The sequence below is a fragment of the Ramlibacter sp. G4-7 genome, assembly GCF_057784995.1.
The window spans coordinates 165550-221116 of the sequence record NZ_JBYNTT010000004.1; the positions used below are offsets into that span (position 1 = coordinate 165550).

The window sequence follows — 55567 nt, forward strand, 5'->3', positions numbered from 1 at the left end:
CGCCGAGCCGAGGTACGCCTCCACCACGCCGGGGTGCTCCTGCACCTCGCGCGGGGTGCCCAGCGCCAGCACCTCGCCCTGGTTCATGGCCAGCACGCGGTCGCTCACCTTGGACACCAGGCTCATGTCGTGCTCCACCATCAGCACGGTGATGCCCAGTTCCTGCTGGATGTCCTGGATCCAGAAGGCCATGTCCTCCGTCTCCTCCACGTTCAGCCCGGAAGAGGGCTCGTCGAGCAGCAGCAGCTTGGGTTGCGTGCACAGGGCGCGGGCCAGTTCCACGACCTTGCGCACGCCGTAGGGCAGGCCGGCCACCAGCGAGTCGCGGTGATGCTGCAGGTCCAGCAGCTCGATCACCCGTTCGACCTTCTCGCGTGCGTCGATCTCCCCCGCGCGCGCCTTCGGCGTGAAGAACATGTCGGCGAACACGCCGGTGCGGCGGTGCGTGTGGCGGCCGATCAGCAGGTTGTGCAGCACCGAGGCGTGCTCGAACAGCTCGATGTTCTGGAAGGTGCGCGCGATGCCCAGCGAGGCGATGCGGTGCGGCGGCTGCGAGGTCAGCGGCTTGCCTTCGAATTCGATGCTGCCCGTGGTCGGCGTGTAGATGCGGCTGATCAGGTTGAAGACCGTCGTCTTGCCGGCGCCGTTGGGCCCGATCAGGGTGAACACCTCGCCGCGCCGCACGTCGAAGCTCACGTCATTGACCGCCAGCACGCCGCCGAAGCGAACGCTGAGATTGTTGGCGCAGAGGAGCACGTCGTTCATCGCAGGCGGTCCGATTTCTGGAAGGCCTTCTGGCGCTTGAACAGGCCCTTGCGGTAGAACGGGAACAGCTGCAGGTAGGTGCGCACCTTCAGCCAGCGGCCGTAGATGCCCAGCGGCTCGAACAGCACGAAGGCGACCAGCACCGCGCCGTACACGACCGCCTTGAGGCCGGGCGCCTGGCCGATGCTGTCCGGCAGGTAGTCCTTCACCGCGCTGATCCCCTGCGGCAGGCCGATCAGGAAGATCGCTCCCAGGAAGGCGCCGTGGATCGAGCCCAGCCCGCCGATCACGACCATCAGCAGCAGGTCGATGGACTGGATGATGTTGAACTGGTCCGGCGACAGGAAGCGGATCTGGTGCGCGTACAGCGCGCCGCCCACGCCCGCCAGCGCAGCGGAGAGCGCGAAACTGAGCGTCTTGTAGCGCGCCAGGTGGATGCCCATGCTCTGCGCCGAAATCTCGGAATCGCGGATGGCGACGAAGGCGCGGCCCGTCGGCGAGCGCAGCAGGTTCAGGCAGGCCAGGGTGGCGATCACCGCGAGCGCGAGGCACAGGTAGTAGTAGGAGGTGCCGGTGTCCGCAGTCCAGCCGAACATCCTGGCCGAGCCCACCGTCTTGCCCGCATTGCCGCCGGTGACGCTCTCCCAGCGCGCGAACACCTCCTCGACGATGAAGCCGAAGGACAGGGTCGCGATGCCGAGGTAGATGCCCTTGACGCGCAGCGCCGGCAGGCCCACCACGATGCCGACGGCGGCGGAGAGCACGGCCCCGACCGCCAGCGCGAAGGGAAAGGGCCAGCCCATGCCGGTGAGCACCGCCTGCGCATAGGCGCCCACCCCGAAGAAGGCCGCATGGCCGATGGAGAACAGGCCGGTGAAGCCGGCGAGCAGCATCAGGCCCAGGCCCACGATGCCGTAGATCAGGATGAAGGTGAGCTGCGAGAGAAGGTATTCCGGCAGCAGCGGCGCGAGCAGCAGCAGCGCCAGCAGCAGCCCGTACCAGAACACGTGCCCGGCGTGCTTGGCCAGCCGGATGTCCTGCGCGTAGTCGGTCTTGAAGAGGAAGCGCATCGCTGGTCAGACTTTCTTGCGCAACTTCTCGCCGAACAGGCCGTTGGGCAGCACGACCAGCATCACCAGCACCACGATGTAGGCGGCGATGTCCTTGAAGCCTTCCGGCAGGTAGAAGCCCGAGAGCGACTCCACCACGCCGATGATCAGCCCGCCGACGATGGCGCCCGGCAGGCTGCCGAAGCCGCCGACGACCGCGGCGGGGAAGGCCTTCAGGCCGATGAAGCCCATGTTGGCGTGCACGAAGGTGATGGGCGCCAGCAGCAGGCCGGCCACGGCGGCAACCGCGGCGGCCAGGCCCCACACCATGCTGTTCAGGCGCTTGACGGGGATCCCCATGTAGTAGGCCGCCAGCTGGTTCTGCGAGGCCGCCTGCATGGCGATGCCCACCTTGCTGTAGCGGAAGACGGCAAAGAGCAGGGCGCAGAGCAGCGCGGTGGCCGCGATCACCACCATCTGCTCCACGTTCAGCACCAGGCCTGCCGCGTTCCAGACCTGGTCCTTGTAGGGCACGGCCAGCGTGTGCGTTTCGGTGCCGATGCCGGGGATCATCGTGATCAGGCCGCGGGCGACGTAGCCGATGCCGATGGTGAGCATCACGATGGAGAAGGCCGGCTGGCCCAGGATGGGACGGATGACGGCCGTTTCCAGCACCACGCCGAAGAGGGCCATGCCCGCGATCGCGCAAGGCACCGCGAGCCAGAAGGGAAAGCCCATGAGGGTCATGGCGGCCAGGCCGAAGAAGGCGCCCAGCATCATGAGCTCGCCCTGGGCGAAGCTGACGGTTTCGGTCGCCTTGTAGATCAGGACGAAGCCCAACGCGATCAGCCCGTAGATGCAGCCCTGGGCGATGCCGCTGATCACCAGTTGCAGGAATTGCACGCGCTTCCTCTTCTTCTCGTGGCGCAAGGCGTTATACCGGTCAGCGGCGGCGCGCGGCACAGGGTTCGCCCGGGGATGTCGCCTGGCGGACTCGCGAGGGCTGCGGTGTAATGCGCCCATGAACAGCAGCGTCCACGTGGAAAAGCAGGGCGCCGTGACCGTCGTCACGCTGGACCGCCCGCAAGTGCGCAATGCCGTCGATGCCGACACCGCGCGGCGGCTTCACGCAGCCTTCCTGGCCTTCGACGAGGACCCCGATGCGCGGGTTGCCGTGTTCCACGGGGCCAACGGACATTTCTGCGCCGGCTGGGACCTGCAGGCCGGCGCGCGCCTGGCGGCAAGCGGCGCCGCCGTGCTGGCGGACCTGGAGTTCGATCCCGCGCAGGTGCGCGCGCCCGGGCCGATGGGGCCGTCGCGCCTGCTGCTCTCCAAGCCGGTGATCGCCGCGGTCAGCGGCGCCGCGGTCGCCGGCGGCATGGAGCTGGCGCTGTGGTGCGACCTGCGGGTGCTGGAGGACGACGCCTACTTCGGCATCTACTGCCGCCGCTTCGGCGTGCCGCTGATCGACGGCGGCACGGTCCGCCTGCCGCGCCTCTTGGGCATGGGCCATGCCATGGACCTGATCCTCACCGGCCGCAAGGTCGAGGCGGCCGAGGCCTTGCAGATGGGCCTGGCCAACCGCGTGGTGCCGCGTGGGCAGGCACGGTCAGCGGCGATCGCGCTGGCGCAGCAGCTGTGCGCGTTCCCGCAGGAGACCATGCGGGCGGACCGGATGAACGCCTACGAGCAATGGGGCAAGACGCTGCCCGAGGCGCTGCACGCCGAGTGGGAGCGCAGCAAGGCGCGGATCCCCGACGCGCTGGAAGGGGCGGCCCGGTTCGCGGGGGGCGAGGGGCGGCACGGGAAGTTCTGAGCCACACGTTATCCCGGGCGTGACCCGGGATCGGGGGCCGGCCGACCGGCGCCGCAGCGGTTCAGCGCGCGATCTCCTTCGGCTTGCCCTGGTCGTCGATCGCCACGTACGTCAGCAAGGCCTCGGTCACCTTGACGAACTGGCCCTGGTTGCGGAAGCTTTCCGCGTACACCTCCACGTCCACCGTGACCGACGTGCGCCCGATGCGGGTGACCGACGAGTAGAAGCTCAGGATGTCGCCGACCCGCACGGGCTGCTTGAAGACGAATTCCTTGACGGCGACGGTCGCCATGCGGCCCCTGATGACGCGCGCCGGCATCACGGAGCCGGCCAGGTCGACCTGCGCCATCACCCAGCCGCCGAAGATGTCGCCGTTGCCGTTGGTGTCCGCCGGCATCGGGATCACCTTCAGCACCAGCTCCTTGTCGGAGGGCGGCGCGGCCCGGGTGGGGGTGTACTGCGCACTGGAATCGGCGGACATGGGCACAATCTGTTGGAGATACGAAAACGGATTGTCCCCCATGCGCCGCGGCGGCGAACTCAGTTCCTCCTCCCTCCCCCTTCAGCCCCAAGGCCAGGCGCAGCCGCGCTCGGACTGGAGCACGCTGAAGCGCCTGTTCCCCTACCTCTGGCAGTACAAGTGGCGGGCGCTGGCCGCGCTGGCCTTCATGATCGGCGCCAAGCTGGCCAACGTGGGCGTGCCCTGGCTGCTCAAGCACCTGATCGACGCCATGGACGTCAAGGCGGGCGACCCCGCCGCCTTGCTGGTCGTGCCGGTCGGGCTGCTGGTCGCCTACGGGCTGCTGCGCCTGTCGACCTCGCTTTTCACCGAGCTGCGCGACCTGGTGTTCTCCAAGGCCACGCAGGGCGCGGCGCGCAGCATCGCGCTGGAGACCTTCCGGCACCTGCACGCGCTGTCGCTGCGCTTCCACCTGGAACGGCAGACCGGCGGCATGACACGCGACATCGAGCGCGGCGTGCGCGGCATCGAGTCGCTGATCTCGTACTCGCTCTACAGCATCGTGCCCACCCTGATCGAGGTGACCATGGTGCTGACGATCCTGGCGGTGAAGTTCGACGCCTGGTTCGCGTGGATCACCATCGCGGCGCTGGTGGTGTACATCTTCTTCACGGTGACCATCACCGAGTGGCGCACCAAGTACCGGCGCGAGGCCAACGAGTTCGATTCGGCGGCCCACACCAAGGCGGTGGACTCGCTCCTGAACTACGAGACCGTCAAGTACTTCAACAACGAGGAATTCGAGGCGGGGCGCTACGACGAGAGCCTCCGGCGCCTGCGCCGCGCCCGCCTGAAGGCCCAGACCACGCTGTCCATGCTGAACACCGGGCAGCAGCTGATCATCGCCATCGGCCTGGTCGCCATGCTGTGGCGTGCCACCACGGGCGTGGTGGACGGGCGCATGACCCTGGGCGACCTGGTCATGATCAATGCCTACATGATCCAGCTGTACATCCCGCTGAACTTCCTGGGCGTGCTGTACCGCGAGATCAAGCAGAGCCTGACCGACCTGGACAAGATGTTCACGCTGATGGAGCGCGAGCGCGAGGTGGCGGACCGGGCGGGGGCGCAAGCGCTGCATGGCGCCGACTGGACCGTCCGTTTCGACCACGTCACCTTCGCCTACGAGCCCGCGCGCACCATCCTGCACGACGTGAGCTTCGAGATTCCGGCGGGCAAGACGGTGGCCGTCGTCGGCCCCTCGGGCTCCGGCAAGTCCACGCTCGCCCGCCTCCTGTACCGCTTCTACGACGTGCAGCATGGCCGCATCACCATCGCCGGCCAGGACGTGCGCGAGGTGACGCAGGCCAGCGTGCGGCAGGCCATCGGCATCGTGCCGCAGGACACCGTGCTGTTCAACGACACGGTGGAATACAACATCGCCTACGGCCGCCCGGGCGCGACACGCGCCGAAGTGGAGGAGGCGGCGCGCGCGGCCCGCATCCACGACTTCATCGCCTCGACGCCCAGGGGTTACGACACGATGGTGGGCGAGCGGGGGCTCAAGCTGTCCGGCGGCGAGAAGCAGCGCGTGGCCATCGCACGCACCCTGCTGAAGAACCCGCCCATCCTGATCTTCGACGAGGCCACCTCCGCCCTCGACAGCGCCAACGAACGCGCCATCCAGGCCGAGCTCAAGAGCGCCGCGCAGAACAAGACCACGCTGGTGATCGCCCACCGGCTGTCCACCGTGGTGGACGCGCACGAGATCCTGGTGATGGAGGCCGGGCGCATCATCGAGCGCGGCACCCACCAGGCGCTGCTGGCGCGCAATGGCCGCTACGCGGAGATGTGGGCCCTGCAGCAAAGCGCGGAGAGCGAGCGCTTCGGCGAAGTGATGGGCATGTGAGCGTGGCGGAAAGCGAATACGCCGAGCACGTCGCGCACGAGGACTTCCGCGCCGGGCTGCCGGCCGGGCGCATGCGCGTGGTCGTCGATCCCAAGCTGGCGCGCCGCTACGTGGCGCAACGGCTGATGCTGATGGTGGTCGTCGTTCCCGTGGTCGGCGTGGGCATCGCCCTCGCGCTCACGGGTGCGACCTGGCCCGGCGCCCTCCTGGTGGCCCTCGGCGTGCTGCTCAACCGCGTGGTGATGTGGCAGGCCCCCAGGATCCTGCTGCAGATGGCGCTGCGCGATGCGAAGGTCTACGAACACGTGACGCAGAACGGCCTGATGGAAGTGCGCCGCACGGTGTAGCACCGGCGCGCGATGGTGCTTGGCCGCACGCGCGCGAACGCTTAATCTCGGGGGACAGGAGGTCGGCCCATGTTCCCGTGGTTCTTCTTGTGGGCGCCGCAGCTCACCATGCCTTTCGGCGGCAGCGTGGCGCAGCGCATCGAGCCCAGCACCAGCTGGTTCTTCGACGGCATCGCGCCGGAATCGGGCGATCCGGCCATCGAACGCAAGGCGTTCGAGGTGGCGAGCTACGGCCGCCAGCTCGGCCTGCTCACCGAGGTGATCGTGGACCTGGCGGCGCAGACGCCGCCCGCCACCGCGCAGGGCCGCAAGTCCCTGCAGCGCCTGCGCGAGATCCAGCTGCGCATCGAGGAGGTGAAGGAGCGCGATGCCATCGACGTGCTCGAGCAGATCGACGGGCTGCTCGCGCGCCTGCAGAAGACCCATCCGGAGCGCCTGGCGGTCGCCCGGCAGCGCATCGTCTCCGCACTGGACGCCGCGCACGGCTAGCATCGGGGCGTGCGTCCCCTTCGCATCGGCCTCGTGTCCGACACCCACAACCTGCTGCGCCCCGAGCTGCTGGCGTACCTGCGCGGCGCCGACCACATCGTGCACGCCGGCGACATCTGCGGCGAAGCGGTGGTGGCCGCCCTGCGTGACATCGCGCCGCTGACCGTCGTGCGCGGCAACAACGACCGGGGCCCCTGGGCGCAGCCGCTGCCGCACGCGGAGACCGTGCGCTTCGGGGAGGTCGCCGTCCACGTGGTGCACGACATCCAGGACCTGGAGCTGCCCCAGGGGGTGCGGGTCGTGGTGACGGGGCACTCGCACAAGCCGCAGGTGCAGGAGCGTGACGGCGTGCTGTACGTCAACCCGGGCAGCGCCGGCCCGCGGCGCTTCACGCTGCCGATTTCCGCGGGCGAGCTGCGCATCGCCGGGCGCGAGGTGTCCGCCCATCTCGTCGCATTCTGAAAGGACCGCCATGCTGCACATTCGCGAGATCGACCACCTGGTGCTGCGCGTGCGGGACGTGGACAGCATGGTCCGCTTCTACGGCGAGGTGCTGGGCTGCCCCGTGCACCGCATCGACGAGCGCATCCAGCTGGTGCAGTTGCGGGCCGGCCGTGGCCTGATCGACCTGGTGCCGGTGGACAGCGAGCTCGGCCGCGCCGGGGGCGCGCCACCGGGGCGCAAAGGCCGCAACCTGGATCATTTCTGCCTGCGCGTGGATCCCTGGGACGCGGAAGAGATTCGCGCCCACCTGCGTGCGCACGGCGTCGAGCCCGGCGCGGTGGCGCAGCGTTTTGGTGCGGAGGGGCAGGGTCCTTCGCTGTACCTCAGCGACCCGGAAGGGAACACGGTCGAACTGAAGGGTCCGCCCGGCGCGCCGGCGAATTGAGGAAGCGTGACTACAGGCGCGGTGCCGTAGCGCGACCAGAATGGCCGCATGACCCAGAGCCGCCGCACCCGCAAGCACCAGCCCCTGGCCCGCCAGGCCTCCGAACTCGCGGTCGCCGTGCCGCAGGTGGTGGCGCACCGCCTGACCCGCATGGCGTTGGCCGGCCCGCTGCCGAATGCGCGGGACCGGCGCGAGTTCCACGGCATGGCGCAGGAGAAGGTGCATGCCTTCTGGCAGTCCTGGTTCGCGATGGGATGGGCGATGCTGGCGTCGGTGCAGAAATCGTGGATCGCCGCCTTGCAAGGGGCGAGGGTGCCGCTGATCGATGCCCAGGCGCTGCTGTCGCATGGGATGGCCCCGGTGCACAGGAAGGCGACGGCCAATGCGAAGCGGTTGGCGCGGACAAGGTTGCGGTGAGGGCGGCGGAACGGTGGGGTCGCGTTGCCCACCGCCGAGCGCCCCATAATCCCCGGCCATGGAAACCAAGTGGCTGGAAGATTTCGTCAGCCTGGCGGAGACCCGCAGCTTCAGCCGCTCCGCGCAACTGCGGCACGTGACGCAGCCTGCCTTCTCGCGCCGCATCCAGGCGCTGGAGGCCTGGGCGGGGACGGACCTGGTGGACCGCAGCTCCTACCCGACGCGGCTCACGCCGGCCGGTGAGACGCTGTACGCGCAGTCGCTGGAGATGCTGCAGGCGCTGCACAACACGCGCGCCATGCTGCGCGGCCATGCGGCCGCCGGCCAGGACGTGATCGAGTTCGCCGTGCCGCACACGCTGGCGTTCACCTTCTTCCCCGCCTGGGTGTCCAGCCTGCGCGAGAAATTCGGCCCGATCAAGAGCCGGCTGATCGCCATGAACGTGCACGACGCGGCCATGCGCCTGGTCGAGGGCAGCTGCGACGTGCTGATCGCCTACCACCACCCGTCGCAGCCCTTGCAGCTCGATGCGGACCGCTACGAGATGGTCACGCTGGGCACGGAGACGCTCGCCCCGTACTGCAAGCCGGACGAGCGGGGGGAGCCCTTGTTCCGCCTTCCCGGCCGTCCCACGCACCCCTTGCCCTATCTGGGCTACGCGCCGGGCGCTTACCTGGGGCAGGTGACCGAGGCGCTGCTCAAGCAGTCCGGCACGGCCATCCACCTGGATCGCGTCTACGAAACGGACATGGCCGAAGGCCTCAAGGTGATGGCGCTCGAAGGCCACGGCATCGCCTTCCTGCCCCATAGCGCCGTGCGCAAGGAGCTGCGCGCGCACACGATGGTGAGCCCGACGCCCGCCGACCTGGCCGGCCTGCAGATCACCATGGACGTGCGTGCCTACCGCGAGCGCCCCGGCGGCCGCCAGCAGCCCAAGGGCACCGCGCAGGCGCTGTGGACCTTCCTGGCCACCGGCGAAGCGGGGTCGTCGCTGCCGAAAAGCTGACGGCTGCGGCGCCCTGCAACGGTGGCATGCCACCGGGCATAAACCCTGCTTACTGTCGGCTTCCCCAGGCCCTAAGCTGACGGGCGCTGAAGGGTGGGCCTGCCGGCGCGCGAGCCCGCCTAGAATTTCGGTTTGCCATTTGTTGCAACGCGCTTCGACACAGGAGATTTGAATGAAAAAGAAGTTCTGGCTGTCCCTGGCCCTGACCGCTGTCGCCCTGGGCGCCCACGCGCAGGCCAACGACACCCTGGCCAAGGCGAAGGCCGCCGGCAAGGTCGTGATGGGCACCCGTGAATCCTCCGCACCCCTGGCGTACACGCTGGGCGGCGGCCAGTTCACCGGCTACCACGTGGAACTGTGCCAGCGCATCCTGAAGTCCGTGCTGCCGGGCGTGCCGGTCGAATACGTGCCGGTCACCTCCGCCAACCGCATCCCGCTGGTGCAGAACGGCACCGTGGACATCGAGTGCGGCTCGACCACCAACAACGAGACCCGCCAGAAGGATGTGTCCTTCGCCCTCACGACCTACGTGACCGAAGTGCGCACCGCCGTGAAGGCCGACTCCAAGATCAAGTCGGTGGCGGACCTCAACGGCAAGACCGTCGCCACCACCACCGGCACCACCTCCGTGGCGCTGCTGCGCAAGAACAAGCGCGCCCAGGGCATCCAGTTCAAGGAGGTCTACGGCAAGGACCACGCCGACAGCTTCCTGCTGCTGGAGTCCGGCCGTGCCGACGCCTTCGTGATGGACGACAACATCCTGGCCGGCCTGATCGCCGGTTCGCAGAACCCCAAGAACTTCCAGATCGTGGGCGAGACGCTGAACGTCGAGCCGATCGCGATCATGATCCGCAAGGACGACCCGAAGTTCAAGGCGGCGGTGGACGACTACATCCGCAAGGCGATGAAGGACGGCGAGCTCAAGCTGCTGTACACCAAGTGGTTCCAGCAGCCGATCCCGCCGAAGAACACCAGCGTCAACCTGCCCATGGGCAAGATCCTGACCGACCTGGTGAAGAACCCGAACGACAAGCCGGCCGAAGCGTTCAACAACCAGCCCTGAGCTGAACCCCGCCGGCCGCCTGGACCAGGCGGCCGGTTTCCAAGAACAAGAAGGAGGAGCGGATGGCCCTCGAATGGCAGATCTTCTGCCAGGACACGATCGAGCGCACGGCGGTCAAGGGGTGCTTCGGCACCGGCGGCGCGACCGGCACGCAGACGTACCTGGACTGGCTGCTCTCGGCCTGGGGCCAGACGGTGCTGGTGGCGGCGCTCTCGCTGGTGGTCGCCCTGGTGGTCGGCTCGATCGTCGGCACGATCCGCACGCTCCCGGACAGCCCCTGGCTCACGCGCGTGGGCAACTGGTGGGTGGAGCTGTTCCGCAACATCCCGCTGCTCGTGCAGATCTTCCTCTGGTACCACGTGATGCCGGTGCTCGTCCCGGTCTTCGCCGACACGCCCAAGCTGGTGCTGGTGGTGGCGGGCCTGGGCCTCTTCACGTCCGCGCGCATCGCCGAACAGGTGCGCGCCGGCATCCAGGCACTGCCCCGCGGACAGCGCTACGCGGGCATGGCCCTGGGCTTCACGACGCCGCAGTACTACCGCTACGTGCTGCTGCCCATGGCCTACCGCATCATCATCCCCCCGCTCACCAGCGAGGCGATGAACATCTTCAAGAACTCCTCGGTCGCCTTCGCGGTGTCGATCACCGAGCTGACCTTCTTCGCACAGCAGGTGGGCGAGGAGACCTCGCGCGGCATCGAAGTCTACATGGCCGTCACCGCCCTGTACGTCATTTCCGCGCTCACGATCAACCGGATCATGGCCTTCATCGAGAAGCGGGTGCGCGTGCCGGGCTTCGTCGCCAACGTCACGGGTGGCCACTGAGATGCAGGTGCTCGACTTCTCCTTCTTCACCGGCGAGGTGTTCCGCGCGTACATCCTCACCGGGATGTACTTCAGCTTTGCGCTCACGGCGGTCGCCACCGTGGGCGGCATCGTCTTCGGCACGGTGCTGGCGCTGATGCGCCTGTCGGGCGTGAAGTTCCTCGACATCCCCGCGGCGATCTACGTCAACGGCATGCGGTCCATCCCGCTGCTGATGGTGCTGCTGTGGTTCTTCCTGCTGGTGCCCTTCATCATCGGCCGGCCGATCGGCGCGGAGATGACGGCGGTGATCACCTTCATCGCCTTCGAGGCCGCGTACTTCTCCGAGATCGTGCGCGCCGGCATCCAGTCCATCGCGCGCGGCCAGGTGTTCGCCGGGCAGGCGCTGGGCATGAGCTATGCGCAGAACATGCGGCTGGTGATCCTGCCGCAGGCCTTCCGCAACATGATCCCGGTGTTCCTGACGCAGACCATCATCCTGTTCCAGGACACCTCGCTGGTGTACATCATCACGGCGCACGACATGCTGCATGGCTTCACGGTGGCCGGCAACAACCTGAGCCACCCGCGCGAGAGCTACATCCTCGCCGCCGTCTTCTACTTCATCATCTGCTTCACGCTGTCGTGGCTCGTCAAGCGCCTGCAGCTGAAAATCGCCATCATTCGCTGAGGACCCCCGCATGAGCGACCAACATTCCATGATCGACATCCAGCACGTGTCCAAGTGGTACGGCCCGGTGCAGGTGCTCAACGACTGCAACGTGAAGATCAACAAGGGCGACGTGGTGGTGGTGTGCGGGCCTTCGGGCTCGGGCAAGTCCACGCTGATCAAGACCGTGAACGGGCTGGAGCCGATCCAGAAGGGCGAGATCTTCGTCGACGGCATCCAGGTCGGCGGCAAGACCAACCTGTCCAAGCTGCGCAGCCGCGTCGGCATGGTGTTCCAGCACTTCGAGCTGTTCCCGCACCTGTCGGTGACCGAGAACCTGACGATCGCGCAGATCAAGGTGCTGGGACGCAGCAAGGACGAAGCCCTGGCGCGCGGCCTCAAGATGCTGGACCGCGTGGGCCTCATGGCGCACAAGGACAAGTTCCCCGGCCAGCTCTCCGGCGGCCAGCAGCAGCGCGTGGCGATCGCCCGCGCCCTGTCCATGGACCCCATCGTCATGCTGTTCGACGAGCCCACCTCGGCGCTCGATCCCGAGATGGTGGGCGAGGTGCTGGACGTGATGGTCGGCCTGGCCAAGGAAGGCATGACCATGATGGTGGTCACGCACGAGATGGGCTTCGCCCGCAAGGTGGCCAACCGCGTGATCTTCATCGACGTGGGCGGCAAGATCCTGGAGGACTGTTCGAAGGAAGAGTTCTTCGGGAATGCGGATGCGCGCCAACCGCGCACCAAGGACTTCCTGAACAAGATCCTCAGCCACTGAGCGGGCTTGGCCCGCTGCCTCCGGCAGCGGGTGGGACAATAGGCGGATGTCCCAGACCCTCACCATCACCCGCCCGGACGACTGGCACCTGCACGTGCGCGACGGGGCGGCCATGGCTTGCGTGGTGCCGCACTCGGCGGCCCAGTTCGGCCGGGCGCTGATCATGCCCAACCTCCGGCCGCCGGTGACCACCGCGGCCCTGGCGAGCGCCTACCGTGACCGCATCCTGGCCGCCGTGCCCCAGGGCCAGTCCTTCGAGCCGCTGATGTCGCTGTACCTCACCGACAAGCTGGCGCCGGAGGAGGTCGCGCGCGCCCGGTCCGCCGGTGTCGTGGCCGTGAAGCTGTACCCCGCCGGGGCCACGACCAACAGCGACGCCGGCGTCACCGACATCCGCAAGACCTACCGCACGCTGGAAGCCATGCAGCGCGAAGGCATCCTGCTGCTGGTCCACGGCGAAGTGACCGATCCCGCGGTCGACATCTTCGACCGCGAAGCGGTGTTCCTGGAAACGCAGCTGAAGCCGCTGCGGCGCGACTTCCCCGAGCTGAAGATCGTGGTGGAGCACATGACCACGAAGGAGGCGGTGCAGTACGTGCGTGACGCCGACCGCTACACCGCGGGCACGATCACCGCGCACCACCTCCTGTACAACCGCAACGCCATCTTCACCGGCGGCATCCGCCCGCACTACTACTGCCTGCCCGTGCTCAAGCGCGAGGTGCACCGGCAGGCCCTGGTGGCAGCGGCGACCAGCGGCAGCCCGAAGTTCTTCCTCGGCACCGACAGCGCACCGCACCCCGCCGTCCTGAAGGAGCATGCCCTGGGCTGCGCCGGCTGCTACACCGCGCTGTCCGCGATGGAGCTCTACGCCGAAGCCTTCGACAGCGTCGGCGCGCTGGACAAGCTGGAAGGCTTCGCCAGCTTCCACGGCGCCGACTTCTACGGCTTGCCGCGCAACACCGGCAAGCTCACGCTGAAGAAGGAGGCCTGGCAGTTGCCCGAGAGCGTGCCTTTCGGCGAAGCGCAGCTCAAGCCCTTGCGGGGCGGGGAGACGCTGCCGTGGCGGGTGGTGGCATGAACGGCAAGCCGCGCGTCGCGCTGCTGATCGACGCCGACAATTCGCCGGCGTCCAAGATCGGGCTGATCCTCAACGAGCTGTCCACGTTCGGCGAGACCAACGTGCGCCGGGCCTACGGCAACTGGAAGAAGAACGAACTCAAGGGCTGGGAGGAGCAGCTGCACGAGCACGCCATCCGCCCCATGCAGCAGTTCGACTACAGCAAGGGCAAGAACGCCAGCGACATGGCGATGGTGATCGATGCCCTGGACCTGCTGTACTCCGACCGCCCCGACGCTTTCGGCATCGTTTCGTCCGACGCCGACTTCACGCCGCTGGTGATGCACCTGCGGGCCAAGGGCGCGGCCGTCTACGGTTTCGGCGCGCGCAAGGCGCCGGAGCCCTTCGTCAACGCCTGCTCGCGCTTCCTGTTCCTGGACGAACTGCGCCCGAACGAGAACGATGCGGACACGGATGCCGGCGATGCCGAGCGCACCCAGCCCTTGCGGATGTCGGCGGGCGAACTGCGGCAGGACCGCAAGCTGGTCAACCTGCTGCGCAACGCGGTGCTGTCGGCGGCCGACGACGAAGGATGGGCGCGGGTGAACGCCGTGCGCCAGCAGATCGGCAACCAGGCCTCGTTCGACCACCGCAACTACGGTTATTCGACGCTGACGAAGCTGTTGGCCGCCACCGACCTGTTCGAGCTGGCCGACGAGGGGAAATCGAGCGTCTCGGTGCGGGCAAAACGGGCGCGCCGGGGAAAGACCTGAGTGCACCCCGGCGTGGACTGGCGGCAGCCCTGGTACGCGCCCTGGCGCGGCACGGGCGAGCCGGCCGCGGCGCGCATGGCGGCCGGTGCGCCGCCGCACGAAGCGCTGGCGACGCCGGGCGCCCCGGTGCGCTTCGTGCCGCAGGAGCAGCTCCCGCCCGGAATCCCTTACGAGCAGTTCATCTTCGAAACCGGCCAGTGCCCCGTGCGGCCCGGCCTGCACGATTTCTTCAACGGCCTGGTCTGGCATGCCTTCCCGCTTGCCAAGGCGGCGCTGAACCGGCTGCAGGCCGCGGTGATCGCGCGCGACGGCGTCGGGGCGCGGCGGGGGCCCGTGCGTGACGCGATCACCGTGTTCGACGAGAACGGCGCGCTGCTGCAGGCTCCCCCGGCGCTGTGGGAAGCGCTGCAAGCGCGGGAATGGCGGCGGCTGTTCGTCGACTTGCGCCCGCTGTGGCGCCAAGCGCGCTTGTGGATCTTCGGACATGCCCTGCTGGAGCAGCTGGCCATGCCGCGCAAAGGCTTCACGGCCCATGTGTGGCGGGCGAATGCTGCTCTGGATTCAGGAGCGGTCGCGGACGCCTGGCTGGCCGCACGCTGCACCGCGCCTGCCCTTGCCGCCAAGCCTTTCACGCCGCTGCCGGTCCTGGGCGTTCCCGGCTGGTGGCCCGGGAACGAGAACTTTTCCTTTTATGATGACTCCCTCGTATTCCGTCCACGCAAGACGCCAGAAGCCACTACAACAACAACGTCCGCGGGTCCTTCGCGCTCTTGATTTCCGGTTGGCGCAACCACATCTTGCGCGCGAGGGTGCATGTCATCCACCCTTCGGAGCTTCCAAACAATGAAACGCATCCTCCTCTTCCTGGCAACCAACCTCGCCGTGGTCGTCGTCCTCGGCTTCGTCGCGAGCCTGCTGGGGGTCAACCGCTACCTCACCGCCAACGGCCTGAACCTGGGCGCGCTGCTGGTGTTCTCCTTCATCATGGGCTTCGGCGGCGCCATCATCTCGCTGCTGCTGTCCAAGCCGATCGCCAAGTGGAGCTCGGGCGTGCAGGTGATCACCGGCTCCGAGGGCCCCGACGAGGCCTGGATCGTGAACACGGTGCGCAAGTTCGCCGACCAGGCCGGCATCGGCATGCCGGAAGTGGGCGTGTTCCAGGGCGAGCCCAATGCCTTCGCGACCGGCGCCTTCAAGAACAGCGCGCTGGTGGCGGTGTCCACTGGCCTGCTGCAAGGCATGACGCGCGAGGAGGTCGAGGCCGTGATCGGCCACGAGGTGGCGCACATCGCCAACGGCGACATGGTCACCATGACGCTGATCCAGGGCGTGATGAACACCTTCGTGGTGTTCGCCTCGCGGGTGATCGGCTACCTGGTGGACAGCTGGCTGTCGCGCGGCGAGCAGCGCTCCGGCCCCGGCATCGGCTACATGATCAGCACCATCGTGCTGGACATCGTGTTCGGCTTCCTGGCCGCCATCATCGTGGCCTGGTTCTCGCGCCAGCGCGAGTTCCGCGCCGACCGCGGCGCCGCGCAGCTGATGGGGCGCCGGCAGCCGATGATCAATGCGCTGGCCCGCCTGGGCGGCATGGTCCCCGGCGAGCTGCCCAAGGGCCTGCAGGCCTTCGGCATCACCTCCGGCGTGGGCAAGCTGTTCTCCACACACCCGCCGATCGAGGAGCGGATCTCGGCGCTGCAGAACGCTGCGGCCTGAGCCGAAGCCGCCATGAAAAAGGCCGCCTGAGGGCGGCCTTTCTGCTGGCGCGAATAAAGTGTGAAGCCCGCCGATACGCCGGATCTTGTGCGCCTGGTCGCCCAGGCGTGACCGTCATTCTTCTGGGCCGGGAGTCGCCCCCACGGCTCGGTGCTACCTACCCGCCAGCTCCGCGGGACCACGTCAATGCTGGCCTATTTGGTATTGCTGCGCGTAGAGATTGCCCGTTTCACCCCCGCATGGCCGCTTGCGCGAACCCACGGGACTCGTCTCTGTTGCTCTGATCCTCACCTCGCGGTGGACAGGTGTTACCTGCTACGCTGCCCTGTGCAGTCCGGACGTTCCTCCAGTGCGGCCTTTCGGCGATTGCACCAGCGACGGCCTGGCGTGCTTCACAGGCGGGATTATCCCAGCATGGCGCGATCGCTGCGCGGCGTCACCGGCAGGCGGCCTCGCCGCGCTGGAGGGCCTCCGCCCGCTGCGGGGTGGCCGGGTGGCTGCTCAGGAGCTCGCTCCAGCCCGCGCTTTGGCCCGGCCTGGCGCCCCGGTCCATCTTCATCAGCAGGTCGGCCATCGGCGCGGTCTTGCCGCCGGTGCGCGCCATCAGCGCCACGGCGAAGCAGTCCGCCTCTATCTCGTGGTTGCGCCGGTAGGACAGGCCCGTGAGCATCGAGCCGCCGACGGACGCCAGCCACGAGACGTCGCCCAGGGCCAGGCCCAGGCCCACGTTCAGCACGCCTTGTTCGACGACCAGCCGCGTGGCGTGCCGGTGCAGCACGTGCCCCATCTCGTGCGCGAGCACGCCGGCGAGGGCCTCGTCGCCAAGCTGGTTCTTGTCGGCGAGCGCCACGATGCCGTCGGTGACCACGATGGTGCCGCCGGGCAGGGCGAAGGCGTTGCTGCCCATGCCGCTGCGGAACTGCAGCTCCAGGCGCGGCTGGTAGGCGCGGTAGCGGCGCAGCTCCGCCGGCAGCTGGGTCGCCAGCGCATCGAAGCGCGCCCGCAGCGCCGCCTGCCTGGCCGCAGGGAGCTTGCTCGGTTTCAGCCAGCGCGCGTCCATGTCGCGCAGCACGCGCAGGGACAGATCCGTTTCCCAGGACAGGGGCACCTGGCGCGTGAGCTGGGTTGCGGCCCAGGGGGTCCCCCAGCGGTAGAGCGCGAGCATGAGGCCCGCCACCGCGACCAGCACCAGCACGAAGGTGGTCCAGCGCGTCTGCATGCGCGTGGCGACCGTCGCCTGGTGGCCGGCCGCGGAAAGCTCCTGCTCCCAGCCCGCCGGATCGGCGATCTCCAGGCTGCCACGCGCCCCGAGGTCCACGAGCACCTTGCGCGGCATGCGTCTGGCGCTCCAGCGCTCCGGCCACAGCACCTGCTTGTGCGTCAGGACCAGCGATTCGCCGTCGGCCGCCTGCAAGGCGAGCGACGGGCCGCCCGCTGCCGGCTGCAGCCGTACCTGCACCGGGCGGGCGCCACTCGTGCGGCCGTCGAACCAGAGTCCGGGCAGGGGCATGCTCAGCCCACGAGCTCGAGGCCGACCGCGTCGGCGATCGCGTCGCCCACGGCCAGTTCCTCGCGCGCGAGCTGGCCGGCGAGCTGGTCGAGGCCACCCTTGACGTGCAGGGTGACCGATTCGGCCTTCATGCGGTATTCGCTCACGCGCGCGAAGGGCCGGTAGAAACCGAGAGTCAGCAGCGACAGGAAGACGTTCTTCACGCGCAGGCCGACGTAGCGCCAGGGCCGCAGCCGGCACTTGAAGCGCGCCACCTGGCTGACGCCGATGTTGTTCCACACGAGCTGGAACATGCGCGCTTCGCGGTAGGCGCGCGCGGGAGCGGAGATGAGGAACAGCAGGAAGACGGACCCCACGAAGAGCGCCGCCATCATCAGCATCGCCATGAAGCCGCCGCCTTTCATGTTCTTCATGATCGCGAAGGACCCCCCGAGTGCCGCCCCGACGCCAGCGCTCACGAGCAGCAAGGCGGCGAGGAACACGCCCATCGTGGCCCCCCAGATGCGCACGAAGTCGCAGAACTGGGGCTTCCAGCGCCCGGGCTGGCCGCCGATGCGGCCGCGCGCCACCATCAGGCTCTTGTAGTTGTATTCGAGGCGGATCGCGCACAGGATGCTGATCACCGCCGCCGAGACGCCCACGAGCAGGGCCAGGGGCGCCGCGCCCTCGCGCTCGCCCTCGGCGAGCATGCCGATCTGGGCCAGGCCGCCCAGGCAGACCAGCGCGAACAGGAAGGCCGGCAGGCTGGCCCGGTAGACCTCGCCCCAGCCGGCGGCGAACTGCAGCCGCACGCCGCGCCAGCGCGTCGCGTTGAAGCGAAAGCGCATGGCGCTCGCCCAGAAGTACGGCGCCAGCGCAGCGCCGCCGAGAAGCATCACCGCTACGACGGTGTCCTGCCCGGTCTGCGACGCGATCTTCATGGCGGCATAGAGCGCCACGAACAGCACGAAGCCGACCAGCATGCGCTTGGTCTGCGCGGTGAACTCCAGCGGGCTGCCGGCCACCAGGGTGTGGCCGTAGAAGTACTGCGCGGTCCGGCGCCGGGCCAGCGGCGTGTAGAAGCCGAGCGTCACGATGGACAGCAGCACGTTGACGATCCAGACGCGGAAGTATTCGCCGCCCGCGCCCGTGAACTCCAGCGGGTAGGCCGTGATCTCGGCGCGCGCGGGCGCCTTCGGGTCCTGCATCCCAATCCCCTCGTTTCGGGGCAGTGTAGCGGCGGGACTCTCAGCCGGCCAGTTGCAGCGCCTCGATGCGTTGTACGTGCGCCAGCAGCGAACGCTTGGCGACGGGCCACATGCGGGGCGGCACGTCCGCGTAGGCGATCTCCACCCAGTCGTCCAGGGTGCCGGCGGGCCGCTGGCGCATGGCCGCGAGGATGCGCGCTTCCCGCTGGAGGCGGTGCGCCTTGAGCATCGCGATCGCCTGCCTGGCGAACCCCAGCACGTGGCCGTGCGCCGGCAGGATGAAGGCGATGCCAAATTCGTCACAGGCGGCGGAGAGGCGATCGAGCGAATCGAGGTAGGCGCTCATGTCGCCGTCCGGCGGGTCGACCACCGTGGTGCTGCCATTGAGGATGTGGTCGCCCGAGAACAGCAGGCCATCCTCGACCAGCACCAGGCAGGCGTGGTTGGCCGCGTGGCCGGGGGTGTGGATCGCCTGAAGGCTGTGCGTGCGGCCGTTGCCTTCCAGCGTGAGCAGCTCGCCCTCCGCCAGCACGCGGTCCGGCACGAAATGGCTGGCCGGGCGCGCGGTGGGTGCCGAGGGCAGGCCGAGGATCGGCGGCTGCACGCGGCACAGCGCCTGCAGCGGCCGCGCGCCCGGCGAATGGTCCGCGTGCGAGTGCGTGCACACGATCATGCGGATGTCGCCGTTGGTGGCACGCCAGAGCCTGTGCTGGTGCTCGGGGTCTTCCGGGCCCGGGTCGATGACGATGTAGCCCGTGTCCGGGTCGCCCACGATGTAGCTGTTGGTGCCGGGGCCGGTCATCACGCCGGGATTGGGCGCCGTCATGCGCGAGACGTTCTTCAGCAGCGCGACCGGCTGCTCCGTCTGCCAGTCCAGCGCGTGCCGCAGCTGCCCGTCCGGGCAGACGAGCGCCAGCTCGCCGTAGGCCGACTCGTGCTCCATGAAGCGGGCCTCGGCCCCTTGCAGGAAGCCGGCGCGCGGGCAGCTGGTCCACAACGGCTGCTCGCTGGCACAGGCCGCGAGCACCGCATCCACGGTGGCGAACTTCGCCAGCCGCTCCAGCGTGCGGATGGTGGGGAAGATCATGAAGAACTGGCCGGCCTGGTGGCGCGCGAGCGCGTCCGCCGGGCGCACCCAGGCGGGCTCGAACTGTTCCGCCTCGTCGGCCACCGGCGACTGGCCTTCCGGCATGCGCGCCACCAGGAACGGCACGTCGAAGCGGCGCGGCAGGTCGCGGTCGGTGATCCAGTGCGCGAGCACGTGCACCTGGTCGGCGGCGAGCACCAGTCCGCGCTCGCGCACCTGCTGCGCGAAAGGCGCCTTGCGGTCGAACGCGGCGATGTCGTCGGCAGCCACGGGGCGGCCGTCGGCGTGGCGGGCGAGCAGCACGCCCAGCTCCTCGAAGCTCTCGCGGATCGCCGCGATGGCCTGGGTGAGGGCTGCCTCGGGCTGCGTGGGACGGCGTGCGGCCAGCGCGTGCGCCTGGGCATCCGCCGCATCGATGCCGCCTCCGGGGAAGACGTAGGCGCCGGGCGCGAAGCTCGCCGTCGCCGAGCGGCGCGTCATCAGCACTTCCAGGCCTGCCGTCGTGTCGCGCAGCAGCAGGACGGTGGCGGCCGGGCGCGGCACCGCGGGTTCTCGCTGAGGATGCAGCAGCTGGGTGGCTCTTACCATGCGGGCGATTACATCACGCGGAGACACGATGAACACTCGCAGCTTCCTCCTGGCGCTGGCCCTCGTCGCCGCCGGCGCGCTCCCGGTACAGGCCCAGACGGGCGACTGGCCCAAGCGCCAGCCGGTCCGGCTGGTGGCCGTGTTCCCGCCCGGCGGCTCGGTGGACCAGGTCGCGCGCATCCTGGCGACCCAACTGACGCAGCAGCTCGGGCAGACCGTGATCGTGGAGAACAAGGTCGGCGCCTCCGGCTCCATCGGGACCGCCGCCGTGGCGCACGCGGCGCCGGACGGCTACACCTACGCGGTGGTCTTCGACACCCATGGCGTCAACCCCAGCCTGATCCCCAACCTGCCGTACGACACCAGGAAGGACCTCGCGCCGGTCGCGCTGCTCGGCACGGCGCCCATGGTGATCGCCACGCCGGTGGCGTCCGAGTACAAGAGCTTCGCCGACGTCGTCGCTGCGGCCAAGGCCAGGAAGACCGTGAGTTTCGGCACCGTGGGCTCGGGCAGCCTGGGCCATCTGGCCATGGCGCTGCTGGGCAAGAGCGGCGGACTGGAATGGACCCACGTGCCTTACAAGGGCGGTGGCCCGCTGATGCAGGACGCGGTGGCGGGACACGTGCCGCTCTCGGTGGCCTCGATCGTCGTCACCAAGCCGCACATCGACAGCAAGCGCCTGCGCCCGCTCGCGGTCACCACCAGCAAGCGCTCGCCGGACCTGCCGGACGTGCCCACGGTGGCGGAGAGCGGCTACGCGGGCTTCGATGCGCCGGCCTGGTGGGGCGTGCTCACCTCGGCCAAGGTGGCGCCCGAGATCGTGCGGCGCATGAACGACGAGATCAACAAGGCCCTGAAGGTGCCGGAGATCGCGGGCAAGCTGCAAGGCCAGGGCATGACGATCGTCGGCGGCACCCCCGAGGCCGCCCGCGCCTTCATCGACCAGCAGGTCGATACCTGGGCGGTGGTGGTCAAGGAGAACAACATCAAGGCGGAATAGTTCGTCCTCTCCGCGCGGGCGGGAAGGACGGGGGAGGGCGTCAGTCCTCGGGATTGACGCCCAGCGCCACCAGGAACCGCGCCACCATGTTGTAGGTCGCGATCGCTGCGGTGATCTCCACCAGTTCCGTGGTGTCGAAGCGCTGCTGCATGCGCGCGGACAGCGCGTCTTCCACCTTCACGTCGCGCGTCATCTGCGCGGCGTAGCGCGCCACCAGGGCTTCGTCGCCGGCCAGGCCGGGGGGCTCGGCCTGCGCGCCCGCGCGCACCCAGGCCTGCAGCGCGTCCAGGCTCGCCTGCCGGCCGCCGGCCGCGAGGAAGTCCGGCGCGTGGTGGTGGTACTCGTAGTGCGCGCCCGTGATCAGCGCCACCGTGCAGATGCCCAGCTCGCGCAACTGGCGGCTGGCGCCCAGGCCGGTGCGTACGGCCTTCAGGTAGGTGTTCCAGCCCCGCGCCAGCGGTTCGCTCCAGAGCAGGGCGCGGTCGAGGTTGAGGAGCTCGCCGCCGCGGCGGTCCAGGATGGCCTGCACCAGGTCCTGCGGTTGCGGCTTGCGGTCGGGGGTCCAGTCGGGGATGCGCATGGAGCCAGCATAAGCTCATGCTGGAAACGATCCAAGCGGGTTGCCACAATGCAGCGTCCCGCATCCGGAGTCCCTCGCATGAAAAAGATTTCCTTCCTGCGCCGCGCCGCGGCCCTCACCCTGGCCGGCCTGGCGCTGGCGCCCCTGGCCCGGGCGCAGAACGGCACCGACTGGCCGCAGCACCCCGTGACGATCGTCATGACCTTTCCCGCCGGCTCCGGCGTGGACGTGGTCGGCCGACTGATCCAGGAACCCCTGGGCAAGGTGCTGGGCCAGCCGGTCATCATCGACTACAAGGTGGGCGCGGCGGGCAACGTCGCGAGCGAGTACGTCTCGCGCGCCAGGCCGGACGGCTACACGCTGCTGTTCGGCACCGCGGCAACGCACGGCGTGAACGCCGCGCTGTACAAGAAGCTGCCCTTCGACGTGGAGGCGGACTTCGTCCCCGTGTCGCCGATCAACGACGTCTCCAACGTGCTCACGATCAACCCCGAGGTGATCAACGTGAAGACGCTCAAGGAGTTCGCGGAGGTCGTGCGCGCCAATCCCGGCAAGTACAACTACGCCTCCACCGGCAACGGCACCGGCACGCACATGGCCTTCGCCGAGATGAACGCGAAGCTGGGCCTGAACATGGTGCACGTGCCCTACAAGGGCGGGCCGGAGGCGATCCAGGCGGTGCTCAAGGGCGAGACCTGCTGCATCATGAACCAGGTGCAGACGGTGCTGCCGCACGCCAAGGCCGGCAAGGTGCGCCTGCTGGCCGTCACCACCGGCAAGCGCGTCCCCGCGGTGCAGGACGTGCCGACGATCGCGGAGAGCGGACTGCCCGGCACGCAGGGCTTCGACAGCTCCACCTGGTTCGCGCTGTTCGCGCCCAAGGGCACGGACGCGGCGATCGTGGCGAAGCTCAATGCCGCGGTGCGCCAGGTGCTGCAGCAGCCGGAAGTCAAGGGCAAGCTGGAGAGCATGGGCAACTCGATCCGGCTGGAGACGCCGGAACAGTTCAAGGCCACGGTCCACGCGAACCGCCAGAAGTGGGCGGAGGTGGTGAAGGCGGCGAACGTGTCGATCGACTGAAAAAAGCGTGTCCTCCCGGCGTCGAGCCGGGATCCATCCGGCTCAGCGCCGCTCCTGCGGCGGCACGTACCACTTCGTCGACAGCAGCTCCGGCTCCTCCAGCGCCTGCAGGCGCTCCCAGTGCAGGTCCGCGTCGGCGACGAACAGGTCGCGGGCGATGGACTGGGCCAGGCGTCCGGCACCGATCGCCAGGCCGGGGATGTCGCCGGCCAGCGCGCCGTGGCTCATGGTGCTGCCCCAGTTGAACAGGTGCAGGTTCTGCAGTGCCGCGCGGTGCGCCTCGCCGCGCGCGCGCAGCTCGAAGCCGGAGCCGAGATAGGGAAAGCGCGCCGCCTCCGCATGGCGCTGGACCTCTTCAGCGCTCACGTGGTTCGCCCAGGTGTCGATGGCGCCGGTGTAGCGCGCGAGCTCTGGGCGGTCCAGCAGGTCCACGTCGAAGCCGGTGCCGAAGATGACGGCGTCGAAGCGCTCGCTGCCGCCGGGCGTCGTGACCAGCACGCCGTCCTGCGCCGGCTGGACGTCGGTCCACGGCGTGCCCAGGCGCAGCGTGAAGGCGGCCTGCGCGTCGCAGCGCCGCACGGTCTCCCAGGGCGGCGGCACCTGCTCGTCGAAGATGTAGGTGTAGAAGCGCCACTTGCGCGCGTCGTCCAGCGCCTCGTAGCCACGAAAGAACCCCGCGAACGAGGTCCACTTGCTCTTGTTCACCTGCGGCAGGAAGGGCCGGCGCGCGAACAGGTCCACCTTCGCCCCGGCTTCCAGCGCGCAGGCTGCGTTGTCGAAGGCGGACGCGCCCGCGCCCAGCACGCCCACGCGCTTGCCACGCAGCGCCTCGAAATCGATCGCGTCGGCGGAATGGAAGACGCGACCGGCGCCGAGCGGGTCGTCCCGCCGCAGCGAGGGGAACTCCGGCCAGCGCGGCGCGCCGCTGCCGTCGCGGCCCAGCGCCAGCACGATCTTGCGCGCCCACACGTGCTCCTCGCCGCCGGCGGACACGAGCCGCACGTGCAGGAGTCCGTCCCGGTCGCGTACTTCCGCCAGCGCGACGCCGTTGTCCACCGCGAGACCCAAGGTGTCCCGCACCCACAGCAGGTAGTCGCGCCAGTCCAGCCGTCCCACCTTGTGCAGCGCGTCCCATCCGCAGTCGCCGTGCTGCGCCTCGTACCAGGCGCGGAAGGTGAGCGAGGGCACGCCCAGGTCGGGCCCGGTCAGGTGCTTGGGGCTGCGCAGGGTGAGCATGCGCGCGTACGTGCCCCACGGTCCTTCCTCGCCCCGCGCGGCCCGGTCGATCACGCGGAGGTTGGCGACGCCTTCGCGCAGCAAGGCATGGGCCGCGGTCTGGCCGCACATGCCGGCGCCGGCCACGAGCACGTCGAGGACGGGGCTGCCGTCCGGCGCGCTGGCGGCAGGCACCCAGTTGGCGGGCGGGAAGTTCAGGCGCGCGAGGTCGGCTTTCGCGTCGCGCGCGAGCCGCGCCAGCGCGGCATCGTCACGGGGGCTGGCGAGCGACTGTGGGGGCACCGGCGGCAATGCGGGGGAGGCAGGGATCACGGCAGATAATTCGCGGATGACGATTCAACTGGACTGCTATTACAGCCTGTCATCGCCGTGGGCCTATTTTGCCGGGCCCCAGCTGCAGGACATCGTGCGCCGGCACAAGGTGAAGCTGGAGCTCAAGCCCTACGACTTCCAGGCCGTCATCCCCAAGACCGGCGGCATCCCGATCCGCACGCGTCCCGAGCCGCGCCGGACCTACCACGACGAGGAACTGGTCCGGTGGGGACAGTTCCTCGGCATGCCCATCGTGACCCAGCCGAAGCACTACCCGCGCTACGCGGTGGAGGACAAGGACTGGAACAAGTACGCCGGCTGGATGGTGATCGCCGCGCAACAGCAGGGGCTGGACGCCTTCGTGCTCTCGCACGCCTTGCTGCGCGCCTTGTGGGCCGAGGAACGCGACACCTCGCGGCCCGAGGTGCGCATCGCGATCGCCGAGGAGAACGGCTACGACGGCAAGGCGCTGCAGGCGCTGGAGCGCGCACCGGCGGTGCTGCGGCAGTACCAGGCCTACAGCGAGGAGGCGGAGCGCCTGGGCGTGTTCGGGGCGCCCACCTTCATCATCCATGGCCAGTCCGAACGCTTCTGGGGACAGGACCGCCTGTTCTTCGTGGATCGCGCGCTGGAGCGTCTGCGCGGATAATCGCCGCATGCGCATCCGTTTCACCAAGATGCAGGGAGCGGGCAACGACTTCGTCGTGCTCGACGAAACGCGCGAGCGCCTGGGCCTGTCGCCGCAGCAGTACCGGCGCCTGGCCGACCGGCACTTCGGCGTCGGCGCCGACCAGATCCTGTCGGTGCGCCCCAGCCCCGCGCCGGGCGTGGACTTCGAATACGTGATCCACAACGCCGACGGCGGCGAGGTGGAGCAGTGCGGCAACGGCGCGCGCTGCTTCGCGCGCTACGTGGCGGACAAGGGCCTGGCGCGCAGCGATCGCATCCGGGTGCAGACGCTCTCGGGCGTGATCGAGCCGCGGCTGAACCCGGACGGGCGCGTGACCGTGGACATGGGGCGGCCGGTCTTCGAGCTGGCGCAGATTCCCTTCGACGCTGCCGGCCTCAGCCCGCACAAGGAAGGCGGCTGGCAGACCTGGCACCTGGCGCTGGGCACGCATGCCGAGTCGCAGCTGGTGTCGCTGGCGGTGCTGTCCATGGGCAACCCGCACGCGGTGCAGGTCGTCCCCGAGGTGGACCGCGCGCCCGTGGCCGCGCAAGGGCCGCTGATCGAGCACCACTCGCGCTTCCCGAAGCGGGTGAACGCCGGCTTCATGCAGGTGGTGGACCGCGACCGGATCAGGTTGCGCGTGTATGAGCGCGGTGCCGGCGAGACGCTCGCCTGCGGCACGGGCGCCTGCGCCGCGGTGGTGGCGGGCATTCGCCTGGGCAAGCTGGATGCGCGCGTGGACGTGGAGACGCGCGGCGGCCTGCTGACCATCGAGTGGGCGGGCGGCGACGCGCCAGTGCTGATGACGGGCCCCGCGGTGACGGTGTTCGAAGGCGAAATCGAAATGCAGGAATGAGGACGGTCTTGAACCCCATGAATCCGATCACGGAAGACGACATCGCCAACTACCTGGCGAACAGCCCCGCTTTCTTCGAGCGGCACGCGGAGCTGCTCGCCTCCGTGCACCTGACCAGCCCGCACGGCAACCGCGCGGTGAGCCTGCAGGAGCGGCAGGCCGAGATGCTGCGGGAAAAGATCAAGGCGCTGGAGCACCGCATCATGGACATGGTGCGGCACGGCAACGAGAACATGGTGATCTCGGACCGGATCCACCGCTGGGCGAAGTCCCTGCTGCTGGTGCAGTCCACGCGCGCGCTCCCCGCGACGCTGCTGACGGAGCTGCAGCAGCAGTTCGTGGTGCCGCAGGTCGCGCTGAAGGTCTGGGACGTGGACGCCCGCTATGCGCAGGAGCCCTTCGCGCAGGGCGTCAGCGAGGACGCGAAGAGCTTCGCCTCGTCGCTCACGCAGCCTTATTGCGGCGTCGTGTCCGGCATCGAGGCGGTGGGCTGGCTGCCGGATCCGTCCACGGCGATGTCGATCGCCCTGATCGCGCTGCGCGAGGGCGCGGCCAACGGCTCGGGGCCGGCCTTCGGCATGCTGGTGCTGGCCTCGCCCGACCCGCAGCGCTTCCAGTCCGGCTACGCGACCGACTTCCTGGAGCGCATCGCCGAACTCGCGAGCGCGGCGCTCTCGCGGCTGCGCCCGCGCTGAACGCGATGGACGACGCGGCACTGGTCGGGCGTTACCTCGAACACGTGCGCGTCGAGAAGCGGCTCGCGCCGCGCACCCTGGCGCTCTACACGCTGGACCTGCAGAAGCTGGCCGAGAACGCCGCCAAGGCGGGCGTGCCGTTGCTTGCCGTGCAGAACGCGCACGTGCGCCGCTGGGTGGCGCAGATGCACGGTGGCGGCCGTTCCGGGCGCGGCATTGCGCTGATCCTCTCGGGCTGGCGCGGCTTCTACAGCTGGCTGGGCCGCGAAGGACTGGTCAAGGCCAACCCGGTGCAGGACGTGCGCGCGCCCAAGGCGCCCAAGCCCTTGCCCAAGGCCCTGAGCGTGGATGACGCCGTGCAGTTCGCGGAGTTCAGCGCGGACGAGGCGGATCCCTGGATGGAAGCGCGCGACGGCGCCATCGTGGAACTGCTCTATGGCTGCGGCCTGCGCGTGGGCGAACTGGTGGGGCTCGACGCGCAGGCGAGTTCGGCCGCCAAGGGGTGGGTGGACCTGGACGCCGGCGAGGCCCACGTGCTGGGCAAGGGCGGCAAGCGCCGCACCGTGCCGGTGGGACGCAAGGCGGTCGAGGCGCTGCGGCACTGGCTTTCGCTGCGTTCGCTGGGGCCGGTGGCGAAAGACGACGCGCTGTTCCCGGGCCGGCACGGCCAGCGCCTGAGCGCGCAGGCGATCTGGCAGCGCCTCAAGCAGCGCAGCCTGCAGGCGGGGCTGGCCACGCCCGTGCACCCGCACATGTTGCGGCATTCGTTTGCCAGCCACATGCTGCAGTCCAGCGGTGACCTGCGAGCGGTGCAGGAGCTGCTAGGGCACGCCAACATCGCGACGACGCAGGTGTACACGCGGCTGGATTTCCAGCACCTGGCCAAGGCCTACGACGCGGCGCATCCGCGGGCCAAGAGGAAGTAGCGGAGGAGCGAGCGAAGCGGCGGACCCCACCGCCGTCGCGACTCAGGTGGTCAGCGCCGCCGGCATGCTCGACTTCGACAGCATGAACACGGCCCGGCGGCTGTCCGCGGGCGCGCTGGCCAGCAGCATTTCCAGCCGGCCGATCAGCTGCGACGGGTCGCTGCCATCCATGGGGATCAGCGCCTGCGCGACGCGCACGTGCGCCGACCACTCCAGCGGCCGGCCCTTGAAGGGCATCAGGCAGCGCGCGACGATGCGCGGCCCGGCTTCGGCCACTTCGTCGGCGTGCAGCGGGCCCTCCAGCAGGATGCCGAAGCGGTGCTCCGACAGGCGCGCCACCGTGTCGATCTCGCGCGCCACCGACAGCAGGCGGCCGGCGACGCGCAGCGTCAGCTCGCGCGCGGAGTCGGGATCGAACTGGCGGCGGATCTGGTCGATGTTGCCGATGTCCACCAGCAGCATGGCGCTGCGGAACTTCAGGCGCTGCGAGCGCGTGATCAGGCGCACGAGGCGCTCGTGGAACACCGCCGCGTTGATCAGGCCGGTGGCGGGGTCGATGCGGTCCAGGCCCTGGATGCGTCGCACGTGCTCGCGGCGGTGCTGGCTGCGCAGGGCCAGCACGATCAGCAGCACGGGCAGTTCGATCGCGATGACGATCTGCATCCCGTACTGCGTCATGAAGCTCACCGGGATGATGCCGGCCGCGCGTGCGAGCGGGAAGCCGGCGCCGGCCGCCACCGGCAGGCAGCCGAGCAGCAACCAGACGGCGTAGCGGTCGCCGCGCATCGCGGCCCACACGACGACGGCGAGGCCGGCGATGGACGCGCCCGAGACGTAGAAAACGATCAGGCTCAGGCGCTGCACGACGTCGGGCGTGAGCATCAGGTACACCGCCAGCGGGATGGACGCCAGGGCACCGGCCACCAGCGTGCGGTACACCATGATCCCGCGTTCCCGCAAGGAGACCACTTCGGCGAAGAACACCTGCAGGGATGCGATGGCGAACAGCGGCGTGACCTGCGGCGCCATGTTGTTCCACCAGGCCCAGTTCGGCCAGAGGAACAGGCCCGCCAGGCCGGTGAGCGTGGCCTGGCACAGCCACATCATCACGGCGGACAGGGCGAACAGCCAGTAGCCCTGGTCCTGCAGCGACACGCCGCCGATGCCCGCCAGGATGACGGCCAGCACGACCAGGCCCAGGTAGACACCCAGGCCGAGCGCGACGCTCTGTTCCGTGTAGCCCAGGTAGTTCTCGCTGACGAATTCCAGCGGGGCGCCGAAGATGGTGCCGTTCTGGATGCGCAGGTAGTGCACGCGCGGTTCGGTCGCCGACACCTGCAGCGGAAGCACCGGGTGCCGGTGCGGTACCGGCCAGCTCGCCACGGGGACCGCGTCGCCGGCGACGCGCGACGTCCATTCGCCGGCGTTGTTCTGCACGAACAGTTCCACCCGGTCGACGCCGGGATAGATCACTTCCAGGTACCAGCGCTCGTTGGTGCTGGTGGGCGGGACGGTGAAGCGGATCCACAGCGCCTTGCCACCCGCCAGCTTGTAGATGTTGTCCGCCGCCGTCGTGTGCCAGTGGATGTTGGCGCTCGTGGCAACGTTCTGGACCGTGGCGGCACCGGTTTCGTCCAGCCAGGCGTCGCCGGCGTCCCGCATCCGGATGGGCTGGTTGCCCGAATCGAGCTGGAGGACAGTGCGCGCGCCGGCGGGCCCGGCGAGCAACAGCATCGTCAGGAACAGCAGCATTGCCGCGAAAAAGCGGCCCCGGGCGAACGAACCCATCACGGGTATCTCCTCGACGATGTCCTGTTGCAGATTCTTACGCTTATCGGCCGCGCCGACAATAGCCCGATGAAAGTTCTTCGCCTGCACCCAGGACGCGAGCGCTCGCTGTTGCGACGCCACCCATGGATCTTCGACTCCGCCATCGCCAAGGGCAGCGCCGACCCGGGGGAGACCGTGCGCGTGGAGAGCCACGAGGGGCAGTTCCTCGCCTGGGCGGCCTGCAGTCCGGCCTCGAAGATCCGCGCGAGATGCTGGAGCTTCGTGGAAAACGACCGCATCGACCCGGCCTTTTTGCGCAGTCGGCTGGTTCACGCCGTGGCCTTAAGGCAACGGCTTAAGCCTTGCAGCGATGGCGTACGCCTCGTGCACGGCGAATCGGACGGCCTTCCGGGCTTTGTCGTCGACCGCTATGGCGACACGCTGGTGGCCCAATTCCTGTCCGCCGGCGCCGAGCGCTGGAAGAAAGCGCTGGCCGACGGCCTGCTGGAAGCCACGGGCTTGCAGAAGCTGTACGAGCGTTCGGACGCGAACGCGCGCGGGCTCGAAGGCCTGCCCGAGACCACCGGCTGGCTGCGCGGCAGCGGTTCCACCGAACTGACCATCGCGGAACATGGCTGGAAGTTCGCCCTGGACATCGCCGGCGGCCACAAGACCGGCTTCTACCTGGACCAGCGTGACAGCCGCGCGCGGTTTGCGGACTGGGTGCGGCGCCTGGGCGCGCAACGCGTGCTCAATTGCTACTGCTACACGGGCGGCTTCACCGTGGCGGCACTGGCCGGAGGCGCCGGGGAGGTGATGTCGATCGATTCGTCCGGTCCCGCGCTCGAGCGCGCGCGCGCGAACGTGGCCCTCAATGGATTCGATGCACAGCGCGCGGAATTCCTGGATGCGGACGTCAACGCCAGCCTGCGCCGCTTCGGGGAGGCCGGCCGGACCTTCGACGCCATCGTGCTGGACCCGCCGAAGCTCGCGCCTACGGCGGCGCACGCGGAACGCGCCGCCCGCGCGTACAAGGACATCAACCGCCTCGCGCTGAAGCTGCTCGCCCCTGGCGGCCTGCTGTTCACCTTCTCGTGCTCGGGAGGAATCCCGGCCGACCTGTTCCACAAGATCGTCGCCTCCGCCGGCACCGATGCCGCCGTGGACGGCTACATCGCGGAGCGGCTGGGCGCGGCGCCGGACCACCCGATGACGCTTGCCTTCCCGGAGGGGGAATATCTCAAGGGGCTGGTGGTCATCCGCAAGTGACATCCGTGTCGGCAGGTTCGAACCGCTAAACTGACCGCAACACCCCAGAAGCCCCAACATGAGCCTCATCCCCGCCACCATCCTCACCGGCTTCCTCGGTTCCGGCAAGACGACGCTGCTCAAGCGCGTGCTGAGCGAGGCGCACGGCCAGAAGATCGCGATCATCGAGAACGAGTTCGGCGAAGAGAACATCGACAACGACATCCTGGTCAACGAAACCCAGGAGCAGATCGTGCAGATGAGCAATGGCTGCATCTGCTGCACGATCCGCGAGGACCTGCGTTCGGCGCTGCAGCTGCTGGCCGCGAAGAAGCGCAAGGGCATGCTCGATTTCGACCGCGTCGTGATCGAGACGACCGGCCTGGCCGATCCCGGCCCCGTGGCGCAGACCTTCTTCATGGACGACGAGATCGCCGAGAGCTACCTGCTCGATTCCATCCTGACCCTGGTCGACGCCAAGCACGCGGACAAGCAGCTGGACGAGCGCCAGGAGGCACGCCGCCAGGTGGGTTTCGCCGACCAGATCTTCATCTCCAAGACCGACCTCGTCGGCAAGGACGAGGTGGACGCGCTGGTGCACCGGCTCAAGCACATGAACCCGCGGGCGCCGCAGCAGGCCGTGCACTTCGGCGACGTGCCGATCAAGGACGTCTTCGACCTGCGCGGCTTCAACCTCAACTCCAAGCTCGACATCGATCCCGACTTCCTGAAGGAAGAAGAGCACGACCACGCGCACCACGCTCATGATCACGATCACGAGCACGGTGAACACTGCGACCACCCGCATCACCATGCCCACGACGACGACGTCAAGAGCTTCGTCTTCCGCTCCGAGCGCCCGTTCGACCCGATGAAGCTGGAGGACTTCCTGGGCGCCATCGTGAACATCTACGGGCCCAAGATGCTGCGCTACAAGGGCGTGCTGAACATGAAGGGCACCGAACGCAAGGTGATCTTCCAGGGCGTGCACCAGCTGATGGGAAGCGACCTGGGTCCCGAGTGGGCCGAAGGCGAGCAGCGCCTGTCCAAGATGGTGTTCATCGGCATCGACCTTCCCAAGGACATCTTCCTGCAGGGCCTCGAGCAGTGCCTTGTCTGACGCGCCGCGTCGGCGCGGTCTGAGCGGCGCGGGGCGGGAGGCAGGCTTACGCTGGCCCCCCAGCAGCCGCCGCGCCCTGACATGTTTGTCTCGCTTCCGCAACTCACGGCCTCACCCGTCAGAGGGGCAGGGCCGGCGCGCGCCCACGAAAAGGAGGCCCACGGTCGTGCAGAGCCCTTAACTCAGGGTATAAATCGCGGTCATGACGGCGCTGACTCCAGTAAAACGAAAGGCAGGCATGCGGATATTTCGCCGCACGCCGCCGGCGCCGACGCGAGGAGACGGGAAGTGAAGGCTCAGCCCAAGGCCGCTGCGAAGAAGACAGCGGTGAAGACTCCCGCCAAGGCCGCCAAGCCGGCGGCCAAGGCCGTGAAGGCAGCCGCCAAGAAGGCTCCCGCGAAAACTCCAGCCAAGACAAGCAAGCCAGCCGCCAAGGCGGCCAAGCCCGCGGCGAAAGCCGCGAAACCCGCGGCCAAGGCGGTCCCCGCCAAGGCCGTGAAGACGGCACCGAAGGCGGCCAAGACCGCCAAGACCACGGCCGGCAAGGTCGTGGGCGTGGTCGCCAAGGCTGTCGTGACCGGCGCCAAGGCGGTCGTGGCGGCCGCCAAGAAGATTCCTGCCAAGGCGAGCCCCGCGCCGGCGAAAGCCGCGCCCGCCGTCAAGGCGTCCCCTCCACCCGCAGCACCCGCACCCGCCCCGGCCCGCGCCGCGAGCGTGCAGGCCACGCGTCCGGCTTCGGCCGCGCCGCGTGCCCAGTCCGCCGCCAACGCAATGCCGCAGGCCCCGACTGCTGCCAAGGCAAGTTACACCCCCATGGCAACCCATTCCGTCCTCACGCCCCCGCCCGTCGTGTCCATCAAGAAGGACCCGAAGCTGGCCAACAACTGGAAGACCAAGTCCGCCGAGGAGCTCACCGACGAAGAAGTCCTGGCCATGGCGGACACGGAGTACATGAACGACAAGCAGATGGCGTTCTTCCGCCTGAAGCTGCTGCACCTGAAGCAGGAAATCCTGAACAGCGCCGGCGAGACCACCGAGCACCTGCGCGAGGAGACGGTCATCGTCCCCGATCCCGCCGATCGCGCGACGATCGAGGAAGAGCATGCGCTGGAGCTGCGCACGCGGGACCGCGAGCGCAAGCTGCTCAAGAAGATCGAGCAGTCGATCGCGCGCATCGACGCGGGCGACTATGGCTACTGCGACGAGACCGGCGAGCCGATCGGCGTGGGCCGCCTGCTCGCGCGCCCCACGGCGACGCTGTCGCTCGAGGCGCAGCAGCGCCGCGAGCTCAAGCAGAAGATGTTCGGCGACTGACGCCGCGCCTGCCGCAGTAACCCTCCCGACCCTCGCACATGTCGAACAGAGACGATTCCGCTCCCGGTGGCCTGTTGTCCCGGGTGGTGCGCTTCGTCCGCAACCCGGCGAGCGGCTTCAACGAGAACGAAGGCCACGAAGCCGATCGCGAGAGCTCGTACTCCAAGCAGATGCTCAAGGAGATGATCGAGCGCAAGCGGCGCAACGACTTCGTGCGCAAGCGCGAGTTCGACATGCTGCGCAAGATGCGCCGCAGCGAGGTGCTCGCGGGCCAGGACCCCGGGCTGCGTCCCTCGTTCTTCCAGAGCTCGATGCCGTCCAAGCCGGACGATCGCGCCACCACGCTCAAGAAGATCGACGAGATCGAGGCGCAGATGTCCATGCAGTGGTGGAAGACCAAGCATGGCGGCAACTCGCAGATGCCCACCGGTGGCAGCGGCTTTCCGATGTCCGCGCACGTGCCGCCCGACGCGATGCGCCAGCAGCCCGCCCCGTCCGCGTCGGCGGCCGGCAGCTATTCGCGCACGGCACCGCAGGATCTCTCGGCCGCGGCGCGCGCCGCCACGACGATGCTGCCCGCCTCGCAGCTCGATTCCGTGCTGCCCGAGGCCACCACGCACGCCATGGGCCTCCTGCCCGCGCGGCAGCAACCCGCCCCGCAGCAGCCGTCCCCCGCGCAGCAGCAACCCGGCGCGCAGCCGGCCGACGGCGGTGGCCGCGCGGAGCTGCCGCCGCTGGATTTCGATGCGCAGCAGCCCACTGCGCGTGAGGTTGCCGCCGCCGGCGCGCCCAGCGTGCCCAACACCGCACCCAGCACCTTCTCGCCGTCCAAGCAGTTCGCGATCCAGGTCGAGGAGTTCGCCCACGACCCGGAGCTGGAGGAAGCGTCCATCCGCTTTGCCAACGGCGACAACGAGGGCGCCGAGGCCGGGCTGCTGGAAGTGCTCGCCCCGAACGCCACGCGCGTCAACCACGACGAGACCTGGCTGACACTGTTCGACCTGTACCGCGCCGCCGGCTGGCAGCCGAAGTTCGAGAGCGCCGCGATCGATTTCGCCAGCCGTTTCGGCCGCTCGGCGCCGCAGTGGTTCTCGATGCCCGAGATCATCGCCAAGATGAACACGCCCACGGCGGCCCAGGCCGCGGCGGCGGCGGGCCAGGACAAGGCGGACTGGACCTGCCCTGCGGTGTTCGGCACGCAGACCGGTGCCGCGCTGAACGCGGCGCTCGGGCGCGCCACCCAGCCCTACAAGCTGAACTGGAGCAAGCTCACTTCCATCGTGGACGGCGCGGTGGAACCGCTCACCAAGCTGTTCACGCAGTGGGCCGGCCAGAACGTGCAGCTGCGCTTCATCGGCGCCGACGCGATCGAGAAGGTGCTGCGCGAGGCCACGCCTTCGAGCGACCGCTCGGTGAATCCGGCGTGGTGGAAGCTGCGCATGGAAGTCCTGCGCGTGATGCACCGCCCCGACGAGTTCGAGCTGGTGGCGCTGGACTACTGCGTGACCTACGAGGTGTCCCCGCCGTCCTGGGACAGCGCGCGCTGCGACTACAAGTCGCTGCAGCCCGATGGCAGCCTGGCCAGCCGCAACACCATCATCGGCGAGGCCTTCCGCGATTCGGTGGTCTCCAGCGTGATGAACTTCGGCGACTCGCAGATGCACGGCATGAGTTCGCAGCTCTCCAGCGTGGCGACCGTGGAGCTTTCGGGCCAGATCCTCGGCGACGGCAAGGAGGCGCTCGAACTGCTCGATGCCAAGCTGGCCGACGCCGACATCATGATCATCTCCTGCGCCCGCCTGATGCGCATCGACTTCACGGCGGCCGGCACCCTGCTCAACTGGGTGACGGCGCGCGAGGGCGAAGGGCGGCAGGTGCAGTTCTCCGACGTGCACCGGCTGGTGGCGGCGTTCTTCAACGTCATCGGCATCAGCGAGCACGCGCGCATCACCATTCGCAACGAATGACCGCACGGCCGGCGCCGTGCATGACCTTGCCGCCCGCGGCGGCTTCGATGACAAAATGACTTGAGAAGGCGCCGAATGGCGCCATCTCATCATTTCGTCATTGACGCGGAAGCGAAGTCATTCCGTCATTCTCCATGGAACAGTTTCACGGCACGACCATCGTCAGCGTGCGGCGCCAGGGCGCCGACGGCCGCTGGCAGGTAGCGATCGGCGGCGACGGACAGGTCACCCTGGGCAACATCGTCATCAAGGGCACTGCGCGCAAGGTGCGCAAGCTCTACCACGACAAGGTCATCGCCGGCTTCGCCGGCGCCACCGCGGACGCCTTCACCCTCTTCGAACGCTTCGAAGGCAAGCTGGAGAAGCACCAGGGCCACCTGGTGCGCGCCGCCATCGAACTGACCAAGGACTGGCGCACCGACCGCGTGCTGCGCCGGCTCGAGGCCATGCTCGCCGTGGCGGACCGCGACTCCTCGCTGATCATCACCGGCAACGGCGACGTGCTCGAGCCGGAACAGGGGATCGTGGCGATCGGTTCCGGCGGCGGCTACGCGCAGGCCGCGGCCAAGGCGCTCCTGGACAACACCGAGATGGGCGCGCGCGAGGTGGTCAAGAAGTCGCTCGAGATCGCGGGACAGCTTTGCATCTACACGAACATGAACCACACCATCGAGGTCCTCGAATGAGCTCGATGACTCCCCAGGAAATCGTCTCCGAACTGGATCGCCACATCGTCGGCCAGAAGGACGCCAAGCGCGCGGTGGCCATCGCCCTGCGCAACCGCTGGCGGCGCCAGCAGGTGGACGAGAAGCTGCGCTCCGAGATCACGCCCAAGAACATCCTCATGATCGGCCCCACGGGCGTGGGCAAGACGGAGATCGCGCGGCGCCTGGCCAAGCTCGCGGACGCGCCCTTCATCAAGGTGGAGGCGACCAAGTTCACCGAGGTGGGCTACGTCGGCAAGGACGTGGACTCCATCATCCGCGACCTCGCGGAGATCGCGGTCAAGCAGACGCGCGTCGCCGAGATGCGCAAGGTGCGCACGCGCGCCGAGGACGCCGCCGAGGAACGCATCCTGCAGGTGCTGATCCCGCTGGCGCGCGGCGAGGAGGGCGGCGGCGAAAGCACGGCGCGCCAGGTGTTCCGCAAGAAGCTGCGCGAAGGCCTGCTCGATGACAAGGACGTCGAGATCGACATCGCCGAGCCCAAGCCGCAGCTGGAGATCATGGGGCCGCCCGGCATGGAAGACATGGCGGAGCAGCTCAAGAGCGTGTTCGGCCAGTTCGGCAACGTGCGGCGCAAGTCGCGCAAGCTCAAGATCCGCGAGGCGATGAAGCTGCTGGTGGAGGAGGAGGCCGCCTCCCTGGTGAACGAGGACGAGATCAAGGCCGCAGCCGTCCAGAACGCGGAGCAGAACGGCATCGTGTTCATCGACGAGATCGACAAGGTCGCCGCGCGCGCCGAGGGCTCCGGCCCCGACGTGTCGCGCCAGGGCGTGCAGCGCGACCTGCTGCCGCTGGTGGAGGGCACGACCGTGTCGACGAAGTACGGGCCGATCCGCACGGACCACATCCTGTTCATCGCCAGCGGCGCCTTCCACCTGTCCAAGCCCAGCGACCTGATCCCGGAACTGCAGGGCCGCCTGCCGATCCGCGTGGAGCTGTCCTCGCTCTCGGTGCAGGACTTCGAGGCGATCCTCACGTCCACGCACGCGTCGCTGGTCAAGCAGTACCAGGCCCTGCTGGCCACGGAGAACGTGACGGTGGAGTTCACGCCGGAGGGCATCACGCGCCTGGCGCAGATCGCCTACGACGTGAACGAGCGCACCGAGAACATAGGCGCGCGCCGTCTCTCGACGGTCATGGAGCGCCTGCTGGACGAGGTGAGCTACGAGGCGACCCGCCTCGGGGGCCAGACGGTGAACGTGGATGGCAGCTACGTCGATGCGCGCCTGGGCGAGTTGAGCCGCAACGAGGATCTCTCGCGCTACATCCTTTGACTGCGCTCGTGCAACACATCAAGTGCCCCAGCTAAGTGCTGGATTTGAAAAGGAAATCGGAGGCCTCGCGCCTCCGGTTTCGTTTCTAAGTGCTTGATTTCATTGCCAAAAAGTTCCAACACGGGTTGCGCCTCAACGATTTCCTGATACAGTGCAAAAAAGTGGCAGGAAGTGGGGGATCGTGGGAAACCACTCCCCCTTTGCCGTTTCATCGCAGTGAGGGCAGATCAAGGTGTTCCAGGGCGCGTCGTCGCTGAGTCTCGATGCAAAGGGGCGGCTCTCCATGCCGACCCGGCATCGTGACGTCATCGCCGCGACCGCGAACAACCAGCTCACGATCACGCGCCACCCGCACGGCTGCCTGATGATTTTTCCGCGGCCCGACTGGGAAACATTTCGTGAACGCATCGCCCAGCTCCCCATGGCCGCGCAGTGGTGGAAGAGAATCTTCTTGGGCAACGCCATGGACGTCGAACTCGATTCGACCGGCCGCGTGCTGGTGTCGCCCGAGCTGCGTGCCGCGGCAGGCATCGAGAAGGACGTGATGCTGCTCGGCATGGGCAACAACTTCGAACTCTGGGACAAGGCGACCTACGAGGCCAAGGAGGCCGAGGCGATGCGAGGCGACATGCCCGATGCCTTCAAGGAATTCTCTTTCTGAAAGAAGGCGGTGGACTCCACATGGCACCACACCACCGTCTTGTTGAACGAAGCAGTCGACGCCCTCGTTACCAAGCCGGATGGAATCTATGTCGACGCGACCTTTGGTCGCGGCGGTCACTCACGCGCGCTGCTCTCCCGGCTGGACGAGAAGGGCCGGCTGATCGCGTTCGACAAGGATCCGGAGGCGGTCTCCGTGGCCAATGCGATCGAGGACCAACGCTTCGAGATCCGGCACCAGGGTTTCGCCGCCCTGCACGAGCTGGAAGCGGGCTCCGTGACCGGCATCCTGATGGACCTGGGCGTGAGCTCGCCGCAGATCGACAACCCGGCGCGGGGATTTTCCTTTCGTTCCGACGGCCCGCTGGACATGCGCATGGACACCACCCGGGGCACCAGCGCCGCGGAGTGGCTCGCCACGGCATCGGTCGAGCAGATGGCGGAGGTCATCCGTGACTATGGCGAAGAACGGTTTGCTGTTCAGGTTGCAAAGGCGATTGCAGCTCGCCGACAGGAGCGCGGCCCTCTTGCAACGACCTCGGAGCTGGCCCAGCTCGTGGCTGGTGCGGTCCGCACCCGCGAGGCCGGCCAGGACCCTGCCACGCGGACATTTCAGGCTCTTCGGATTTTCGTCAACGGCGAGCTCGAAGAACTGCAGGAGGCGCTGAGCGCCAGCCTGGACGTGCTGCAAACGGGAGGCCGACTGGTGGTCATCAGCTTCCATTCGCTGGAAGACCGGATCGTCAAGCAGTTCATCGCGAAGCATTCGCGCGATGAAGTGGACCGGCGCGCGCCCTTCGCGGCGCCCAAGCCCATGAAGCTGCGGGCCATCGAGCGCGTGAAGCCGACCGAAGCCGAGGTGGCCGCCAACCCGCGCGCCCGCAGCGCCATCATGCGCGTCGCCGAGAGGACCGCTGCATGATGCTGCGCCTGAACCTCACGCTGCTGGTGTCGCTTCTCGCAAGCGCGCTGTATCTCGTCCAGGTGCAGTACGAATCGCGCCGCCTCTACACCGAAGTGGAGCGGGCGCAGAACGAGGCGCGCAAGCTCGAGGTCGAGCACGAGCGCCTGCAGGTCGAAAAGCGCGCCCAGGCAACGCCTGCCCGCGTGGAGAAGCTCGCCAAGGAGCAGCTGCACATGAAGCCCGCCACGCCCGCGATCACGCAGTACGTGACGCTCAAGGGCACGGCCGCCGGCGTGGAGGCTGCCCAATGAGCGGGCGGGTCGTCGCGTATTCGTCCAGCCCGCTGCTGGCCAGCCGCACGCCGGTGTGGCGCAGCAAGTTCATCGTGGCCGGCATCGCGCTCGCCTTCCTCGGGCTCGCGGGCCGCGCGGCGTGGGTGCAGGTCTTCGGCAACGAGTTCTACCTCAAGCAGGGCGAGGTGCGCTTCGCCCGCACCCTGGAGCTCGCCGCCAACCGGGGCCGCATCCTGGACCGCAACGGCCTGCTGCTGGCCAGCAGCGTGCCGGTGCCCAGCGTCTGGGCCAGCCCCGAGGACCTGGAGCGCGACAAGGTCAAGCTCGCCCAGCTGGCCAGGCTGTTGCAGATGCCGCTCGCCGAGCTCATGGTCAAGCTGGACGACTCGGAGAAGTCCTTCGTCTGGCTCAAGCGCCAGGTCGACGAGGCGACGGCGCGCCAGGTGACCGCGCTGGACATCAAGGGCGTGTTCCTGCGCAAGGAATACCGCCGCCAGTACCCCGAGGGCGAGGCGGCGGCGCACGTGGTGGGCTTCACCAACGTGGAAGACAAGGGCCAGGAAGGGGTGGAGCTCGCCTTCAACAAGGAGCTGGCCGGCCGACCCGGCTCGCGCCACGTCATCAAGGACCGGCTGGGCCGCATCGTGGAAGACGTCGGCGAGCAGGTGCCGCCGGTGGACGGCAAGGACCTGCAGCTGTCGATCGACAGCAAGGTGCAGTTCTTCGCGTACCAGAAGCTGCGCGACGCGGTGCTGGAGAACAAGGCCAAGGCCGGCAGCGTGGTGGTGCTGGACGCGCACACCGGCGAGGTGCTGGCGCTGGCGAACTACCCGAGCTACTCCCCTAACAACCGGCAGAACCTCACCGGGGCGCAGCTGCGCAACCGCGCGCTCACCGACACCTTCGAGCCGGGCTCCACGATGAAGCCCTTCGTGGTGTCGCTGGCGCTGGAAAAAGGGCTGGTCACGCCCAACACGCCGATCAACACCAACGGCGGCCGCCTGACCATCAACGGCTCGACCATCAGCGACTCGCATGGCCACAACGTGCTGACGGTGACCGAGGTCATCCAGAAGTCCAGCAACATCGGCACGGTCAAGATGGCGATGCAGCTGCAGCCGCGCGAGATGTGGGAGCTGTACACGCAGGTGGGCCTCGGCCAGCGTCCGCAGGTGCCGTTCCCCGGCGTGGTCAGCGGCAAGTTGCGCGCGTACAAGACCTGGCGGCCGATCGAGCAGGCCACCATGAGCTACGGCTACGGGCTGTCCACCAGCCTGTTCCAGCTCGCGCGGGCCTACACCGTGTTCGCCCGCGACGGCGAGCTCGTCCCGGTCACCCTGCAGAAGACCGACGTGCCCGCCCCCGGCGTGCGCGTGCTGGACCCCGCCACCGCGCAGACGATGCGGCAGATGCTGCACCTGGTGACGCTCAACGGCGGCACCGCGCCGCGCGCGCAGACCATGGGCTATTCCGTGGGCGGCAAGACGGGCACCGCGCACAAGCAGGAAGGCAAGGGCTACGCCCAGAACAAGTACCGCGGCGTCTTCGTGGGCATTGCGCCCATCGACAAGCCGCGCATCGTCGTCGCCGTGATGATCGACGAGCCGAGCAACGGCCGCTACTTCGGCGGCGACGTCGCCGCGCCGGTGTTCAGCGCCACCGTGCAGCAGAGCCTGCGCATGCTGGGCGTGCAGCCCGACATGAACGTCAAGCCCCAGGTGGTGGTGCAGGCCGTGGAGGAATCCTTCTGATGCAGGTCCTGCGCACGCCCCGGGAAGCCGCCGACTGGCTGCGCGCGCGCGTTGCCGGCGACGTGCATTGCGACAGCCGCCAGGTCGGCGCGGGCGACGGCTTCATCGCGTGGCCGGGGGCGGCCACGGACGGGCGCAAGTTCGTCAACAGCGCCTTGCAGCAGGGGGCGAAAGCCTGCCTCGTGGAGCTTGCCGGCAGCCAGGCTTACGGATTCACCAGCGATGCGGTCGCTGCCTATGAGGGACTCAAGGCGGCGACCGGCCCCATCGGCGCGCTGTTCTACGGCGAGCCTTCGCACGACCTGGACGTCCTGGCGGTGACCGGCACCAACGGCAAGACCTCCACCGCCTGGTGGCTGGCGCAGGCCCTCACCAACGTCGGCCGTTCCTGCGGCATCGTCGGCACGCTGGGCATCGGCCGTCCCCCGCACGTGGAGCACACCGGCCTGACCACGCCCGACCCGGTGCTGATGCAGCGCCACTTCCGCCGCTTCCTGCAGGAGGGCGCCAAGGCCTGCGCCATCGAGGCGTCCTCGATCGGCATCGTGGAGCGCCGCCTGGATGGCACGCGCATCCGCGTCGCCGCCTTCACCAACTTCACGCAGGACCACCTGGACTACCACGGGTCCATGCAGGCCTACTGGGATGCCAAGGCACAGCTGTTCGACTGGCCCGGCCTGCAGGCGGCGGTGCTCAACGTCGACGACGCGAAGGGCGCGGAGCTGCAAGGCAAGCTGCAGGGCCGCCTGGACGTGTGGACGGTTTCCTGCGAGCGCGCGGCGCGGCTGCAGGCGCTGGAGATCGGCTACACGGACCAGGGCCTGCGTTTCCTCGTGGCCGAAGGGGCCGAACGCCACGAGTTGCGCACGCAGCTGATCGGGCAATACAACGTCTCCAACCTGCTCGGCGTGGTGGGCATGATGCGCGCGCTGGGCGTGCCGCTCGCGCAGGCCGTGGGCGCCTGCGCCAACCTGCTGCCCGTGCCGGGCCGCATGGAGCGGATCAACGAACCCGGCCAGCCCCTGGTGGCCGTCGACTACGCGCACACGCCGGACGCGCTGGAAAAGGGCCTGCAGGCCCTGCAGCCGCTGGCGCGGCAGCGCGGCGGCAAGCTCTGGTGCGTGTTCGGCTGCGGCGGCGACCGCGATGCGAGCAAGCGCCCGCTGATGGCGCAAGTCGCCGGCATGAATGCGGACTGCGTGGTCGTCACCAGCGACAACCCGCGCAGCGAAGACCCCCAGGCCATCATCGGTCAGATCCTGCAAGGCCTCGCGCAAGCGGACGCGGCCACGGTGCAGGCCGATCGCGCCCGCGCGATCGCGGACAGCATCGCCGCGGCGGCGGCGCAGGACGTGATCCTGCTGGCCGGCAAGGGGCACGAAGACTACCAGGAGATCGCGGGCGTGAAGCACGCCTTCTCCGACCAGGCGCATGCAGCGCAGGCGCTGAGGAACCGAAAGTGAAAGAAACCATGTTCAGCCTGCGGCAGGCCGCCGAATGGACCGGCGGCCGGCTCGTGGGCGACGGCGACGCGCAGGTGCGGCGCGTCCACAGCGACACGCGCACCCTGCAGCCGGGCGACCTGTTCGTCGCGCTCAAGGGCGAGCGCTTCGACGCCAACGACTTCCTCGCCGACGCCCAGGCCAAGGGCGCGCTCGCGGCCATCGCGCAGCCCGGACGGCTGCCCACGGGCATGCCCGGCATCGAGGTGGAGGACAGCAAGCTGGCGCTGGGCCGGCTGGCGAACGCCTGGCGCAAGCGCCACACGCTGCCGCTGATCGCGGTGACCGGCAGCAACGGCAAGACGACGGTCACGCAGATGGTCGCCTCCATCCTGCGGGCCTGGCATCCGCAGGCGCACCTGGCCACCGAAGGGAACCTGAACAACGACATCGGCTTGCCGCTGACTTTGCTGCGCCTGCGTTCGGCCCACCGCATCGGCGTGATCGAGCTCGGAATGAACCATCCCGGCGAGATCGCCTACCTCGCGAAGATCGCGGAACCCACGGTGGCGCTCGTGAACAACGCGCAGCGCGAGCACCAGGAATTCATGGCCACCGTGGAAGCCGTGGCGCGCGAGAACGGCAGCGTGTTCGACGCGCTGCCCCGCAAGGGCGTCGCGGTCTTCCCCGCCGGCGATGCGTACACGATGCTCTGGACGGCCCTGGCCGAGGCGCGCCCTTGCATGACTTTCGGCGACGCGGGCAGCGGCGCCGACCTCCGTCTGGCCGGGTCTGAATGGCAAGAGGGACACTGGCAGGTGCGGGCCGAGTCGCCCGCCGGGCCCATGCAGTTCCGACTCCATATCGCCGGCCGCCACAACGTGTTCAACGCGCTCGCGGCCGCGACCTGCGCCCTGGCCGCCGGTGTGCCGCTGGCCGCCGTGGCGCGCGGGCTGGAAGCGTTCCAGCCGGTCAAAGGCCGCTCGCGCGCGCTGGGCGTCGCACTGGGCCAGCGCACCGTCACGCTGGTCGACGACACCTACAACGCGAACCCCGACTCGGTGCGTGCGGCGATCGACGTGCTGGCGGAACTGCCCGGCCCGCGCCTGCTGGTGCTGGGCGACATGGGGGAAGTGGGCAACCAGGGCCCGGCCTTCCACGCCGAGGTCGGCGACTACGCGCGCGAACGCGGGATCGAGCAGCTGTTCACGCTGGGCGACCAGGCGGCGGGCATGAAGGGCCGCCATTTCGCCGACGTCGAAGCGCTCAATGCCGCCGTGCTGCAGGCGCTGGCGTCCGCGTCCAGCGTGCTGGTCAAGGGCTCGCGCTTCATGAAGATGGAACGGGTGGTGGAAGCCATCACCGCCCACGCAGAACAAGCCAAGGGGGGCGCCGATGCTCGTTAGCCTCGCAGCCTGGATGCAGAGCCACGGCCACGAGTTCGGCTTCTTCCGCGTCTTCCAGTACATCACCTTCCGCGCGGTGATGGCGGCCATGACGGCGCTGCTGATCGGCATCATCGCCGGGCCGTGGGTGATCCGCCGCCTGGCGGCGCTCAAGATCGGCCAGCCGGTGCGCGAGTACGCCATGCAGACGCACCTGGTCAAGAGCGGCACGCCGACGATGGGCGGGGTGCTGATCCTGATTTCCGTCGCGATCTCCACCCTCCTGTGGTTCGACTGGACCAACCGCTTCGTCTGGATCGTGATGCTGGTGACGCTGGGCTTCGGCACGGTCGGCTGGGTCGACGACTGGCGCAAGGTGGTCAACAAGGACCCGGAAGGCATGCCCTCGCGCGAGAAGTACTTCTGGCAGTCGCTGATCGGCCTCGTCGCCGCCCTGTATCTGGCCTTCAGCGTGTCGGAGACGACGAACGAGCGCGTGCTGGGCCTGTTCTTCGACTGGGTGCGTTCCGGCTTCGACATGAACCTGCCGCCGCGCGCCGGCCTGCTGGTGCCCTTCGTCAAGGAGATCAACTACCCGCTGGGCGTGTTCGGCTTCATGATCCTGACCTACCTGGTCATCGTCGGCTCGAGCAACGCGGTGAACCTCACCGATGGCCTGGACGGCCTGGCGATCATGCCGGTGGTGATGGTGGGCTCGGCGCTGGGCGTCTTCTGCTACGTGACCGGCAGCTCGGTGTTTTCCAAGTACCTGCTGCTGCCCTACATCCCCGGTTCGGGCGAGCTGCTGATCTTCTGCGCCGCGCTGGCGGGCGCCGGCCTCGCCTTCCTGTGGTTCAACGCCCACCCCGCGCAGGTGTTCATGGGCGACGTCGGCGCGCTGGCGCTCGGCGGCGCGCTGGGCACCATCGCCGTCATCGTGCGCCAGGAGATCGTGCTGGCCATCATGGGCGGCATCTTCGTGGTGGAAGCGCTGTCGGTGATGGTGCAGGTGCTGTACTTCAAGTACACCAAGCGCAAGTACGGCGAGGGCCGGCGCATCCTGCTGATGGCGCCGCTGCACCACCACTTCGAGAAAACCGGCTGGAAGGAGACGCAGGTCGTGATCCGCTTCTGGATCATCACGATGCTGCTGTGCCTGGTCGGCCTGTCCACGCTGAAGCTGCGGTGATGGAACAACTGCGCGACCAGACCGTCCTCGTCCTTGGCTGCGGCGCGTCCGGGCTCGCCATGGCGCGCTGGTGCGCCCAGGCCGGCGCGCAGGTCACGGTCGCCGACACGCGCGAGGCGCCGCCCCAGCTGGCGCAACTGCAGGAGCAGGTGCCGACGGCGCGCTTCGTCGCCGGTCCGTTCGCGGCCGCGCTGCTCGAAGGCCAGCAGCTCGTGCTGCGCAGCCCCGGGCTCACCCCCGCACAGGTCGCCGAGGTGGAAGGCGCTGCGCGCGAGCGCGGCATCCCGGTGCGCGGCGAGCTGGGCCTGTTCGCCGACGCGCTGGCGGCCATGAAGCAGTCCGAGGGCTACCACCCGGCCGTGCTGGCGGTCACCGGCACCAACGGCAAGACCACGGTCACATCGCTCACCGGCCAGCTCGTGGAGCGCAGCGGCAAGACGGTTGCCGTGGCCGGCAACATCGGCCCGACCCTGCTGGACACCTTGGCGCAAAAGCGGGAATCCGGCGCGCTGCCGCAGGTGTGGGTCATCGAGCTCTCCAGCTTCCAGCTCGACGGCGTCACCGGCTTCGAGCCCACCGCGGCCACCGTGCTGAACGTGACCCAGGACCACCTGGACTGGCACGGCACGATGGAAGCCTACGCCGGCGCCAAGGCCCGCATCTTCGGCCAGACCGCCAGGATGATCCTGAACCGCGAAGACCCGCTGGTCATGAAGATGCTGCCGGAGCCGGTGCGGCTGAAGGGCGGCAAGTACGAGCAGCGCGACTACGTGACCTTCGGCGGCGACCTGCCCAGGCGCCCCGGCGACTTCGGCCTCGAGGTCGTGCACGGCATGGCCTGGCTGGTGCGCGCGCACGAAGCCGACGAGACCGAGAAGCGCAAGCGCGATTCCGAAGAGGAACTGCACCTGCAGCGCTTCATGCCCGCCGACGCCCTGCGCGTGCGGGGGCGCCACAACGCGATCAACGCGCTGGCGGCCCTGGCCCTGGCGACGTCCGCGGGCTGCCAGCTCGCCCCCATGCTGTACGGGCTGCGCGAATACCGCGGCAAGCCGCATCGGGTGGAACCGGTGGCGATCGTCAACGAGGTCGAGTACTTCGACGACAGCAAGGGCACCAACGTGGGCGCCACGGTGGCTGCGCTGCAGGGGCTGGGCGCGGAGCGCAAGCTGGTCGTGATCCTGGGCGGCGACGGCAAGGGGCAGGACTTCGCGCCGCTGGCCGATCCCGTGGCGCGCTATGCACGCGCCGCCGTGCTGATCGGCCGCGACGGCCCGCAGATCCGCGCCGTGCTGGAAGGCACCGGCGTGCCCTTGATCGACGCGGCGACCATGGAAGAAGCGGTGAAGCTGGCGACCCAGCGTGCCCATGCCGGCGACGCCGTGCTGATGTCGCCGGCCTGCGCCAGCTTCGACATGTTCCGCAACTACCCGCACCGCGCCGAGGTGTTCCGCGCCGCGGTGCAGGCCGTGGCCGACGAGGCCGGCGCGATGGTGCAGGGAGGCGAGGCGTGAGTTTCGCCAGCGTCATCGGGGGCCTGCGCAATCCCTTCGCCCGGCGCGACACGTCGGCCGACTGGATGCGGGGCCGTGCCCGGCACGACATGCCCAACATCCACACCTTCGACCCCGCGCTGCTGTGGGTCACGGTGGCCCTGCTCGCGTGGGGGCTGGTGATGGTGTATTCCGCCTCGATCGCGTTGCCGGACAACCCGCGCTTCGGCCGCTATGCGCACACCTATTTCCTGAGCCGGCATGCGCTCTTCCTGGCCCTGTCCTTCGTGGTCGGCCTGCTGGCCTTCCAGGTGAAGGTCGAGACCTGGGAGCGCGTCGCCCCGTGGCTGTTCGTGGTCTCGCTGCTGCTGCTGATCGTGGTGCTCATCCCGCACATCGGCAAGGGCGTCAACGGCGCCCGCCGCTGGATCGGCCTGGGCCCGATCTCCTTCCAGCCTTCGGAACTCGCCAAGTTCGCCGTCCTGCTCTATGCCGCCAACTACATGGTGCGCAAGATGGAGGTGAAGGAGCGCTTCTTCCGCGCCGTGCTGCCGATGGCCGTCGCCGTGGCGGTGGTGGGCGTGCTGCTGCTGGCGGAGCCGGACATGGGCGCCTTCATGGTGATCGCGGTGATCGCCATGGGCATCCTGTTCCTGGGCGGCGTCAACGCCCGCATGTTCTTCCTGATCGCGGCGGTGATGGTGGTCGCCTTCATGCTGATGATCGCGTTCTCCGACTGGCGGCGCGAGCGCATCTTCGCCTACCTCGACCCGTGGAACGAGAAGTACGCCCTGGGCAAGGGCTACCAGCTCTCGCACTCCCTGATCGCGATCGGCCGCGGCGAGATCTTCGGCGTCGGCCTGGGCGGCAGCGTCGAGAAGCTGCACTGGCTGCCCGAAGCCCACACCGACTTCCTGCTGGCCGTGATCGGCGAGGAGTTCGGGCTGGTCGGCGTGATCGCGCTGATCGGCGCCTTCCTCTGGATGACGCGCCGGATCATGCACATCGGCCGGCAGGCGATCGCGCTGGACCGCGTGTTCGCCGGCCTCGTGGCGCAGGGCGTGGGCATCTGGATGGGGTTCCAGGCCTTCATCAACATGGGCGTGAACCTGGGGGCGCTGCCCACCAAGGGCCTGACGCTGCCGCTGATGTCCTATGGCGGCTCCGCGGTGCTGATGAACGTGGTGGCGATCGCCGTGGTCCTGCGCATCGACTACGAGAACCGCACCCTGATGCGTGGGGGCCGGGCATGAAGACCGCACTCGTGATGGCGGGGGGCACCGGTGGCCACATCTTCCCGGGTCTTGCGGTCGCCGAGGCGCTGCGCGCCCGCGGCTGGAACGTCCACTGGCTGGGTGCCCCGGACAGCATGGAAAGCCAGCTGGTGCCGCCGCGCGGCTTCCCGCTCGAGACGGTCGCCTTCGGCGGCGTGCGCGGCAAGGGGCTCAAGACGCTCGTGCTGCTGCCGCTGAAGCTGCTGCGTGCCTTCTGGCAAAGCCTGCAGGTGGTGCGCCGCGTGCGGCCCGACGTCCTGGTCGGGCTGGGCGGCTACATCACCTTTCCCGGCGGCATGATGGGCGTGCTGCTGGGCAAGCCGCTGGTGCTGCACGAGCAGAACTCGGTGGCCGGCATGGCCAACAAGGTGCTGGCCGGCGTCGCCGACCGCGTCTACAGCGCCTTCCCGCAGGTCCTCAAGAAGGGCGAGTGGGTGGGCAACCCCTTGCGCGAGCCCTTCCTGCACCAGGAGCCACCGGAGCAGCGCTTCGCCGGCCGCAGCGGGCCGCTGAAGGTGCTGGTGGTGGGCGGCAGCCTGGGCGCGCGCGGCCTCAACGAGGTGGTGCCCCAGGCCCTCGCGCGCATCCCCGCCGCGCAGCGCCCGCACGTGCTGCACCAGAGCGGCGCCAAGCAGATCGACGAGCTGCGCGCCAACTATGCGAAGGCCGGCGTGGCGGCGGAACTCACGCCCTTCATCGAGGACACGGCCGGCGCCTTCGCCGAAGCCGACCTGGTGATCTGCCGCGCCGGCGCCAGCACCGTGACGGAGATCGCCGCGGTGGGCGCCGCGGCGCTGTTCGTTCCCTTTCCCGCGGCCGTCGATGACCACCAGACCACGAACGCGAAGTTCCTGGTGGACGCCGGCGGCGGCTGGCTCGTGCAGCAGCACGAGCTCACTCCCGACAAGCTGGCCACCACGCTGATCACGCTGACGCGCGACGAACTGCTGCGCCGCGCGGTGGCGGCCAAGAAGTTGCAGAAGACCCAGGCGACCGAACAGGTGGTCGCCGCCTGCGAGGCCCTCGCACGATGAAACACGCGATCAAACACATTCACTTCGTCGGCATCGGCGGCGCCGGCATGTCCGGCATCGCCGAGATCCTGCGCAACCTCGGCTACCTGATCTCCGGCTCCGACATCGCCGACAGCCCCACCGTGCGCCGGCTGCAGGAGCTGGGCATCCAGACCTTCATCGGCCACGCCGCCGCCAACGTGATCGGCGCCGATGCGGTGGTCACGTCCACCGCCGTGCAGGCGGACAACCCCGAGGTGGTCGCCGCCCGCAAGCGCAAGATCCCCATCGTCCCGCGTGCGGTGATGCTGGCGGAGCTGATGCGCCTGAAGCAGGGCATCGCCATCGCCGGCACGCACGGCAAGACGACCACCACCAGCCTGGTGGCGAGCGTCCTGGCCGAGGGCGGGCTCGACCCGACCTTCGTGATCGGCGGCAAGCTCAACAGCGCCGGCGCGAACGCCAAGCTCGGCTCGGGCGACTACATCGTGGTGGAGGCGGACGAGTCCGACGCCTCCTTCCTGAACCTGTTCCCGGTGATGGCGGTGGTGACCAACATCGACGCCGACCACATGGACACCTACGGGCACGACTTCAACAACCTGAAGAAGGCCTTCATCGACTTCCTGCACCGCATGCCCTTCTACGGCACGGCCATCCTGTGCAACGACGACGCCGCGGTGCGCTCCATCATTCCCGAGGTGCAGTGCCCGGTGACCACCTACGGGCTGGAAGAGGGCGCCCAGGTGCGCGCCGTCGACATCCAGGCGGTCGGGCCGCAGATGCACTTCACCGTGCAGCGGCGCAATGGCGTCACGCTGCCGGACATGCGGGTGAAGCTGAACGCGGTGGGCAGGCACAACGTGCTGAACGCGCTGTCGGCCATCGCGATCGCGACCGAGTTGAACATCCCCGACGACGCGGTCGTCAAGGCGCTGGGCGAGTTCCGCGGCGTCGGCCGGCGCTTCCAGAGCTATGGCGAGATCGCCGTGCCGGCCGCGCAGGGCGGCGGCAAGTTCACCGTGATCGAGGATTACGGCCACCATCCGGTGGAGATGAAGGCCACGCTCGCCGCCGCGCGCGGGGCTTTTCCCGGCAAGCGCCTGGTGCTCGCGTTCCAGCCGCACCGCTACACGCGCACGCGCGACTGCTTCGAGGACTTCGTGCAGGTCCTGGGCACCGCCGACGTGGTGCTGCTCTCGGAGGTGTATTCCGCCGGCGAGGAACCCATCGTCGCCGCCGACGGCCGCTCGCTCGCGCGCGCCGTGCGCGTGAGCGGCAAGGTGGAGCCGCAGTTCGTGGCCGACATCGCCGAGATGCCCCAGGCCATCCTGGCCACCGTGCGCGACGGCGACGTCGTGATGTGCATGGGAGCCGGCTCGATCGGCACCGTCCCGGCCAAGGTCGTGGAAGCGGGAGGCAAGGCATGAACCCGAAGGACTTCGGCAAGGTGGCCGTCCTCATGGGCGGCAGGTCGGCGGAGCGCGAGATCTCGCTGCTGTCCGGCGGCGGCGTGCTGCAGGCACTGCAGTCCCGGGGCGTGGATGCGCACGCCTTCGACCCGGCGCAGCGGGACATGGCGGCGCTGCGCCAGGAGGGCTTCCAGCGCTGCTTCATCGCGCTGCACGGCCGCTTCGGCGAGGACGGCACGGTGCAAGGCGCCCTGGAGCTGCTGGGCATCCCGTACACCGGCTCCGGCGTGATGGCCTCCGCGATCTCCATCGACAAGGTCATGACCAAGCGCGTGTGGCTGGCCGAGGGCATTCCCACGCCGAAGTACCAGCTGCTGCGCCGCGGCGCCTACCAGCGCGAGCAGCTGATCAAGATTCCCGACGACCTGGGCCTGCCCCTGATCGTCAAGCCGGCGCGCGAGGGCTCTTCCATCGGCGTCGCCAAGGTCAAGGGCTACTCCGAGATGCAGGGCGCCGTGGAGGCGGCCGCCGCCCTGGACGCCGACGTCCTGTGCGAGCAGTTCATCTCCGGCGACGAGGTGACCTGTCCCATCCTGGGCACGGGCGACGGCGCCCGGGCCTTGCCGGTGATCCGCATCGTGGCGCCCGAAGGCAACTACGACTACCAGAACAAGTACTTCACCGACGACACGAAGTACCTGGTGCCGTGCGGCCTGCCGGCCGGCGAGGAGCAGGCCATCCAGGCACTGGTGGTGAAGGCCTACCGCGTGCTGGGCTGCCGCGGCTGGGGCCGCATCGACGTGATGATCGATGCCGCCACGCGCAAGCCGTCGCTGCTGGAAATCAACACCTCGCCCGGCATGACCGGCCACTCGCTGGTGCCGATGTCGGCCCGCGCGGCCGGCATCAGCTACGAGGACCTGTGCGTGCAGCTGCTGGCGGACGCGGCGCTGGACCAGCCACCGGGAGCCGGCCAGGCATGAAACAGAAGCCGCTGCCCCTGCCGCTGGACGTCAGGCTGATGAACATCACCGCCACGGTGCTGTTCACGGCCTGCGGCCTGCTGCTCGTGGCGGCGCTGGGCTGGTGGGCGCTGCGCCATCCGGTGTTCGCCATCGGCGGCATCGTCGTGCAGGGCGACGTGGCGCACAACAGCGCCGCCACCCTGCGGGCGAACGTCGCGCCGAGGCTGCGCGGCAATTTCTTCACGGTGGACCTCCATGCCGCGCGGCAGGCGTTCGAGGCGGTGCCCTGGGTCCGGCAGGCGGTGGTCAAGCGCCAGTTCCCCAACAAGCTGCGCGTGCAGCTGCAGGAGCACGAACCCGAGGCGCTGTGGGGCGCCGATTCCGAATCACGCCTGGTCAACACCTACGGCGAGGTGTTCGAGGCCAACCCCGGGGACGTGGAGAGCGAAGGGATGCCGCGGCTGGTGGGGCCGGAAGGCTCCGCCGCCCAGGTGCTCGCGATGTACCACGGCCTCGAGCCCATGCTGGAAAAGCTGGACCTGTCGGTGGAGGAAGTGACGCTCACCGGACGCGGCGGCTGGTCCATGACGCTGGACAGCGGCGCGGCGGTGGAACTGGGACGCGGGACGGCGGAGGAGGTGCTCGCGCGCAGCCAGCGCTTCGCGTCGACGCTGACCCAGGTGGCGGCGAAGTACGGGCGCAGACCCGAGGCCCTGGTGACCGCGGACCTGCGGCACACGGACGGCTATGCGGTGAAGTTGAGGGGCGTGACCACGGCGGACGCGGGCGCGAAGAGGAACTGAGGAAGAGGATGGCCAAGGACTACAAGGATCTCGTCGTCGGACTGGACATCGGCACCGCCAAGGTGATGGCGGTGGTGGCCGAGGTCATGCCGGGCGGTGAACTCAAGCTCGCGGGGCTGGGCGTGGCGCCTTCGAGCGGGCTCAAGCGCGGCGTGGTCGTCAACATCGACGCCACGGTGCAGAGCATCCAGCAGGCCCTGAAAGAGGCCGAGCTGATGGCCGACTGCAAGATCACCCGTGTCTACACGGGCATCACCGGCAGCCACATCCGCGGCATCAATTCCAGCGGCATGGTGGCGGTGAAGGACCGCGAGGTGACGCCGGCCGATGTCGCCCGCGTCGTCGAGACCGCGCGCGCGATCAACATCTCCACCGACCAGCGCCTGCTGCTGGTGGAGCCGCAGGAGTTCGTGATCGACGGCCAGGACGTGCGCGAGCCGATCGGCATGAGCGGCATCCGCCTGGAAGCCAAGGTGCACATCGTCACCGGCGCCCAGAGCGCCGCCGAGAACATCATCAAGTGCGTGCGCCGCTGCGGCCTGGAAGTGGAGCAGCTGCTGCTCAACCCGCTGGCGTCCAGCAGCGCCGTGCTTTCGGACGACGAGAAGGACCTGGGCGTCGCGCTGGTCGACATCGGTGCCGGCACGACCGACGTCGCGATCTTCACCGGCGGCGCGATCCGGCACACGGCGGTGATCCCCATCGCCGGCGACCTGATCACCAGCGACATCGCCATGGCGCTGCGCACCCCGACCAAGGACGCCGAGGACATCAAGGTGGAGAACGGCTGCGCCAAGCAGCTGCTGGCCGACCCCGAGACGCAGGTGGAAGTGCCGGGCCTGGGCGACCGCGGTCCGCGCATGCTCTCGCGCCAGGCCCTGGCCGGCGTGATCGAGCCGCGCATCGAGGAGATCTTCTCGCTGGTGCAGCAGGTCGTGCGCGAGTCCGGCTACGAGGAAGTGCTGTCCTCGGGCATCGTGATCACCGGCGGCAGCGCGGTGATGCCCGGCATGGTGGAACTGGGCGAGGACATCTTCCTCAAACCGGTGCGCCGCGGCGTCCCGCACTACCGCGGCGCGTTGGCGGACATGATCGCGCAGCCGCGCGCCGCCACCGTGATGGGTTTGCTGGAGGAAGCGCGGCTCGCGCGCGTGCGCGGCGCCAAGGTGGCGCAGAAGCACGGCTCGGTGAAGACCGCCTTCGGCCGGATCAAGGATTTCATCGTGGGGAACTTCTGAATGGGTCCCTACAAGTTGTGGCTGGCGCGCGGGAGTCCCCCGCGCAGAAAGGAGCGATGTCGGTGCACCGAATCACCGTTCCGGCGTTAACTCGCAATCCAACAATGAAACGTCAGTGGCAACTGCAAGTTCCAGGAGTATTCAAATGAGCATCGAAATGATCGAAGTCGAGGAGTTCCACCAGGGCACCCAGATCAAGGTGATCGGGGTGGGCGGTGGCGGCGGCAACGCAGTCGCGCACATGATCGAGCGCAACGTGCAGGGCGTGGAGTTCATCTGCGCCAACACCGACGCGCAGGCGCTGGCGCGCAGCTCCGCGCACAAGCACATCCAGCTGGGCACCAGCGGCCTGGGTGCGGGCAGCAAGCCCGACAAGGGGCGCGAGTGCGCCGAGTCCTGCGTGGAAGACATCCGCCAGGCGATCTCGGGCGCGCACATGCTGTTCATCACGGCCGGCATGGGCGGCGGCACCGGCACGGGCGCCGCGCCGGTGATCGCGCGCGTGGCCAAGGAAATGGGCATCCTGACGGTCGGCGTCGTGACCAAGCCCTTCGACTGGGAAGGCGGCCGCCGCATGACCAATGCCGACAGCGGCCTGGCGGAGCTGGAGGCCAACGTCGACTCGCTGATCGTCGTTCTCAACGAGAAGCTGCTCGACGTGCTGGGCGACGACATCACGCAGGACGAGGCCTTCGCGCACGCCAACGACGTGCTGAAGAACGCCGTCGGCGGCATCGCGGAAATCATCAACGTTCCCGGCCACGTCAACGTGGACTTCGAGGACGTGCGCACCGTGATGGGCGAGCCGGGCAAGGCGATGATGGGCACGGCCCTGGCTTCCGGCCCGGACCGCGCGCGCATCGCCGCGGAACAGGCGGTGGCCTGCCCGCTGCTCGAAGGCATCGACCTGTCCGGCGCCAAGGGCGTGCTGGTGCTGATCACCGCGGCCAAGGGCAGCCTGAAGCTGTCCGAGTCCAAGCTGGCGATGAACACGATCCGCGCCTACGCCTCGCCGGACGCGCACGTGATCTACGGCACGGCCTACGACGACGCCCTGGGCGACGACGTGCGCGTGACGGTGGTGGCCACCGGCCTGTCCCGCCACGGCCAGCAGCGCCGCACGGCGCCCCCGCTGCAGGTGCTGCGCACCGGCACCGACAACGTGCCGTTCAACGTGCCCACCATCAACAACGCGGTGGCCGGCCCGGGCGCGATCGTGACGCGCGAGATGCAGGCCACCGGCGTGCAGCAGCCGGACTACGGCGGCCTGTCGGTGCCCAGCGTCTGGCGCACCAACCGCACCCAGGCGGCGGCCAAGGTCGACGCGCTGTCCAGCGGCGGCATGGACGACTTCGAGATCCCGGCCTTCCTGCGCAAGCAGGCCGACTGAGGCGGTACGGCAACGGGCCCTGCGGGGCCCGCTGCCGCTTTTACCTGCGCTTCATCACCGCTTTACCGGCACGGCAGAGGCTGGAGAAGGAGGCGAAGAAAATGGACTGGCTCTATCGAGGGCATGCGCAAACCCAGACGGGCGCGTCCAGGGCTGCCCGTAAAATGGGCACCATGCTTCGTCAACGCACCCTCAAGACCCTGACCAAGGCGGTCGGCGTCGGCCTGCACAGCGGGCAGCGGGTGGAGTTGACCCTGCGCCCCGCGCAGCCGGACACCGGCATCGTCTTCCGCCGCGTCGACCTGGCCCAGCCCGTGGACATCCCCGTGTGCGCCGAGGCGGTCACGGACACGCGCATGGCGTCGACGATTTCCAACGGCGGCGCGAAGGTCCACACGGTCGAACACCTCATGTCGGCCTGCGCCGGCCTGGGCGTGGACAACCTCTACGTCGACATCACGGCCGAAGAAGTCCCCATCCTGGACGGCTCCTCCGCCTCCTTCGTGTTCCTGCTGCAAAGCGCGGGCATCGAGGAGCAGAACGCGCCGCGCCGCTTCATCCGTGTGCGGCGTCCGGTGGAAGTGCGCGAAGGCGAGGGCGAGAGCCTCAAGTGGGCGCGGCTCGACCCGTACCACGGCTACAAGCTGGGCTTCGAGATCGACTTCGACCACCGCGTGGTGAACTCCACCGGCCAGCGCTACGAATTCGACATGAGCTCGGGCCAGTACGCGCGCGACATCGCGCGCGCCCGCACCTTCGGCTTCACCAAGGACCTGGAGATGATGCGCGCCCGCGGCCTGGCCATGGGCGGCGGCATGGACAACGCGATCGTGGTGGACGACTACCGCGTGCTCAACGCCGAGGGCCTGCGCTACGACGACGAGTTCGTGAAGCACAAGATCCTCGACGCCATGGGCGACCTGTACCTCCTGGGCAAGCCCTTGCTGGCCGCCTACAGTGCCTTCCGTTCCGGCCACGCGCTGAACAACAGGCTCATTCGCGCGCTGCTCGCCGACCAGGACGCCTTCGAGGTCGTGAGCTTCGGCGACGAGCGCGAAGCGCCCGCCGGCTTCGCCCAGCCCGCCCCGGCCTGGTAAATGCTCCTGTTCCGCTGGGTCGTCATGCTGCTGCTGCTGGCGGCGGGCGTGAATTTCGCGTTCTACGCCGGGACGGGAAACCCGCGCTACAAGCGCG

General features: G+C 68.9%; 55 protein-coding genes and 1 other RNA gene (2 of these 56 running past the window's edge). 45 read left to right on the forward strand and 11 right to left on the reverse strand.

Features of this window, described 5'->3' with window-relative positions:
• The 3 genes in view from AC3EGR_RS07490 to AC3EGR_RS07500 are tightly spaced (at most 6 nt apart) and all read right to left on the reverse strand, a layout consistent with a single transcriptional unit that may run on beyond the window.
• A protein-coding gene (locus AC3EGR_RS07490) for an ABC transporter ATP-binding protein (protein WP_488545825.1) crosses the window boundary here: on the reverse strand, nt 1–765 show its 5' portion. It extends 48 nt beyond the left edge of the window; only the first 765 of its 813 coding nucleotides appear in the window; its start codon is at nt 763–765; its stop codon lies beyond the left edge, outside the window.
• A complete protein-coding gene (locus AC3EGR_RS07495) occupies nt 762–1835 on the reverse strand; it encodes a branched-chain amino acid ABC transporter permease (RefSeq protein WP_488545826.1) in 1074 nt (357 codons plus the stop codon). Before AC3EGR_RS07495 ends, AC3EGR_RS07490 begins: the two co-directional genes overlap by 4 nt.
• Nucleotides 1836–1841: 6 nt before the next feature.
• A complete protein-coding gene (locus AC3EGR_RS07500) occupies nt 1842–2717 on the reverse strand; it encodes a branched-chain amino acid ABC transporter permease (protein ID WP_488545827.1) in 876 nt (291 codons plus the stop codon).
• Nucleotides 2718–2835: 118 nt separating this feature from the next.
• Between AC3EGR_RS07500 and AC3EGR_RS07505 the strand changes: the two genes are divergently transcribed.
• Entirely contained in the window at nt 2836–3630 is a 795-nt protein-coding gene (locus AC3EGR_RS07505; protein ID WP_488545828.1) for a crotonase/enoyl-CoA hydratase family protein, read from the forward strand.
• A 61-nt stretch (nt 3631–3691) separates the two neighbouring features.
• Here AC3EGR_RS07505 and AC3EGR_RS07510 read toward each other — a convergent pair whose 3' ends face one another.
• The gene (locus AC3EGR_RS07510; RefSeq protein WP_488545829.1) at nt 3692–4111 is read right to left on the reverse strand and encodes an acyl-CoA thioesterase; all 420 of its coding nucleotides are present in this window, start codon (nt 4109–4111) and stop codon (nt 3692–3694) included.
• 40 nt (nt 4112–4151) lie between these two features.
• Here AC3EGR_RS07510 and AC3EGR_RS07515 point away from each other — a divergent pair, with 40 nt between their 5' ends.
• The 15 genes from AC3EGR_RS07515 (at nt 4152) to htpX (ending at nt 16016) form a co-directional block, all read left to right on the forward strand.
• The gene (locus AC3EGR_RS07515; RefSeq protein WP_488545964.1) at nt 4152–5999 is read left to right on the forward strand and encodes an ABCB family ABC transporter ATP-binding protein/permease; all 1848 of its coding nucleotides are present in this window, start codon (nt 4152–4154) and stop codon (nt 5997–5999) included.
• Between the two features lie 2 nt (nt 6000–6001).
• Nucleotides 6002–6346: a hypothetical protein gene (locus AC3EGR_RS07520; protein ID WP_488545830.1), complete on the forward strand. Its 345-nt coding sequence runs from the start codon at nt 6002–6004 to the stop codon at nt 6344–6346.
• A gap of 69 nt (nt 6347–6415) precedes the next feature.
• Nucleotides 6416–6835 (forward strand): hypothetical protein, encoded by a 420-nt coding sequence (locus AC3EGR_RS07525; protein WP_488545831.1) that lies wholly within the window; start codon nt 6416–6418, stop codon nt 6833–6835.
• 9 nt (nt 6836–6844) lie between these two features.
• Nucleotides 6845–7297 (forward strand): metallophosphoesterase family protein, encoded by a 453-nt coding sequence (locus tag AC3EGR_RS07530; RefSeq protein ID WP_488545832.1) that lies wholly within the window; start codon nt 6845–6847, stop codon nt 7295–7297.
• Nucleotides 7298–7307: 10 nt separating this feature from the next.
• Entirely contained in the window at nt 7308–7724 is a 417-nt protein-coding gene (locus tag AC3EGR_RS07535) for a VOC family protein (protein WP_488545833.1), read from the forward strand.
• A gap of 48 nt (nt 7725–7772) precedes the next feature.
• On the forward strand, nt 7773–8141 hold the full coding sequence (locus AC3EGR_RS07540; RefSeq protein WP_488545834.1) for a polyhydroxyalkanoate granule-associated phasin: 369 nt from the start codon (nt 7773–7775) through the stop codon (nt 8139–8141).
• Nucleotides 8142–8199: 58 nt separating this feature from the next.
• Nucleotides 8200–9147 (forward strand): LysR substrate-binding domain-containing protein, encoded by a 948-nt coding sequence (locus tag AC3EGR_RS07545; RefSeq protein ID WP_488545835.1) that lies wholly within the window; start codon nt 8200–8202, stop codon nt 9145–9147.
• Between the two features lie 172 nt (nt 9148–9319).
• Entirely contained in the window at nt 9320–10210 is an 891-nt protein-coding gene (locus tag AC3EGR_RS07550) for an amino acid ABC transporter substrate-binding protein (protein WP_488545836.1), read from the forward strand.
• A 62-nt stretch (nt 10211–10272) separates the two neighbouring features.
• The gene (locus AC3EGR_RS07555; RefSeq protein WP_488545837.1) at nt 10273–11034 is read left to right on the forward strand and encodes an amino acid ABC transporter permease; all 762 of its coding nucleotides are present in this window, start codon (nt 10273–10275) and stop codon (nt 11032–11034) included.
• A gap of 1 nt (nt 11035) precedes the next feature.
• Nucleotides 11036–11704 carry an amino acid ABC transporter permease gene (locus AC3EGR_RS07560; protein ID WP_488545838.1) on the forward strand — a complete coding sequence of 223 codons (669 nt, stop codon included), beginning with the start codon at nt 11036–11038 and terminating at the stop codon, nt 11702–11704.
• 28 nt (nt 11705–11732) lie between these two features.
• A complete protein-coding gene (locus AC3EGR_RS07565; RefSeq protein ID WP_488545965.1) occupies nt 11733–12467 on the forward strand; it encodes an amino acid ABC transporter ATP-binding protein in 735 nt (244 codons plus the stop codon).
• A 46-nt stretch (nt 12468–12513) separates the two neighbouring features.
• Nucleotides 12514–13548, forward strand: coding sequence for a dihydroorotase (gene pyrC / locus AC3EGR_RS07570; RefSeq protein WP_488545839.1), 1035 nt, complete (start codon nt 12514–12516; stop codon nt 13546–13548).
• Entirely contained in the window at nt 13545–14300 is a 756-nt protein-coding gene (locus tag AC3EGR_RS07575) for an NYN domain-containing protein (RefSeq protein ID WP_488545840.1), read from the forward strand. Before pyrC ends, AC3EGR_RS07575 begins: the two co-directional genes overlap by 4 nt.
• 12 nt (nt 14301–14312) lie before the next feature.
• Nucleotides 14313–15074: a DUF3025 domain-containing protein gene (locus AC3EGR_RS07580; RefSeq protein WP_488545841.1), complete on the forward strand. Its 762-nt coding sequence runs from the start codon at nt 14313–14315 to the stop codon at nt 15072–15074.
• Nucleotides 15075–15143: 69 nt separating this feature from the next.
• Nucleotides 15144–16016: a protease HtpX gene (gene htpX, locus AC3EGR_RS07585; RefSeq protein ID WP_488545842.1), complete on the forward strand. Its 873-nt coding sequence runs from the start codon at nt 15144–15146 to the stop codon at nt 16014–16016.
• Between the two features lie 58 nt (nt 16017–16074).
• Here htpX and rnpB read toward each other — a convergent pair.
• The 4 genes from rnpB to AC3EGR_RS07605 all read right to left on the reverse strand — a co-directional run bounded on the left by rnpB (nt 16075) and on the right by AC3EGR_RS07605 (nt 20388).
• An RNA gene (gene rnpB, locus AC3EGR_RS07590) (RNase P RNA component class A) lies at nt 16075–16410 on the reverse strand.
• 42 nt (nt 16411–16452) lie between these two features.
• The gene (locus AC3EGR_RS07595; RefSeq protein ID WP_488545843.1) at nt 16453–17526 is read right to left on the reverse strand and encodes a M48 family metallopeptidase; all 1074 of its coding nucleotides are present in this window, start codon (nt 17524–17526) and stop codon (nt 16453–16455) included.
• A gap of 2 nt (nt 17527–17528) precedes the next feature.
• Nucleotides 17529–18713, reverse strand: coding sequence for a YjgN family protein (locus tag AC3EGR_RS07600; RefSeq protein ID WP_488545844.1), 1185 nt, complete (start codon nt 18711–18713; stop codon nt 17529–17531).
• 40 nt (nt 18714–18753) lie between these two features.
• Nucleotides 18754–20388, reverse strand: coding sequence for an MBL fold metallo-hydrolase (locus tag AC3EGR_RS07605; protein ID WP_488545845.1), 1635 nt, complete (start codon nt 20386–20388; stop codon nt 18754–18756).
• 28 nt (nt 20389–20416) lie between these two features.
• Here AC3EGR_RS07605 and AC3EGR_RS07610 point away from each other — a divergent pair, with 28 nt between their 5' ends.
• Nucleotides 20417–21388, forward strand: a complete 972-nt coding sequence (locus AC3EGR_RS07610) for a tripartite tricarboxylate transporter substrate binding protein (protein WP_488545846.1) — start codon at nt 20417–20419, stop codon at nt 21386–21388.
• 40 nt (nt 21389–21428) lie between these two features.
• Here the strand turns inward: AC3EGR_RS07610 and AC3EGR_RS07615 are convergent, their stop codons facing one another.
• The gene (locus AC3EGR_RS07615) at nt 21429–21968 is read right to left on the reverse strand and encodes a carboxymuconolactone decarboxylase family protein (RefSeq protein ID WP_488545847.1); all 540 of its coding nucleotides are present in this window, start codon (nt 21966–21968) and stop codon (nt 21429–21431) included.
• Nucleotides 21969–22046: 78 nt separating this feature from the next.
• Here AC3EGR_RS07615 and AC3EGR_RS07620 point away from each other — a divergent pair, with 78 nt between their 5' ends.
• Complete coding sequence (locus AC3EGR_RS07620) at nt 22047–23048, forward strand: Bug family tripartite tricarboxylate transporter substrate binding protein (RefSeq protein WP_488545848.1); 1002 nt, start codon at nt 22047–22049, stop codon at nt 23046–23048.
• A gap of 42 nt (nt 23049–23090) precedes the next feature.
• On the opposite strand, the gene AC3EGR_RS07625 is transcribed toward AC3EGR_RS07620, so the two are convergent.
• Complete coding sequence (locus tag AC3EGR_RS07625) at nt 23091–24596, reverse strand: FAD/NAD(P)-binding protein (protein WP_488545849.1); 1506 nt, start codon at nt 24594–24596, stop codon at nt 23091–23093.
• 16 nt (nt 24597–24612) lie between these two features.
• Between AC3EGR_RS07625 and AC3EGR_RS07630 the strand changes: the two genes are divergently transcribed.
• From AC3EGR_RS07630 to AC3EGR_RS07645, 4 genes are read left to right on the forward strand one after another with little or no spacing between them, the layout of a single operon-like run.
• On the forward strand, nt 24613–25245 hold the full coding sequence (locus tag AC3EGR_RS07630; protein ID WP_488545850.1) for a DsbA family protein: 633 nt from the start codon (nt 24613–24615) through the stop codon (nt 25243–25245).
• Between the two features lie 7 nt (nt 25246–25252).
• Nucleotides 25253–26122 (forward strand): diaminopimelate epimerase, encoded by an 870-nt coding sequence (dapF, locus tag AC3EGR_RS07635; RefSeq protein WP_488545851.1) that lies wholly within the window; start codon nt 25253–25255, stop codon nt 26120–26122.
• Nucleotides 26123–26139: 17 nt separating this feature from the next.
• Nucleotides 26140–26817, forward strand: coding sequence for a DUF484 family protein (locus AC3EGR_RS07640; protein WP_488545852.1), 678 nt, complete (start codon nt 26140–26142; stop codon nt 26815–26817).
• 5 nt (nt 26818–26822) lie between these two features.
• Nucleotides 26823–27743, forward strand: coding sequence for a tyrosine recombinase XerC (locus tag AC3EGR_RS07645; protein WP_488545853.1), 921 nt, complete (start codon nt 26823–26825; stop codon nt 27741–27743).
• Nucleotides 27744–27785: 42 nt separating this feature from the next.
• Here AC3EGR_RS07645 and AC3EGR_RS07650 read toward each other — a convergent pair whose 3' ends face one another.
• Nucleotides 27786–29531, reverse strand: a complete 1746-nt coding sequence (locus AC3EGR_RS07650; RefSeq protein WP_488545854.1) for a sensor domain-containing diguanylate cyclase — start codon at nt 29529–29531, stop codon at nt 27786–27788.
• 69 nt (nt 29532–29600) lie between these two features.
• Here AC3EGR_RS07650 and AC3EGR_RS07655 point away from each other — a divergent pair, with 69 nt between their 5' ends.
• The 23 genes from AC3EGR_RS07655 to AC3EGR_RS07765 all read left to right on the forward strand — a co-directional run.
• Nucleotides 29601–30782 carry a class I SAM-dependent rRNA methyltransferase gene (locus tag AC3EGR_RS07655; protein WP_488545855.1) on the forward strand — a complete coding sequence of 394 codons (1182 nt, stop codon included), beginning with the start codon at nt 29601–29603 and terminating at the stop codon, nt 30780–30782.
• A gap of 58 nt (nt 30783–30840) precedes the next feature.
• Nucleotides 30841–31881, forward strand: coding sequence for a CobW family GTP-binding protein (locus AC3EGR_RS07660; protein ID WP_488545856.1), 1041 nt, complete (start codon nt 30841–30843; stop codon nt 31879–31881).
• A 327-nt stretch (nt 31882–32208) separates the two neighbouring features.
• Nucleotides 32209–33195, forward strand: coding sequence for an RNA polymerase-binding protein DksA (gene dksA, locus AC3EGR_RS07665; protein WP_488545857.1), 987 nt, complete (start codon nt 32209–32211; stop codon nt 33193–33195).
• Between the two features lie 38 nt (nt 33196–33233).
• The gene (locus AC3EGR_RS07670) at nt 33234–35162 is read left to right on the forward strand and encodes a type IV pilus assembly protein FimV (RefSeq protein ID WP_488545858.1); all 1929 of its coding nucleotides are present in this window, start codon (nt 33234–33236) and stop codon (nt 35160–35162) included.
• A 134-nt stretch (nt 35163–35296) separates the two neighbouring features.
• Nucleotides 35297–35848 (forward strand): ATP-dependent protease subunit HslV, encoded by a 552-nt coding sequence (hslV, locus tag AC3EGR_RS07675; protein WP_488545859.1) that lies wholly within the window; start codon nt 35297–35299, stop codon nt 35846–35848.
• Entirely contained in the window at nt 35845–37161 is a 1317-nt protein-coding gene (gene hslU / locus AC3EGR_RS07680) for an ATP-dependent protease ATPase subunit HslU (protein ID WP_488545860.1), read from the forward strand. The genes hslV and hslU overlap by 4 nt, the downstream gene beginning before the upstream one ends.
• Nucleotides 37162–37393: 232 nt before the next feature.
• Nucleotides 37394–37822, forward strand: coding sequence for a division/cell wall cluster transcriptional repressor MraZ (gene mraZ / locus AC3EGR_RS07685; RefSeq protein ID WP_488545861.1), 429 nt, complete (start codon nt 37394–37396; stop codon nt 37820–37822).
• Between the two features lie 9 nt (nt 37823–37831).
• Nucleotides 37832–38743 carry a 16S rRNA (cytosine(1402)-N(4))-methyltransferase RsmH gene (gene rsmH / locus AC3EGR_RS07690; RefSeq protein WP_488545862.1) on the forward strand — a complete coding sequence of 304 codons (912 nt, stop codon included), beginning with the start codon at nt 37832–37834 and terminating at the stop codon, nt 38741–38743.
• Complete coding sequence (gene ftsL / locus AC3EGR_RS07695) at nt 38743–39036, forward strand: cell division protein FtsL (RefSeq protein WP_488545966.1); 294 nt, start codon at nt 38743–38745, stop codon at nt 39034–39036. The genes rsmH and ftsL overlap by 1 nt, the downstream gene beginning before the upstream one ends.
• Nucleotides 39033–40769 (forward strand): peptidoglycan D,D-transpeptidase FtsI family protein, encoded by a 1737-nt coding sequence (locus AC3EGR_RS07700; protein WP_488545863.1) that lies wholly within the window; start codon nt 39033–39035, stop codon nt 40767–40769. Before ftsL ends, AC3EGR_RS07700 begins: the two co-directional genes overlap by 4 nt.
• The gene (locus tag AC3EGR_RS07705) at nt 40769–42232 is read left to right on the forward strand and encodes a UDP-N-acetylmuramoyl-L-alanyl-D-glutamate--2,6-diaminopimelate ligase (protein ID WP_488545864.1); all 1464 of its coding nucleotides are present in this window, start codon (nt 40769–40771) and stop codon (nt 42230–42232) included. Before AC3EGR_RS07700 ends, AC3EGR_RS07705 begins: the two co-directional genes overlap by 1 nt.
• 8 nt (nt 42233–42240) lie before the next feature.
• Nucleotides 42241–43617: a UDP-N-acetylmuramoyl-tripeptide--D-alanyl-D-alanine ligase gene (locus tag AC3EGR_RS07710; protein WP_488545967.1), complete on the forward strand. Its 1377-nt coding sequence runs from the start codon at nt 42241–42243 to the stop codon at nt 43615–43617.
• Complete coding sequence (gene mraY / locus AC3EGR_RS07715; RefSeq protein ID WP_488545865.1) at nt 43607–44785, forward strand: phospho-N-acetylmuramoyl-pentapeptide-transferase; 1179 nt, start codon at nt 43607–43609, stop codon at nt 44783–44785. The genes AC3EGR_RS07710 and mraY overlap by 11 nt, the downstream gene beginning before the upstream one ends.
• Complete coding sequence (murD, locus tag AC3EGR_RS07720) at nt 44785–46299, forward strand: UDP-N-acetylmuramoyl-L-alanine--D-glutamate ligase (protein WP_488545866.1); 1515 nt, start codon at nt 44785–44787, stop codon at nt 46297–46299. The genes mraY and murD overlap by 1 nt, the downstream gene beginning before the upstream one ends.
• A gap of 65 nt (nt 46300–46364) precedes the next feature.
• Nucleotides 46365–47531, forward strand: coding sequence for a putative lipid II flippase FtsW (ftsW, locus tag AC3EGR_RS07725; protein WP_488545968.1), 1167 nt, complete (start codon nt 46365–46367; stop codon nt 47529–47531).
• Nucleotides 47528–48586 (forward strand): undecaprenyldiphospho-muramoylpentapeptide beta-N-acetylglucosaminyltransferase, encoded by a 1059-nt coding sequence (murG, locus tag AC3EGR_RS07730; RefSeq protein WP_488545867.1) that lies wholly within the window; start codon nt 47528–47530, stop codon nt 48584–48586. The genes ftsW and murG overlap by 4 nt, the downstream gene beginning before the upstream one ends.
• Nucleotides 48583–49995: a UDP-N-acetylmuramate--L-alanine ligase gene (gene murC, locus AC3EGR_RS07735; protein WP_488545868.1), complete on the forward strand. Its 1413-nt coding sequence runs from the start codon at nt 48583–48585 to the stop codon at nt 49993–49995. Before murG ends, murC begins: the two co-directional genes overlap by 4 nt.
• Complete coding sequence (locus tag AC3EGR_RS07740; RefSeq protein ID WP_488545869.1) at nt 49992–50960, forward strand: D-alanine--D-alanine ligase; 969 nt, start codon at nt 49992–49994, stop codon at nt 50958–50960. Before murC ends, AC3EGR_RS07740 begins: the two co-directional genes overlap by 4 nt.
• Nucleotides 50957–51745: a cell division protein FtsQ/DivIB gene (locus AC3EGR_RS07745; protein WP_488545870.1), complete on the forward strand. Its 789-nt coding sequence runs from the start codon at nt 50957–50959 to the stop codon at nt 51743–51745. The genes AC3EGR_RS07740 and AC3EGR_RS07745 overlap by 4 nt, the downstream gene beginning before the upstream one ends.
• 8 nt (nt 51746–51753) lie before the next feature.
• A complete protein-coding gene (gene ftsA / locus AC3EGR_RS07750) occupies nt 51754–52983 on the forward strand; it encodes a cell division protein FtsA (RefSeq protein WP_488545871.1) in 1230 nt (409 codons plus the stop codon).
• Nucleotides 52984–53128: 145 nt separating this feature from the next.
• Nucleotides 53129–54373, forward strand: coding sequence for a cell division protein FtsZ (gene ftsZ, locus AC3EGR_RS07755; RefSeq protein ID WP_488545872.1), 1245 nt, complete (start codon nt 53129–53131; stop codon nt 54371–54373).
• 173 nt (nt 54374–54546) lie between these two features.
• Nucleotides 54547–55470, forward strand: coding sequence for a UDP-3-O-acyl-N-acetylglucosamine deacetylase (gene lpxC, locus AC3EGR_RS07760; protein ID WP_488545873.1), 924 nt, complete (start codon nt 54547–54549; stop codon nt 55468–55470).
• Nucleotides 55471–55567, forward strand: the 5' portion of a protein-coding gene (locus AC3EGR_RS07765; RefSeq protein ID WP_488545874.1) for a hypothetical protein. 83 nt of this gene lie beyond the right edge of the window; only the first 97 of its 180 coding nucleotides appear in the window; its start codon is at nt 55471–55473; the stop codon falls past the right edge of the window.

Bases quoted from the DNA above. Each gene is read 5' to 3' on its own strand.
- AC3EGR_RS07495 (WP_488545826.1), bottom strand. From the start codon at position 1,835: ATGCGCTTCCTCTTCAAGACCGACTACGCGCAGGACATCCGGCTGGCC.
- AC3EGR_RS07505 (WP_488545828.1), top strand. From the start codon at position 2,836: ATGAACAGCAGCGTCCACGTGGAAAAGCAGGGCGCCGTGACCGTCGTC.
- AC3EGR_RS07510 (WP_488545829.1), bottom strand. From the start codon at position 4,111: ATGTCCGCCGATTCCAGTGCGCAGTACACCCCCACCCGGGCCGCGCCG.
- AC3EGR_RS07515 (WP_488545964.1), top strand. From the start codon at position 4,152: ATGCGCCGCGGCGGCGAACTCAGTTCCTCCTCCCTCCCCCTTCAGCCC.
- AC3EGR_RS07525 (WP_488545831.1), top strand. From the start codon at position 6,416: ATGTTCCCGTGGTTCTTCTTGTGGGCGCCGCAGCTCACCATGCCTTTC.
- AC3EGR_RS07535 (WP_488545833.1), top strand. From the start codon at position 7,308: ATGCTGCACATTCGCGAGATCGACCACCTGGTGCTGCGCGTGCGGGAC.
- AC3EGR_RS07540 (WP_488545834.1), top strand. From the start codon at position 7,773: ATGACCCAGAGCCGCCGCACCCGCAAGCACCAGCCCCTGGCCCGCCAG.
- AC3EGR_RS07545 (WP_488545835.1), top strand. From the start codon at position 8,200: ATGGAAACCAAGTGGCTGGAAGATTTCGTCAGCCTGGCGGAGACCCGC.
- AC3EGR_RS07550 (WP_488545836.1), top strand. From the start codon at position 9,320: ATGAAAAAGAAGTTCTGGCTGTCCCTGGCCCTGACCGCTGTCGCCCTG.
- AC3EGR_RS07555 (WP_488545837.1), top strand. From the start codon at position 10,273: ATGGCCCTCGAATGGCAGATCTTCTGCCAGGACACGATCGAGCGCACG.
- AC3EGR_RS07560 (WP_488545838.1), top strand. From the start codon at position 11,036: ATGCAGGTGCTCGACTTCTCCTTCTTCACCGGCGAGGTGTTCCGCGCG.
- AC3EGR_RS07565 (WP_488545965.1), top strand. From the start codon at position 11,733: ATGATCGACATCCAGCACGTGTCCAAGTGGTACGGCCCGGTGCAGGTG.
- pyrC (WP_488545839.1), top strand. From the start codon at position 12,514: ATGTCCCAGACCCTCACCATCACCCGCCCGGACGACTGGCACCTGCAC.
- AC3EGR_RS07575 (WP_488545840.1), top strand. From the start codon at position 13,545: ATGAACGGCAAGCCGCGCGTCGCGCTGCTGATCGACGCCGACAATTCG.
- htpX (WP_488545842.1), top strand. From the start codon at position 15,144: ATGAAACGCATCCTCCTCTTCCTGGCAACCAACCTCGCCGTGGTCGTC.
- AC3EGR_RS07595 (WP_488545843.1), bottom strand. From the start codon at position 17,526: ATGCCCCTGCCCGGACTCTGGTTCGACGGCCGCACGAGTGGCGCCCGC.
- AC3EGR_RS07600 (WP_488545844.1), bottom strand. From the start codon at position 18,713: ATGCAGGACCCGAAGGCGCCCGCGCGCGCCGAGATCACGGCCTACCCG.
- AC3EGR_RS07605 (WP_488545845.1), bottom strand. From the start codon at position 20,388: ATGGTAAGAGCCACCCAGCTGCTGCATCCTCAGCGAGAACCCGCGGTG.
- AC3EGR_RS07610 (WP_488545846.1), top strand. From the start codon at position 20,417: ATGAACACTCGCAGCTTCCTCCTGGCGCTGGCCCTCGTCGCCGCCGGC.
- AC3EGR_RS07615 (WP_488545847.1), bottom strand. From the start codon at position 21,968: ATGCGCATCCCCGACTGGACCCCCGACCGCAAGCCGCAACCGCAGGAC.
- AC3EGR_RS07620 (WP_488545848.1), top strand. From the start codon at position 22,047: ATGAAAAAGATTTCCTTCCTGCGCCGCGCCGCGGCCCTCACCCTGGCC.
- AC3EGR_RS07630 (WP_488545850.1), top strand. From the start codon at position 24,613: ATGACGATTCAACTGGACTGCTATTACAGCCTGTCATCGCCGTGGGCC.
- dapF (WP_488545851.1), top strand. From the start codon at position 25,253: ATGCGCATCCGTTTCACCAAGATGCAGGGAGCGGGCAACGACTTCGTC.
- AC3EGR_RS07640 (WP_488545852.1), top strand. From the start codon at position 26,140: ATGAATCCGATCACGGAAGACGACATCGCCAACTACCTGGCGAACAGC.
- AC3EGR_RS07645 (WP_488545853.1), top strand. From the start codon at position 26,823: ATGGACGACGCGGCACTGGTCGGGCGTTACCTCGAACACGTGCGCGTC.
- AC3EGR_RS07650 (WP_488545854.1), bottom strand. From the start codon at position 29,531: ATGGGTTCGTTCGCCCGGGGCCGCTTTTTCGCGGCAATGCTGCTGTTC.
- AC3EGR_RS07655 (WP_488545855.1), top strand. From the start codon at position 29,601: ATGAAAGTTCTTCGCCTGCACCCAGGACGCGAGCGCTCGCTGTTGCGA.
- AC3EGR_RS07660 (WP_488545856.1), top strand. From the start codon at position 30,841: ATGAGCCTCATCCCCGCCACCATCCTCACCGGCTTCCTCGGTTCCGGC.
- AC3EGR_RS07670 (WP_488545858.1), top strand. From the start codon at position 33,234: ATGTCGAACAGAGACGATTCCGCTCCCGGTGGCCTGTTGTCCCGGGTG.
- hslV (WP_488545859.1), top strand. From the start codon at position 35,297: ATGGAACAGTTTCACGGCACGACCATCGTCAGCGTGCGGCGCCAGGGC.
- hslU (WP_488545860.1), top strand. From the start codon at position 35,845: ATGAGCTCGATGACTCCCCAGGAAATCGTCTCCGAACTGGATCGCCAC.
- ftsL (WP_488545966.1), top strand. From the start codon at position 38,743: ATGCTGCGCCTGAACCTCACGCTGCTGGTGTCGCTTCTCGCAAGCGCG.
- AC3EGR_RS07700 (WP_488545863.1), top strand. From the start codon at position 39,033: ATGAGCGGGCGGGTCGTCGCGTATTCGTCCAGCCCGCTGCTGGCCAGC.
- AC3EGR_RS07705 (WP_488545864.1), top strand. From the start codon at position 40,769: ATGCAGGTCCTGCGCACGCCCCGGGAAGCCGCCGACTGGCTGCGCGCG.
- AC3EGR_RS07710 (WP_488545967.1), top strand. From the start codon at position 42,241: ATGTTCAGCCTGCGGCAGGCCGCCGAATGGACCGGCGGCCGGCTCGTG.
- mraY (WP_488545865.1), top strand. From the start codon at position 43,607: ATGCTCGTTAGCCTCGCAGCCTGGATGCAGAGCCACGGCCACGAGTTC.
- murD (WP_488545866.1), top strand. From the start codon at position 44,785: ATGGAACAACTGCGCGACCAGACCGTCCTCGTCCTTGGCTGCGGCGCG.
- ftsW (WP_488545968.1), top strand. From the start codon at position 46,365: ATGCGGGGCCGTGCCCGGCACGACATGCCCAACATCCACACCTTCGAC.
- murG (WP_488545867.1), top strand. From the start codon at position 47,528: ATGAAGACCGCACTCGTGATGGCGGGGGGCACCGGTGGCCACATCTTC.
- murC (WP_488545868.1), top strand. From the start codon at position 48,583: ATGAAACACGCGATCAAACACATTCACTTCGTCGGCATCGGCGGCGCC.
- AC3EGR_RS07740 (WP_488545869.1), top strand. From the start codon at position 49,992: ATGAACCCGAAGGACTTCGGCAAGGTGGCCGTCCTCATGGGCGGCAGG.
- AC3EGR_RS07745 (WP_488545870.1), top strand. From the start codon at position 50,957: ATGAAACAGAAGCCGCTGCCCCTGCCGCTGGACGTCAGGCTGATGAAC.
- ftsA (WP_488545871.1), top strand. From the start codon at position 51,754: ATGGCCAAGGACTACAAGGATCTCGTCGTCGGACTGGACATCGGCACC.
- ftsZ (WP_488545872.1), top strand. From the start codon at position 53,129: ATGAGCATCGAAATGATCGAAGTCGAGGAGTTCCACCAGGGCACCCAG.
- lpxC (WP_488545873.1), top strand. From the start codon at position 54,547: ATGCTTCGTCAACGCACCCTCAAGACCCTGACCAAGGCGGTCGGCGTC.